Here is a 57,671-nt window from a genome sequence, read left to right as displayed (position 1 = left end):
TTTCGGCGCCGCAGCGGCCGGAACGTGGCGGACTATCTCCAGACGCTGGCCGATGACGGCCAGATCGCGCTGCTGTCCAGCACTGCGACGAATCTGGGAACCCGGCTGGGCGGGATGACGGTGGAGGGGTCACGCTTCTTCCTTGGCCACGCCCAGCCGACTCCAACGCAACGGGCGGCGCAGGCCCGGTTCGCAGTGGCGCTGTTTCTGGGCGGGCTGCGCGATCTGCCCGTGGGGGAGGACGCGGAACCACAGCCCCCCTACACGCCCGAACCACCGCAACTGGCAGGCACGGCCTCCATGCGGCTGAAGCCCGAACGGTTCGATCTGCTCTGCGAAGCGGCCACCGACGAATTTCTGGATCATGGATTTGAAACGGCCAGCCTGGACCGGATCCTCGCGGCGACGGGGATCGGCCGATCGACCGTCTATCGGCAGTTTGGCGACAAGCTGAGCCTGTTCCGCTATGTGCTCCACCGGGAAATCGATGCCCAGTGGCGCGAACTGGCCGTGCCGGACGGCGACGGGCCGGAAGATCGGCTCCGTCGCCTGTGCCGCGAGGTTCTGGACCTGCATCTGGAACCCCGCACCATCCGGATGCACCATCTGCTGGTTCAGGATTGTTCCATCGTTCCGGACCTGGCGCGCCGTTTCTACGCCATGCAGATCGAACGTCTGAAACAGCCGTTCAGCCGGATATTGGAAGAGGCCAGCCTTGCTCCGCCCGCGCCCGCCACCTTGCGCGCATGCCACACGCTGGCGACCTTTGCGGTCCGCTATATCGCCTCTCCACGCCTGATCGATGCGGAGGAGCGCGCAACAGAATCCGGCACCGCCGCAGGGATCCTGTTGCGCGGGGTCGGCGGAGGCTGAAGCCTTAGAGCGGTTTTCGATCTGATGGGATCAGATCAACCGCTCTGGTTTATTGTTTTACCGCGATTTCTTAACCAGCAATCGATTTCGATTGCTTGGAAATCGCTCTAACAGGACGATTTTATTTCCGGATGTCCTTCAGCTTGACGACTTTGGCGGAGGGCAGCGGATGTTCGGTCGCCCCGGCCCAGCGCAGCAGGGCCGTGCCCTCGCCATGGCCGGCGGTATCGAGCCAGTTGCCGAAACCCGGGTCCTCCGCCGCGACCACCATGATGAGGCGGCCGTCCGGCTCGAGCCGCGCGGTGCTCTGGTTCACCGTGACGGCGAGGAAGCGGTAGTCGAGCGATTCCATCCACCAATTATCGACCTGGAAATTCCAGTAGTAGCATTTCGGCGGCGTCACTTCGATCACCCAGGCCTCATCCGGCGCCAGTTTCCAATAGGCATGCGCATAATATATGTCCTTGGCCCCACCCCCCTTCTGGAACATCGACTGATCGATGTCGGGAAATATATTGGGCGTTCCCCGGAACCGTTTCGACCAGTCGATGAAGGTGTGGACAATCCCGCGCACGAAGGCGGTCGTCTCCTTCAGTCCGGCGGCCAGGGCCGATGCGTCGAGCGGGGCGGGCGTGGCCGGTCCGCCGATGCGCTCTATCCTGAACTCGCCGGGCTTTTCCTTGGTCCGGTCGAGATAGCTTTGCCGCACGATGATCATGCTGGCATCCGGTTCCAGCCGCAGCCAGTTCTTCGGTTGCGGCCTGGTGCTGGCGATGATCTCCACCACGCCGTCGGGACCCCATTCGATGTCCTCGTCGATCAGCGTGCCGGTCGCCTTGTTGGTGCCGTCCTCATGATAGCGGAAGGCGTTCGCGACAATCGACAGATAGGCCATCGTCCCGCGCTTCACGGTCAGGCGATAGTCGAATTCGCCGCTGATGCGCGCATTCCAGTAAACATTGTCAGGATTGTCCGCGCCGATCTTCCCCGTCGTATGGCTCAGTTGATAGAAGAAGGGAAAGCTGGGGTCCCGCGCCTCAACATGCTGTTCCAGTCCCAGACGCAGCAATCGTGTCAGATAGCGAAAGCCCTCCACGCGGTCGAGCGGGGTCGCGGGATTACCGGGCGCAAGGATGATATCCCCCAGATCGGCCAGTTCGCCGCAGAAAGCGCGCCAGGCTTCGCCGTTGATCACGGAATCGTCGCTCATTCTCTCTCTCCTGTTTGCATGCCGATCCTAGCAGCCCGATCGACGTTGCCGCCTCCCAAATGGGAGGACGTGAAAGCCAGACTGCCATCGGGAAATAGATGTTCCAGGAGAAGGAATCAAAATCGTCCGACAGGTTTTGATGATTTTCTTTCATATTTTCATAAATAGTGATGATACTGTTTCACAAAATCAGAGGATCGGCGCGAAATTGAAACCCTATTTCCGGCCGGGCGTGCGATAAGGCTGACCATGGCAAAGGCTCAACTGGCACTTCCCGAAGGCGCGGCTGCGGACTGGACAGTTCCGCAGGACTGGACCGCCTATACCGCGGAAGAACATGCGATGTGGGATCGGCTTTTCGAGCGGCAGGCAGCGATGCTGCCGGGGCGCGTCGTGCCGGAATTTCTCGAAGGACTGGACATATTGCGGATGACCCGACCCGGCATCCCTGACTTCGCCGAATTGTCGGAGCGGCTGATGCGACGCACCGGCTGGCAGGTGGTGGCGGTGCCCGGACTGGTCCCCGACCGGGTGTTTTTCGAACATCTCGCCAATCGGCGCTTCGTCGCCGGACGCTTCATCCGCAAGCCCGAACAGATCGATTACCTGCAGGAACCGGACGTCTTCCACGATGTCTTCGGCCATGTACCGCTGCTCACCCATCCGGCCTTTGCGGACTATATGCAGGCCTATGGCGAGGGTGGATTGCGCGCCGACCATATGGGGGCGATCGATCATCTGGCGCGGCTTTACTGGTACACGGTGGAGTTCGGACTGATGCGGCGCGAGGGCGCGTTGCAGCTTTACGGGGCGGGCATAGTCTCCTCCTATGGCGAGTCCGTTTTTGCGCTGGACGATGCCTCACCCAATCGGATCGGTTTCGATCTCAAGCGGTTGATGCGGACGGAATATCGCATCGATGACTATCAGCAGAGCTATTTCGTCATCGACAGTTTCGAGGATCTTTTGCGCAAGACTTCAGACGTGGATTTCGGCCCCATTTATCGGAAATTGGAAGGGACAAGCGATCTCGCGCCCGATGCGGTGTTGCCGGAGGATCGGGTCTTTCATCGCGGGACGCAGGATTATGCGCGAGCGAAACTGCCATGCTGACGCATGATCTGGTAGAGGAACGCTCCTTTTTCGGCGGGCTGACGGCGCAGCCGGCCGATGCCCTGCTGGCGCTGATCGGGCTGCATCGAGCGGATGCGCGGCCAGGGAAGATGGACCTGGGCATCGGCATGTTCCGCGACGATCTGGGGCAGACGCCGGTGATGCGCGCGGTCAAGGTAGCCGAGGCGATGCTTGTCGAGCAGCAGGAATCGAAATCCTATCTGGGCACGGAAGGCGATGGGTGCTTTGCCGCATTGCTGGCAGAGGTCGTGTTCGGAGCCGGAACAGACCGGCTGACCGGCGTGCAGACGCCCGGCGGGACCGGAGCGTTAAGGCTGGGCGCAGAGCTGATCGCGCGCAGCCGTCCGGGGGCCACCGTCTGGATCGGCACGCCGACATGGCCCAATCATGCGCCGATCTTCCGGGATGCGGGGCTGCCGGTCCAGACGCACCGCTTTTTCGACGTCGCGAGCGCAGCGATCGATTTCGATGCGATGATCGAGGATTTGGGCGACGCGCAGGCGGGCGACGTGCTGTTGCTGCATGGCTGCTGCCATAATCCGACCGGCGCGGACTTTTCCGGCGAGCAATGGCGAGAGATCGCACGACTGTGTGAGCGACGGGGTCTGCTGCCGTTCATCGACCTTGCCTATCAGGGGCTGGGCGATGGGCTGGACGCGGATGCGGCGGCGATGCGGGGCCTGTTGCGCGCGCTGCCGGAAGCGGTGATCGCCTATAGCTGCGACAAGAATTTCGGCCTGTACCGGGAGCGCGTCGGCGCGCTGTGGGTGCAGTCGATCTCCACCGATCCGGTGCGTGGCAATCTGCTGACGCTGGCGCGCTCGCTCTGGTCGATGCCGCCCGATCATGGCGCAGCGGTGGTGCGGCTGGTACTCGAGAATGCGGCCTTGCGCGCCGATTGGGCGGCAGAGCTGGACGCGATGCGGGCGCGGATCAACGAGCTGCGCATGGCGTTGGCGGCCAGCCATCCGCGCCTTGCCGCCATTGGCGACCAGCGGGGCATGTTCGCCCTGTTGCCGCTGGGTCCCGATGCGGTGGAAGCGCTGCGCCGGGACCATGGCATCTACATGGCGGGCAATGGCCGCATCAATATTGCGGGCCTGACGCCGGAAAATATTCCCATCTTTGTCGCGGGCGTCGCGCCCTATTTAGCCTAATCGAGAGGATCGCCTGCATGGCTGACAACATCAATCCGCTGGGCCTTAACGGTTTCGAGTTCGTCGAATTTACCTCCCCAGATCCCGAAGCCATGGGACGGCAGTTCGAACAATTGGGGTTCGTAGCGAGCCACCGGCATCCGACCAAGAATATCACCCGCTACAAGCAGGGGCGCATCAACCTGATGCTGAACCGCGACGATGCGGGGCGGGTTGCAGCTTTCCGGGGCGAGCATGGTCCGTCCGCGAGCGCCATGGCCTTTCGCGTGGCCGATCCGCAGGCAGCGATGGCATGGGCGCTGGAGCATGGCGCCAAGCCGACTGACGAAGATGACACGGTCATTCAGGGGATTGGCGGTTCCTATCTTTATTTCATCAAGGATGGGGAAGATCTCTACGCCGACTGGGCGGAGTTTCCCGGCTGGCGGGAGGCCGAGGCGAAGAACAATGTCGGCCTCGACCTGCTCGACCATTTGACGCACAATGTCCGGCGCGGGCAGATGCGGGTGTGGAGCCAGTTCTACCGTACGCTCTTCGGCTTCGAGGAACAGAAATATTTCGATATCAAGGGGCAGGCGACCGGCCTGTTCAGCCAGGCGATGATCGCCCCGGACAAGGCGATCCGCATTCCCCTGAACGAAAGTCAGGATGACAAGAGCCAGATCGAGGAATTCATCCGCCAATATCATGGCGAGGGTATTCAGCATCTCGCGCTGACCACCGACAATATCTATGACACGGTGGAAAGGCTGCGGGCGCGGGACGTGAAGCTGCAGGACACGATCGAGACCTATTATGAACTGGTCGACAAGCGCGTGCCCGGCCATGGCGAGGATCTGGAGAGGCTGAAGAAGAACCGCATCCTGATCGACGGCAATGTAGGTGACGAGGGCATTTTGCTCCAGATCTTTACCGAGAATATGTTCGGGCCGATCTTTTTCGAGATCATCCAGCGCAAGGGCAATGAAGGCTTTGGCAACGGCAATTTCCAGGCGCTGTTCGAAAGCATCGAACTGGACCAGATCCGGCGTGGCGTGATTACGGTGGATGCCTGAATGAACGAGGACGTGGGGGGCCTTGGCCCCTCATCATGGATTAACTGAAACCATTTCGGACCAATTACGCGCGCTCTGGATGGTGTTTTGCGTGGCCAGGACCGGGAAAAGCCGGACGTTGATACGCAAAACCGCCTTTCCGGCACAGCCATGCTTTGCGCCGTTACGGTTGCTTCTTTCATGCCCTGACAATGGCCCCAAGACCATGAATTTCCCCGAATAAGGCGCTTTGCGTTCGCGCAAGGTGCGCATGGGGGAAATACAATGCGCCTGGGTTTGAACATCGGCTGTGGACTGGCGGCAGCTTGCGTCTTTCTGGTCCTCGGCGTCCGCAAGCTCAGCAACGGGGCCGCCATGGCGCGCAATGTCGGTGCGACCGCCCCGCCCATGAAAGCGCCAATACCGACCGTGCTGCTCGCGCAGCGTCCGGTCCGCACCGGCGAAACCATCGCCGCCGCCATGATCCGCAATGCGCCGGGCGATCCAGCGCTTCATCCTCAGGCCGCGACCGCCGCTAAAGTGTTGGGCAAGGGCGCGACGCAGGATTTGGCCGCCGGGGCGCTCATCCCCCGCGATGCGGTGGGCATGGAAAGCAAGCTCGCCATTCGCGTGCCGATGGGGATAGGGCAGATAGCCCGGCAGGCGGGTGCTGTCCCCTTCGCGCAGCAGGCCGTTGACGGTGATGGAGAGCTGCGCCTGCACCCCCTCCACCACATTGCTGATGCCGCTCTTGTAGAGCAGCAGACCGATCTGCAGATCGACGGGCTGGGCCAGTTGCTGGACCTGCGCATCAACGGGCTGGCCGGGAACGTCCCGCAACAGCGACAGGGTGCGTTCCAGCGTGCGCTTCGCGCATCAGCCGCCACCTATGAGCGGCGATCAGGCGGGTGGGCATGCTGGGGGAGAGGCACGCCTGCCGATAGTCGCGCACCCGCCCCTCGACCAGCCGGATCGTCAGCACGCCGTCGGTCGGCATCTGCGCCGGGATGGAGACGGAAAATAGGCAATGTCGCTCTTCGCATAGGCCGCACTGACCGACTGGGCGATGCCTTACAGCACATCCGCCGCCAGCTGGGCGGCCGGTATAAGGGGCGGCGGCGGAGGGTGGCGGCGGGGCGAGCTGGACCGAGGGGGCGGGCTGGGTCGCCCGCGGCGCGACCGGCGCGATCTGCGGTTCCACCCGGTCGGGGTCGATGATCGGCGCGGACTGCGCCGTGCCCGGGGCCCGGCGCGCGATCCTGCGCCGCCGCTGCCGTCAGAAGCAGCAGGCCGGGCAGCAACGCCAGCGCCAAATCCTTCACCGTTCCGATAAAGCTGTCCATCGTCCCTTGCCACCCCGGATCCGCGCGCGAGGATAGGCGAAAAGGGCAGCGCCTTCACGGAGAACCACGCCCGGATCGGTTGTTTCGGCAAGCTTTCGGAAAGGCGAAAAAGAGGCGGGAAGCTGGCCATAACATGCCCGGCGACGCGACAATCGCCACCATTTCGGTGCAACTCGACCGGGCGAATGGAGCGACAAATCCCCCCATGCGAAGGCCCCGGCATCCGAATTTGGACCGAAAAAGCGAAAATAAGTCGATTTTATCGCTGTTTTTCGGGGATGAACGCCCTCAAAGGGACTGGTTGAGTGCGATGAGTCAGGTTAAGACCATCCGTCCACGAAAGGGAGACGATTATGAATAACGCTGAACTCGCCGAAGCACTGGCTGCCGACCACGGCCTGACCAAGGCCGATGCACGCAAATATGTCGACAGCGTCTTCACCGCGATTGCCGGTGCTGCGACGCAGGGCAACGAAATTTCGCTGAACGGATTTGGCAAGTTCAAGGTCAAGGACCAGCCCGCCCGCGAAGGCCGCAATCCTTCGACCGGCGCTGTGATCCAGATCGCCGCTTCCAAGAAGCTGACCTTCACCCCGGCCAAGGCCGTGAAGGACCAGCTGAACGGCTAAAGGCAAAGCGCGCCGATGGTCGGGGCTTCACGCTTCGATCCGGCGCGATGATGCTTTCCGTTGCACATGGCGCGCACCTGCCTTCGCGGGTGCGCGCCATTTTGTTATCCCCGCGCGGGCAGGATTGCAGCAGACGCAATCACGGCGTCGCCCTTCGCATTTGCCATATCGGGCGGGACGGACCATTTGGGGGGTGCCTTTCAGGCATCCTCTCCTAAACTCAGTAGGCCGGTCGAAAGATCGGCCTTTTTTTTCGCGATCATCGGCTCGCCAATCCGGCGGCCGGTCAAAGGACCGCTCTGGCCCGCCCGCTCCCCTTGCGTCGCCCAATTGTTGCAACTATTTGATTTCTCCGGGCACATCATGCGTCCAATCGGGGGAGTTCCATTATTATGTCGAAGCCGCTGCTGGCGATGGCCGCGTTGTTTGTGCCTGTCGTCGCGGCCCATGCCGGCGAGGTGCCGTTGCATCAGGCCGCGCCTGCCTGGGTGAACAAGGCGGCACTGGATTTGACGAAACAGGATGCCGATGCGCCCGCGCTTTTGATTTTCGACAATCAGCAGCGCATCGAGGCGCAACGGCTCTGGATCTACTCCGATACCGCGACGCGGATCGCATCGGCGGAGATGCTGGGCCAGTTCGCGACGATTACCCTGCCGTGGATGCCCGACAAGGGTGATCTCATCATCCACGATCTTGCCATTCTCCGCGCAGGGCAGGAGATCGATCTCCTGGCGGGCGGCAAGAGCTTCACCGTTTTGCGCCGCGAACAGGGGCTGGAGCAGCGTCAGTTGAGCGGCCTTCTGTCGGCCACCATGCCGGTCGAAGGACTGCAGGTGGGCGATATATTGCGGCTGCGCTATTCCGTGACCATGGCGGACCCTGCGCTGGCAGGCAATGTCCAGAGCACAAGCCCTCTGATACCAGCGCCGATGCGTGTCGGATTTGGCAGGCTCAAGGTTCAGTGGGATGCGAAAACCAATGCGCGCTGGAAGGTCTTGGCCAGCGACGTCACCATCAAACCCACGCGCAGCGATGGACAAACCGAACTTCTCGTCCCGCTCCCCATCGCCAAGCAGCCCGACATGCCGGACGATGCCCCAGGCCGTTTCCGTCATGCCCCCTTTCTGGAACTGTCGACCTTCGCGGATTGGCAGGCTGTCTCCAGAACCATGGCCCCGCTTTATGCCACCGATGGTCTGATCAGGGAGGGCAGCCCCCTCAGCCAGCAACTGGCGGAGGTGAAGGCCGCATCCTCCCTGCTGGAACGGGCGCAGCGCGCACTTCAGATCGTGCAGGACAATATCCGCTACCTCGCCGTCGGCATGAATGGCGGCAATTATGTGCCCCAGAAGCCGGAGGACAGCTGGACCCTGCGCTATGGCGACTGCAAGGCCAAGACGCTGCTGCTGCTGGCGTTGCTGCGCGGTGCCGGGATCGAGGCGGAAGCGGTGCTGGTGAACAGCCAGATGGGCGATCTGGTCCATGACCGCCTGCCCAGCGCGGCGGCGTTCGATCATGTCATCGTCCGCGCGGTGATCGACGGCGAAAGCCTTTGGCTGGACGGCACCGATATGGGGGCCCGGATAGAGGATATCCGCGATACCCCGCCCTTCCGCTATGCCCTGCCGTTGCGATCGGCTGGCGCCGATTTGATGCCGCTGGTCCAGCGCAAGGTCGCCCGACCGTCCCTCGACCTCTCCATGGATGTGGATGAGAGCGCGAGCGTCGACCTGCCCAGCGCCTTCAGTGCGAAGGCCGTCCTGCGCGGCCAGCCTGCCGCGGGTCTGAACCTGATCACGACCCAGCTCGACCGCAAGCAGCGTGACCAGTTCATCGCCCAGTTCTTCAGCCGGATGATCGGGGTCGGGCAATATTCCGACGTCACCATGGCAACCGATGCGACGGCGGGAACGACCACGCTCACGGCTAGGGGGGCGACGACCACCCTTTGGTCCTGGCAGGACAAGCAGATGAAGCGGTCGGTCATCCGGTCCCTTGCCGATGTCGATTTCAATCCGGACCGCGCCAAATCATCCTGGTCGACCATCGCCGTGGCAACGCCGGACCCGGAATCGATCCGTTACCGGTTGCAGCTTCGCCTGCCCGATGGCGGCAGGGGCTTCACCGTCGAGGGCGCGCAAAATGCCGTCGAGCAGATGGCGGGCCGCGAACTGACGCGCAGCATGAGCATCGACAAGGGCATTGTGACCGTTGACGAACGGCTCGACACGACGGGCGCGGAAATCGCGGTGGCTGACATACCCGCCGAACGTGATCGGCTTGCCAGTGCGAATGCGCGACTTCCGCGGATTGTCGCGCCTTCGGACACGCGGCGGCGCTGGGAGCTGAACGGACGCGATCCCGCCGGCGCGACCCAGATCACCGCTATCGAAACGACCTTTGGCCAGGCCATTGCACGAGCCGATGCCGATGACGTCAGCGGCTATCTGGCACGGGCCAGCCTGCGGAACGGTATCGGAAACAAGGCGGGGGCGCTCGATGACCTGACAAAGGCCATTGCCGTCGCCCCCGATGTGGACACCTACCTCAAGCGCGCCAATGTGTTGAGGGACCTGGGACGCTTGCAGGACGCATTGGCGGATGCAGAAAAGGCACGGTCGCTCGATCCTTCATCGGACCAGGCGAACAGCACCCTTTCTACCCTGCTTGCCGAATCCGGGAAACTGGATCGGGCCAAGGAGTTGCTCGACCAGCGCATAGCGCTCGGCGGCGATGCGCGGGACGGCTACCGCCAGATGAAGGCCGACCTGATCGGTGAATTTGGCGACCCGCAGGAGGCGCTCAAGCTTCTGGACGGACTTATTTCGGACAAGCCCGGCAGCCCGTCCCTGCTGAACGCCCGATGCTGGGTGAAGGCCACCCGTTCGGTCATGATCGATACGGCGCTCAAGGATTGCACGAGCGCCATTGAACTCAGCACTTCGGCCTATCAGGCGCTGGACAGTCGCGCGCTCGTCTGGTTCCGTCTCGCGCGCTATGAAGAGGCGCTGCAGGATCTGAACGCCGTGTTGAATGCCGCTCCCGGCACGGCGGAAAGCCGTTATCTGCGGGGCATCATTCTCAACCGGATGGGACGGGAAAAGGAAGGCGGCGTCGACCTGACCATTGCCCGGCAGCTCGAACCGCGCATCGATGTGCAATATGGGAAGTTCAATATAAGGCCATGAGGATGCCGGAAAGGTGCGTCGGACGGTACGGAGTAGCGAGCGGCTATTTTGCGCCCCTTTCTTTCTCCACCCGTTCGGTAAACAGGCGTGCGAACCTGTTCGCATAGGCCCTGCAGGCGCCGGGATCGATGAACGGGTTGGGTTCCCGCTTTTTCCGCAGCAGGGTGAGTTTCCGGTCGCCGTCCGACTGCTCCGGATGAGCGGAAAGTAAAATCCCACAGGGCAGGCGCCGCATCCTCGCAAAGGATCGCGGAAAGGCGTCGAGGGTCCAACGATGCGCCGGCTCGGTCAGCCTTTGCCCTTGGGCGGCGATCGGATTGAAACTGGAGGCGAAGACTACGGGCAGGCACCGCCTGCCCTCGCAACTGGTCCAGCGCCAACTCATTGAGCCCTGCGTATGTCCGGGCGTGGCGATGGCCGTCACCACCGTGTTACCCAGCCGCACGGTTTCTCCATCGCGCACGACACGCAGGGACGAGACGGGCGGAAAAGTCTCCAGCGCGGGGGCCTGCGGATCGTCAGGCCCGGAATGACCGGTGCGCAGCACTCCGGCGGCGGCTGCGCTTGCCAGCACGGTCGCCCGCGTGTCGCGCGCCAGAGCGGCCAACCCCCCGGCATGATCCCAATGGGGTTCAGTGCTGAGAATGAGTTTAACGTCTTCCAGCCTGAAGCCAAGCCGGCGAATATTGGCCTCCACCGCGGGAACCGCCTGCGGAACCGCGCCGTCAATCAGAATGAGGCCGGCACTCGTCCTGACAAGCCCGACGTTGAGGCCACCGAAACCGACCAGATAGACATTGCCGAAGATACGCATCGGCTGCTGCGGCGCCAGCCACTGTTTCGCATGATCCGGCGCGATCGGCCTGAGCAGCGGATCTCCGGTTGCCGCACGCCCCATGGCATTGCCGGCCGCAAACAGACTCATGGTCAGTATCAAGGCTCTTCCCAACATGATCGGCCATATCCCCTATGAACTCAAAACCATGCTCAGGATGCAGGCAAAATCCCGACGACGACAAAGCATCATTCCTCGACAAAGCCATGAATGAAATTCATGATGATACCATGGATCGTGCCCAACTGCCCTTGAATGCCCTGCGCGCCTTCGAGGCGGCGGCCCGCCATCTCAACTTCACGCACGCGGCCCTCGAACTTTGCGTCAGCCAGGGTGCGGTAAGCCATCAGGTGGCACTGCTGGAAAAAAGGCTGGGCATATCGCTGTTCCGCCGCCTTCCCCGTGGGCTGGCCCTGACCGATGAGGGGCAGGCATTGGTGCCGACCCTCGCGGAGAGCTTCGATCGCATGGGCGCCATGCTCGATCGCTTCAGTGGCGGCCAAATGCAGGAAGTCCTGACAATCGGCGTCGTCGGCACTTTTGCGGGCGGATGGCTGATGGACCGGCTGCCGCAATTTACGGCCGCGCATCCGCATGTGGACCTGCGCATATTGCTGAACAACAATCGGGTCGACCTGGCCGGTGAAGGGCTCGACGGCGCCATCCGTTTTGGCGACGGCTCCTGGCATGGAACGGAGGCGCAGCGGATCATGGCCGCGCCGCTTACCCCCCTGTGCGATCCACGCACGGCCAGGCGCATAAGCGGGGACTGGGCAAGACTGAGCGAAGAAACATTGCTTCGTTCCTATCGCGCCAGCGAATGGCCGCTCTGGTTTGAAACCGCAGGCGGCAAATGCCCGCCGCTGCGCGGGCCGATGTTCGACAATTCCGTTTTGATGGTCAGGGCGGCAATCGACGGCCATGGTGTCGCCCTGGCCCCTGCCAATATGTTCGAGCAGGAGTTGCGGCAGGAAAGGATCGTGCGCCCCTTCCCCATTGAGGTGACCGTGGGCGCCTATTGGCTGACGCGCCTGCATTCGCGAGCGGAAAGCCCCGCCTTCCGCCAGTTTCGCGAATGGCTGCTCGCCACGGTCCGGGACGTACCGCTTTAAATCAGATGCAGAACGCGCGCGCTATCGCGATGCCGTTCTGTCCCTCAAATGGTTGGCGTCGAGGATCGCACTGACCACATCTGCCGCCTGCTCTGGTGAGAGCGATCCCGGATCATCCTGCGGCATGGACAGCTTGATCTTGGAGAACAGCTCCCCCGGCCTGCCCCGCCATGTCTTGTCGAAGCGGGCACCCACGAGCATCGGCGCGTCGTCGATGCCCGTCATGTCCCCACCGTGGCAGGCGGCGCAACGGGACGCATAGATCATCCTGCCCCGCTCCACCTGCGCCTGCGCATCCGCCACGGCTTTCTGCGCATTTCCTTCCACGGCGGCGGCAAGCAGAAGCGGCGCGGCGCACAGGGCCATGGCGGATATGGCCCGCATCATCCCTATTTCACGCGCTTGCGGGTGCCGGGTTCCTGCGCCGGCATGCGTTGATCCGATCCGGGAATGGGCGGATTGGGCATGGTTTCCGCATTGCGCTTCGCCAGCTCCAGCAACTCGCCCGTCCCCGGCAGCACCGGCGGCCGCCGCATCGGTTGGTCGAAGCGGAATGCCGATGTCAGGTCGCCGAAGGTCTTGCGGCGCCAGTCGCTGATATTGGGCTCGCGTACGCCGGTCAGCTTTTCAAGGAACTGAAGGATGGAGGTGTGGTCGAAGGGCTGGCTGCACACCCACCCGCCCATGGTCCAGGGCGAGACGATGATGCACGGCACGCGGAAACCGCCGCCGATCGGCAGTTCCCCGACGAACTCTGCGGGCGTACCAGCGGGCGGCACCGGCGGCGGCACATGGTCGAACAGCCCGTCATTCTCGTCATAATTGAGGATGAAGACGGTCTTCGCCCACACGTCGGGATTGGCGGCCAGTTCGTTGAGCCTGCGGCCGATGAAGTCGGCGCCCGCCGCCGGGAAATGATCCGGATGCTCATTCGCCTCGGCGCTGGGGAACATCCATGAAACGGTCGGCAAACGATCGTTCAGCACGTCATGCGCGAACTTTTCCTCATCTGAATCCGGCATCCCCTTGACCGCCAGCGGCGATCCGGCAGGTGCATCGCGGAACTGCGCGAAGGTCCGGAACATATTGTGGGGGCGCTTCCCCTTCTCGCCATATTGATAGACGCCCCAGTTTATGCCCGCCGCTTCCAGCCGTTCGGCATAGGTCGTCCAGCGGAAGCCTTCAGGCGGCGCCTTGTTGCTGATCACCGGGCCACCCCCGGTCGCATCGGGATCGATCATCCCGGTCATCCAGTAAAGCCGGTTGGGCCAGGTCGGCCCCATGACCGAGCTGTGATAATGGTCGCAGATGGTGAAGGCTTCGGCCAGCGCATAGTGGAACGGAATGTCCTCACGCGTGAAATAGCCCATGGTGTAGGGGCCGTTGACGCCGTCGACCGCGCGATGGGCGGGCAGCCACTGGTCCATCCGGCCGCCATTCCATGCGCGGTGCTGCACCGACCAGGCATGGCTGGTCGAGGGCAGCTTCTGCGCATTGGTGGAAAAGCTGTCGAGATGGAACGGCAGCATATGCCCGTCCGGATTTTCGGCATCCGGCTGATGGAAGACAGTCTTGCCGGTGGACAGCTTCAGCGCCTTGGGATCGCCAAAGCCGCGCACACCTGACAGCGTACCGAAATAATGGTCGAACGACCGGTTCTCCTGCATCAGCATCACGACATGCCTGATGTCGCCGAGCGAACCCTTGCGGCTGGGCGTCTGCGCCATCAGCCGTTGCACATTGGGCGGCATCAGCGTCGAGGCCGCCGCCATCGAGGCAAGCTGTGCGGCGCCAGTAATCAGGCGGCGGCGCGTGAACGGAGGCGGGTTCGCCATATCCTGTAATCCTCTAATGCTAATGGGGTGGCGGGGTAAGGAGAAACCAGAGCATGATCCGATCAGATTGGATCGGATCATGCTCAGATTGTCTTTTGTTTTCCGCATTTTCCGAGTCGTCAGATGATCCCGTCTGACTAGAAAATGCTCTAGAAGCGGGCGCGAAGACCGATCGTGCCGGTGCGGCCGTTCTTCACGTAGATCGCGCTGTAATTGGGGAAGTTCGCTGCGGCGGTTGACGGGAAGGCATTGCCGGGCACCATCACATTATAGGGCTGATTCAGCACGTTGTTGATCGTGAAATAGGTTTCCAGATGCTTCATCAGCTTGATGCGGCCGGAAATGGTCATGTCCGTGCGTGCCTGGAACCAGGTGGGTGTATTGGACCGATATTTGTCGTCGTTCCAGAGAATGTTGACGTAGAGCTTGACCGGCCCCTTCTCATACATCACCGCTGCGGAACCGATATTGTTGCCGACGCGGGCGATCGGATGGTTCGGATCGTTATGCGTGAACGCGCCGCGCAGCGACAGGCCGTCAAAGGGTGCGGGCAGCCAGCTGAAGCTGTGCTGGAACGCGGCCTCGATGCCCTTGATCGTCGTCAGATCCTCCTGATTATAGGTGGAGAAGGCATAGCCCGCATAGGCCGGGTCAGCGACATAGGGTGCCAGAGCCGGGATGCCGGCGGCTTCATCGGCCGAATATTCCTGCTGGACGGCCAGCCCCTTGATCCGGTTGTAGTAGAAGCCGATGTTGAACAGGCCCACGCCCTTGAAATAATGGGAGAGGCGGGCCGAGAAATTGTCCGAGATCGCAGGCGACAGACCGGGGTTGGGAACCGTGACGATGGGACCGCTGGTCGAACTGCCGGTCAGGCTGAAGCTGGGCGAGCTGCCTGCCGCATCGACGCCCGGACGCAGAATGGTGCGGCTGTACCCCGCCTGAAAATCCGTGCTCTCACCGAAGGTGTATTTCAGCGAGGCACTGGGGAAGAGGGTGAAGTAGTTGCCCTTCACATGCTGTATGCCGTTGCTGAACTGGTAATCCACGCAGGGAACGGTGGTGGCGATGCCGGTGGCGGCTGTGATGGCGCATTTCGCTGTGGCGCCGGCCGGCGTATAGGCCTTCACCTGATCGAGCGGCAGCGATTTGTAGACGGACGCCCTATTGTTCGTCCATTCGCCGCGCAGACCGGCCCGCAATTGCAGTTTGGGCGTCACCTCGGCGGTCACCATTCCGTAAACGGCCTTGATATTCTCCTCGAACCGGGTGGCCCCGGTATAGTTGGCGGTGGCATAGTTCGCCGCCGTCGTAGCGCTTGTCCATTGTTCCGGATTCTGGCTGTACATTGTCCAGAGCTTGGCAAGGTCCACTTGCGGGATGTAACCGGACCCGGAAAGCGACGTGACGGAGAAGTCCGACTTGTTCCAGACACCCGTTATATTGGGATTGACGACTTGCGCCAGAAACTGCGCATTGGTCAGCGGGCCGTTATAGGTGTAGCTCGACGTGGCGCTGTTGCCGAAGTCGTACATGGTGTCGGTGATCTTGAAACCGGTTTTGAACGTGATCGGCACCGCGCCGATATGACCGTCATAGGCCGCGTTCAGCCCGCCCGACTTTGCCGTGATCTTGCCATAGGCGCCGCTGGTGAGCGTGATCGAGGGCTTGCCGGAAATGCTGTAGGAAGCGGGATTGCTCCAGTCCGGCCCGCTGATCTGGGTGATGTCCCAATCGGTGGTGGTCAGGCTGGGGCTGCCCTTCACGGCCTGGAAATTGCCGGTGGAGGTGATGGTGGGACCGGCGGAAACCTGCCCCTCATGCGGCGAATTATAATAGGAATGGGTGTCCGAATAGGCGAAATAGCCGTCCACGTGCCAGTCTCCCTTGTTCCATTCGAAACTGGGGGCGATGATGTTGCCGTTATTGACCTTATACTGGGTCGCGGCGGCGGAACTGATGGTCTGCGCCGTGGCAGCCTGCTGGGTCCGGAAACCGGACAGGGCGTCCTGCGCCGTGGCCGCCTGACCGTTCAGGTTCAGGAGGCCGACCGCCCCCTTGCTGGTGTCAGCATTCACCGTGACCGTCGACTGATGCTGATAGACGTCACCGCGATAGGCGAGGCCGATCAGCGAGAAGCTCAGATTGTCATTGGCCTTGTAATCCAGCACCAGCGAGCCGGTGCGCCGCGTGGTCTCACGCGCGCTCATCACGGCCTCCATCCCGTAAAATTCCATCGGATAGGGCGCTTTGGCGGACTGGGTATATTGCCGGTTCATCGTGATCTGCTCACGCTCGATATACTGGTCGTTATAGGCCAGCGAGAAGGTGACGCCGAGGCGATGATTGAAGAAGCTGTTGGAGTAGAATAGCGATCCATTGGGCAGGAAGCGCTTGTTGCCCCAGCCATTGGGCTGGTCAGGCCCCGTATTCTTGTGGCTGTCCAGCATGTTTTCATGCGTGAAGCCTTCGACGGAGACCACGAACAGGGGCTTCTTGCGGTCATAGGCGTGCTTGGTGCGCAGGTCGATGATGCCGGCAGGAGCGTCGGCATTCTGATCCGCGCTGACGGTCTTGTAGGTCGTGACGGAATCGATCGCCGACATGGAAATGGATTCGAAGCTGAAGATGCGCGCAGCGGCGGCGGAACTGGCATAGCCGGTCGGCGCATTGGCATTGGCCGAAACAATGTCCATGCCGTTGAGCTGCGTACGCGTGAATTCCGCAGGCAGACCGCGAAGGAAGGCATAGAGCGCCGTGCCATTGGAGCCATCGACATCGACGCCGGGCATATATTTCAGGAATTCCGCCGGATTGCCGCCCGCAATGTCGCCATAGGCCTCTGTCGACAGCACATCAGCGATCTGCAGCTCATTGCGCTGCGCCATGAGTTCGCGGGCGCCGCTTTCGCGCGCGCCGTTGACGATGATGTCGCTGTGCTTCGCCGCTTCGCCCTGACGGTCGGACTGCTGGAGGCTGAAATCGAGCCTGGCCGTGCCGCTGGCCGGGATGGAGACTGTGGCGGTCTGGCTGACATAGCCGTTGAAACTGACCGTGATGGTCGCAGTGCCCGCCGGGATGTCATGCGCATCATATTCGCCGCCTTCCCCCGAAGTTGTGACCGAATGCTTGCCTCCGGCCGCGACGATCGTCACACGGGCATTGCGCAGATATTCGCCGGTCGCGGGGTTCAGGATACGGCCGGTGACGGCGCCCTTGCCCGCCACACGGGCATTGGAGGCCCGTCCCGAACGAAGCGCGATGACATGCCCATCATCGCTGGCGATCCGAAGCGGCGTCCCGGCGATGAGAAGGCGCAACGCCTTGCGCGGGTCCATGATGCCCTGGATCGCGGGCGTGCGGACATCGGCCAGATCGCGCGCCGAGGCCACGATCTGGATACCGGCCTGGCGGGCAAATTCGGGTATCGCCTTGACGGCCGGCTGGGCCGGGATGTCGAAGACACGATCCTGTGCATAGGCGGGCACGGCCACCGCGACGGACAGAAGGATAGCGGTACTGGACAGGAAGCTATTGCGAACGAACATTTGATACGACCCCCAATTGCGCGCGGCGATGACCGCATTCGGCAGCAGAGAGCCATCCGGTTGTTCGCTTCCTCCATCGATCCGGACAATTTTTTTAAAGGGGCATGGAAGTTCTCAAAATTGTCCGGACTTGAACATAACTGTCACATATCTCGTTTAGCGGCTGCACGATTCAATTGTAGGCACCTTCTCCACTTGGCCGCTTTTCAAGCCAGTACGAGCCGCTGCCTGGCTGTGATGGATGGCGGATGAGCGCGAGTGATCGGGAACGGACGCACTGGTTCTTGCGCAACATGCTCCCCCATGAACCTGCGCTGCGGACCTGGTTGAACAGGCGAAGTCCGGATGGACTCGATCCCGACGACATCATTCAGGAAGCCTATGCCGTGATCGCCGATCTGGACACTGTGGAATCCATCCGTTCCCCGCGCGCCTATCTGTTCCAGGTCGCGCGATCCGTGATCGTCCGGCACGTCCGCCGCTCACGGGTGGTGTCACTTCATGCCGTGGACGATCTGGCGCAACTCAATCATGCCGACGATGCGCCGACCCCCGAACAGGTCGCGTTCGACCGCGACGAATTGCGGCGTCTTGCCCATGCCATAGCAGCCATGCCCATCAGGACGAGGGAAGCCTTCATCCTGAGACGGGTCCATTCCCTTTCGCAACGCGAAATCGCCGAGAAGATGGCGCTTTCAGAGAGTACAGTGGAAAAACATATATCCCGCGGCATCCGTTTTCTCATCGAGCGATTTGATTATGGTGGAAAACCATCCGCAAAACTCTCTAGTGAAATGGATTTGGTGAGTATCGCATTAGATGACCGCACGGGAAACCAGTCAGGACATTGACAACGCGGCCGCGGACTGGGTCGCGCGGATCGATCGCGGGTCTCTTTCGGGCGATGAAGAACGGGTTTTTCAGGCCTGGCTCAAGGAGGACGCACGTCATCGCGGCGCCTTTCTGCGCGCCGATGCCCTGTGGCTCAGGAGCGATTCCGCCCGCGCGCTTGGCCCGCATTTCAACGCACGCGATTTCGAGGAAGCGCCGGAACCGCATCCCGCGCCGCCCATGGTCACGCGGCGACGGGCGATGGTCTGGGCGGGGGGCGGCGCGGCAGCGGCTGCCTCATTGGTCGGCCTTGGCATCAGCCTGCCTGCGTGGGGCGCGATCACGACCCGGCGCGGCGAAATCCGGCGGGTGCCGTTGGGCGACGGCTCCAGCGTGGAACTCAACACCGAAACCAGCCTGAAGGTGCAATATGACGCGGAGGAACGCCGGATCCTGCTTCTCTACGGCGAAGCCTATTTCACGGTCATCCGGAACGATCCTCGCCCGTTCATCGTCCAGGTGGGCCAGCATCGCATCCATACATCCCTTGCGTCCTTCAGCGTCAGCAGCCTGAAGGACAAGCCGGTCGACATATTGGTCAACCAGGGCCGGGTGGAGTTCACACCGCCGCCTGCCCTTTCGGCGCCCGTCATGCTCCCGGCCAATACGCGCCTGACCTTGCCGGTTGAGACGGCTGGAGCGATGACGCTCGCGCCGCAGATCATTCCCCCCAGAACGATCGCCCAGCAGCTTGCATGGCGCGACGGCAAGCTGGCGTTCGAGGGGGAGAGGCTGGACGATGCCGCCGCCCAGTTCGCGCGCTACAGCGAAACCCGGATCGTCGTTGCCGATCCGGTCCTCGCGGCCGAACCTATTACCGGGCTGTTCGCGGCAAACGATCCGGTCGGTTTCAGCCGGGCGGTTGCCAGCATCGTTGACGCCCGCATCGACCGGGACGGCGACGCCTTGATTTTGCGACGCCTGGCACGCCCGTAAAATTGTGAAGGACAGGCGGGGGGAAAATGCCCCCGCATGTCTCTTAACCTTTGGCCGGTCATTGCCGGGCCAAAGGGGTGATAATAAATATGTTTTCTCGATGCGGAATGGGCGGCACGGCTGTCGTCCTTGCCTTTGCCGTGACGGCGACTGCAGGACAGGCTCAGATCAGGACATTCAACATCCCGCCACAAGCGGCTGTCAGCGCCATCCCTGAATTCGCTCGCCAAGGACAGGTGCAGATCATCGCGCCCGCCCGCGACCTGAAAAATGCCCGGACGCCGGAGATCAAGGGAGAGATGGACGTGCACGCCGCGCTGAGGAAGTTGCTTGCCGACATCCCGCTGCACATCGCGTCCGACGACGGGCAGATCATCACGCTGCGTTCAGGAGGGACTCCGAACGAATAGGGCGTCTCTCACCCCGATCTTTGCCGATGGGGGACAGGAGCGGGACAAACCCGCTCCCTTCATGCTTCAGGACTTGCTTTCGACTGTGCCGGTCGCCTTGGCATCTCCACCGAGGTGCGAACCGGCCGCTTCAAGCGCAGCCTTCAACGACTTGGGCTTGGATGCTGCCTTGGCCTTGGGCGCGGCGCTCGCCTTCCTCGGGGCAGGCTTGTCCTCCTTGGGACCGGCAATCGACAGACGCTTGCGCGGCTCGCTCTTCGCCGAAGCGGATGCGGCCTTGGCGCGAATGCCCCGATTGGAAATCACGGCGGGGGCGTCGGAGGCGGCACCCTTTGCCTTGGCGGCGGGCTTCTTCGCGGGAGCCGCAGCTTTCTGCGTCGTCGCGGCTTCCGCCTTGGAAGCGGCGGCCGGGACAGTTGCGGCGGCTGCGGGCTTTGCAGCGGCGGCGGCTGGCTTCTTGCCCAGTCCGATCTTCTCCGCGACTGCGCGGCGCGATTCCGAATAGCTCGGCGCCACCAGCGGATAGCTTTTGGGCAAGTTGTAGCGATCGCGATATTGTTCGGGGGTGAGGTTGTTCGCCGCCAGATGCCGCTTCAGCGTCTTGTAGGGCTTGCCATCGATCAGACTGATGATGTGATCGGGGGAGGACAGGCTCTTGCGCACGGACACTGCCGGCGTGAAGCTCTCAGCGACGGCTTCCTCTACAGCCGCGGCCGGATTTGCGATAAGCGCGGCCCGTGTCGTCTTGATGAGATCCGCCAGATCTTCGCTCGACACTGTGTTCTTCGAGACGAAGGCGCTCAGAAGCTGAACGGTGAGAGCGGTGATGTCGGACTGATTTTCTTCGGCCATGGTGCGAACCCGTATTGAGAAAGAATGCCGGGGCTCTGTGCACGCTTCAACATCAAATGTAAATATTGGTATTTGACTGGAATCCGCGGTCAGATGTCATGTCGCTTCGATCAAATAATCCGGGCACCGTGTCATTGAACGCAACTCTTGACCGGCCCCGGCCCAAGCTTCTTCAACTGAAGCGAATATTGCAGCATCCCTGCCGACGCATCTGTTCAAACCGGCCACGCCGGTCCGCCTGCCGCGTCAAGCATCGTCCGCTTATGTCATTCCGGTACAATAGTTCAGTCCCCATGATGGTTAAATATAGCCTGAAGCACCGCTTTTCCGTTGTTTCGGATTTACATTTGCATCAAAAGCGCGCAAAAGACCGTTTCTACTACTCATAAGATGGGAAGCGGGGCAAATGTCTGAAGATAATCAGCCTGACATCACGACGCTCACTGTTCAGTTGGTGAGCGCATTCGTCTCCAACAATACGGTCCCGAGCGAAGGTCTCGCCGATCTCATCCGCACGACGCGGTCCGCCTTGACTGAAGACCCGGCGGCCAAGGCTGCCGAACCGGCGGCACCGACTTACACTCCCGCCGTTTCGGTCCGTAAGAGCCTGTCTTCGCCAGAACATATTCTGAGCATGATCGACGGCAGGCCCTACAAGACGCTGAAGCGCCATCTCGCCAGTCATGGCCTGAGCCCAGCCGAATATCGGGAACGTTATGGCTTGCCCAAAAGCTATCCGCTGGTCGCGCCCAACTATTCGGAAGCACGCCGCGCAGTCGCCACCAAGCTAGGTCTGGGCCGCAAGCCCATCAGCAAGAAGCCGGCAGCCGCTGCGCCCGCCAAGGCCGCGCCCGTAGCGCCGAAGCCGGCGGTCGAGGCCAAGGCCCCCACCGCCCCGAAGCCCGCCGTAGAGGCGAAGACCCCCGCGGCGCCGAAGCCCGCCGTCGCCAAGACGACCGAAGCCAAGGCTCCAGCCAAAGCACCGGCAGCAAAGTCCGCAGCGTCGCGCAAGCGCCTGTCCATTGCCACCCCGGCCGCAGAGAAGAAGAGCGCCGCACCGGCACCGGCCAAGGCAGCCGACAAACCGGCCGCAACGGCCAAGGCTCCAGCCAAAACCGCCCCCAAGAAGAAGGCGGCGGCAAAGCCTGCAACCACAAAGCCCGCAGCGGCCAAGGCTCCTGCTGCCAAGGCGCCGACGCCCGGAACCACGGCCTGAAGCCTCGCTCCTTCCAGGCCGATCTATTGAAAACGCCCCGATCGGACGGTGCCGGTCGGGGCGTTTTCGTGTGTATATGCCGGCATATCCCGCTTTTCGAACAAACCAGCGCAGCTTGGCCGGGATAAAGCAAAACTTGGCTTGCCATAATCAATCTATCCTTTAAGTAGAGATTGCCTGAGCGGTACGGCTGGTCCCCGTGCCGGATGACAACATCGCACCGGACCCGCGGCTTTTGATCGGGATGCAGCTTGCTCCGCGTCACCAACGGCTAAAGCGCACGATTTCGGGCGACAACGCCAGATCGTGTTCCCCCTACCAATATTGGGGATGAAACGATGCGCGATACACTTTCCACTTAGGAACCAATAGCCTTTCGGCTTGGCTGAATAGCGCCGCCCGCATTGGGACTTTGTCTGGGACTCTTTCCCCAGGCCCATGCGGCTGTCTTCGATCCTGACATTCCGGCGGCATGGATCGCCGGGAAAGGGGACGATCATGCCCAGTCTCCCGCAAAACCCTCTTCCGTCCACCCGCGCCGATGGAACGCGCGGTTATTCCGTCTCGCTGCTTCAGGCGGCCGCCGCGCTCTACGGTCCGGATGCCGCCCGGCTGCTCGGCGAGCGCGGTGAACACCCAAAAACCAACAAGAAACTCAGGGAGTAGATCCTTTCATGTCCGTTGTTTCCTCGCCTCCACGCCTGCCCTTTGCTTTTGCCACACGGTCGCTATTGCTGGCTGGAGCCGCCCTTTCCCTGTTGAACGCAGCGCCGGTCACGGCACAAACCCCCGACACGCCCGAAGGCGCCAGTGCCGAGGAGGATTTCGCCGGCGGTATCGTCGTCACCGCCCGCCGCCGCGCCGAGGATGCACAGGATGTGCCGGTCGCCCTGTCCGTCGTCGGCGGCGACCAGTTCGAGCAGCGCGGCGATTATACGCTCGCTGCCGTGCAGCAGGTCGCCCCCAGTCTCCAGCTTTTCAGCTTCAACCCGCGCAACACCAACATCAATATTCGCGGGCTGGGATCGAACGTCGCGCTGACCAATGACGGCCTGGAAAATGGCGTCGGCGTCTATGTCGACGATGTCTATTATGGCCGCGTGGGGGCAAGCCAGTTCGAGCTGGTCGACCTTCAGCAGATCGAAGTACTGCGCGGGCCGCAGGGCACGCTGTTCGGCAAGAACACCACGGCGGGCGCGCTCAACATCACCACCCGCCAGCCGGAATTCGACTTTGGCGGTCAGGCCGAAGCGACGCTGGGCGACTATGGCTTCCATCAGGTCCGGGGGTCCGTCACCGGCCCGGTCACGGACTGGGCGGCGGTGCGGATCAGCCTGTCCGACACCCATCGCGACGGCTTCCTGCGCAATGTCCATGATGGCGCGCACATCCACGACTATGATAATTTCACCGCGCGCGGCCAATTGCTGCTGAAGCCCAGCGACAATTTCACGGTCCGGCTGATCGGCGATTATGGCAAGCAGACGCTGAACTGCTGCGTTCGCCTGCCCAGCGCCGTCTTCACCACCTATGATGACGGCACGACCATCGCCAACAACTTCAACCAGCGGGTCGCGCGTGCCGGTTACACGCCGCTGCCGACCGATCCCTTTGCCCGCCGCGTCGATGTCGATGCACATTTCCAGGCGAACATGAATCAATGGGGCGTGTCGGGCAAGGCGGACTGGGATCTGGGGCCGGTCACGCTGACCTCCGTCACTGCCTATCGCAAGTGGAACTGGTATCCGGCCAATGATGCCGACAATACGCCGTTGTCGGTCAATACATTGGCCCAGCAGGGCAATCGTCAGAAGCAGTTCAGCCAGGAACTGCGCCTGGGCGATAATGGCGAAGGCCGTTTCCACTACACCGTCGGCGCCTATTATTTCTGGCAGATCATCAATGGCGCCGGTGCGACGGGCTATGGGGCCGACGCCCCGCTCTGGCTGTTCCCCAATGCCGATCCAGTGGTGCGCAACGCGGCGGTCAACGGTTTCATCGCGCGTTCGACGTCGAATCCGGAAACGAAAAGCGCCGCATTGTTCGGGCAAGCCAGTTACGATCTGGTGCCCGACAAGCTCTCACTGACCCTTGGCCTGCGCTATACGCATGAAAAGAAGCAGGGCAGTTTCAACCAATGGTGGGCGGAGGGGAATGATCTTTCCGGCCTGACCGCCGCCCAGCGCACCGCCGCCATCGCATTGCGCAACAGCCTGGCGCCCATCACCAGTTACTCGGTCGGTTTCACCGATGACAGCCTGTCGGGCCTTGTCACCCTGTCCTACAAGGTGACGCCGGATGTGCTGGTCTATGCCAGCTATTCGCGGGGCAACAAGTCGGGCGGGCTCAACCTCACCAACAATCCCGCCGGAGTCAGCGCCGCCGTCGGCCCGGAAAAGGTCGACAATTATGAAGCCGGTATCAAAAGCCAGTTCTGGGGCGGCAAGCTGACCCTGAACGGCGCCGCCTTCTGGACGGATATTTTCGATTATCAGACCGCCATCGTCGAACAGGTCGCGGGCAGCAATGTCTCCCGCAACTATATCACCAACATTCCTCAGGCCCGCGCGCGGGGCTTTGAGCTGGACAGCGCGCTGGTCCTGTCGAAACATGTGAACCTCAACGCCTCGCTTGCCTATACCGACGCTTATTATATCGACTTCAAGAATGGGCCGACCCCGGTTGAAGCGCTGAACCCCACAACGGGCGGATCGCCGGTCAGTGATCTGAGCGGCAAGCCCCTGTCCGGCGTGCCGAGCTGGTCTTGGAGCGCGGGCGGCGACTTTGCCGTGCCGCTGGGCGAAACGGCGCTGGGATCGGCGGAGTTCTACGGCCGCGCCGATTATAGCTGGCGATCCAACTATTATACCGCCGTGTCCGACAGCCGCTATTCGCTGGTGCCCAGCTATGGTGTCGCCAATGCACGCATCGGTTTCCGTACGGAGGACGGCGCATTCGACCTGTCGATCTGGGCGAAGAACCTGTTCGACAAAAATTATGTCGACACGTTGCAGGTCGCCAACACCGGCCTTGTCACCGCCACGGTCGGCGATCCCCGCACCGCCGGGGTGACGCTGCGCACCAAATTCTGAAGCCTGAAAGGAGAAGCATCATGGCTACCCTCCCCTATGCGGAATACCCTATCGGAGAGGGCGCAGTCCGACCGGATCACAGCCTCCGCCACAATATAGCGGATAAATCCCTTTCGCCCCTGCGTCTTGCCGGTTTCGCGTCCATCGCGGTGCCCATCGCAGGGGCGGGCCTGCCGCTCGCCATCTTCGTGCCGCAGCTCTATGCGAGCGAGTTCGGCCTGTCGCTGGCGGCCATCGGCCTCATCTTCTTCATAGGCCGTTTCTGGGATGTCGCCGCCGATCCCATCGTTGGCGCGCTCAGCGACCGCACGCGCAGCCGTTTCGGGCGGCGGCGGCCATGGATCGCGGCAGGTGGCCTGCTCTTCGGCCTGTCTTCTGCCCTGCTCTTCTTCCCGCCCGCCACGCTGGTAACGCCTGCCTATCTCGCGGCGGTACTGTTCCTCTTCTATCTCGGCTGGTCGATGGTGGAGATCCCCTCCTCCGCCTGGGCGGGCGAGTTGACCGCCCATTATCACGGCCGCACCCGCGTCGTTGCCTGGCAGATGCTGCTGCGCTCCATCGGCCTGCTCGCGGTGCTGGTGCTGCCGACGATCCTCGATCAGGTCGATCCGGGCAATGGCACGCTAAAGCTGCAACTGGTGGGCGGCTTCATTCTGGTGACGCTGCTGCCTTCGCTGATCCTGACCCTCTCTTCCGTGCCCGAACCGGCGCAGCCCGCCTCGCCGCCCGTCCGCCAGAGCTTCGCCCGCGCCGCCGCGCTCGTCTTTTCCGACCGGCTGCTGCTGCGCGTCCTTGCCTCCGACACGGTGGTGACGGCGGGCCAGTCGATCCGCGCAGGGCTGATCGTCTTCTTCGCGGTCTGGTATATGGGCCTGCCCGCCTGGGCGAGCGGCCTCTATCTGCTGCAATTCATCTTCGGCGTCGCCGCCGCGCCGGTCTGGCAGCGGATCGGCACCCGCATCGGCAAGCGCGAAGCCGCCATCACCGGCGAACTGGCACAGGCCGGCATCAACATCGCGCTGCTGTTCGTCTTTCCCGGCGCACTGCCACTGCTGATCGCGCTCACTATTGCGCAGGGCGTGACGCAGGGATCGGGCAACCTCATGCTGCGCGCCATGGTCGCTGACGTGTCCGACGCCCACCGGCTGCACACCGGCCATGACCGCACCGGCCTGTTCTTCTCGGTCTTCGCCCTGTCGGCCAAGCTCGGTCCCGCCATCGGCGTCGGCATCGCCCTGCCGCTGGTCGCCTGGGCCGGGTTCAAGGCCGGGCCAGGTAATAGCCCCGAAGCCCTTGAGGCGCTGAAATATGTCTTCGCCCTTGGCCCGGCCCTCGCCCACATCCTGGCTACCCTCATCATCTGGCGCTTTCCGCTGAACGAAGCTGCCCATGCCGAAATCCGCCGTGCTCTTCACCAACGCGACGCGATCCCCGCCTGAACCATCCCCAAGCAAAGGAGACTATTCATGACTGTCCTGACCCACAAATTCCTGAATGCCGCCGACGCTGAAAGCCCGCTGGAAATCGTGCCTGTCGCCGGACGCATCGGCGCCGAAATCCGGGGCGTGGCGCTCAGCGGCGATCTGGACAAGACGACGCTCGCCGCGATCCGCGCCGCGCTGGTGCGACATAAGGTGATCTTCTTCCGCGAGCAGCATCAGTTGGACGATGCGGCGCAGGAGGCCTTTGCCGAACGCTTTGGCAAGCCGGTCGCCCATCCGACCGTCCCTGTCGTCCCCGGCTCCCAATATCTGCTCGAACTGGACAGCAAGGAAGGCCGCGCCGCGTCGAGCTGGCACACCGATGTCACCTTCGTCCCCGCCTATCCCGAAGCGTCGATCCTGCGCGCACTGGTGATCCCGCAGGCGGGCGGCGATACGCTCTGGGCCAATACAGCCAGCGCCTATGAGGAATTGCCTGAACCGCTGCGCCTGCTGGCCGACAATCTCTGGGCGGTGCACAGCAATCTCTACGACTATGCCGCAATCCATGCCAATGCCAGTGAAGAAGCGATCAAGCGGCACCGCGAAGTCTTCGCCGCAACCGTTTACGAGACGGAGCATCCGCTGGTTCATATCCACCCGGAATCGGGCGAACGCTCGCTGATCCTTGGTCATTTCTTCAAGAATTTCGTCGGCCTCAATCAAGCCGACAGCCAGCGCCTCTTCTCCATTTATCAGGATCATATCACCAAGCCGGAAAACACCGTGCGCTGGCGCTGGCAACCAGGCGACGTCGCCATCTGGGACAATCGCGCCACCCAGCATCGCGCCGTTGCCGACTTCGGATTGCAGCATCGCCAGTTGCGCCGCGCCACAGTCGCGGGCGTGGTGCCGGTGTCGATCGACGGCCGCCAGAGCCGCAACATCAAGAAGGAAACGCCGCGGATCGCCGAAGCAGCCTGACCCCACCCTGACCTTCGGCACATTGGGCCGCATCCTTTATGGAGGATGCGGCCCCTCTTTTGACGGACCATATCATGAAAATCCGCACCCTATTGGCCAGCCTCGCGCTGGCGACCGCCCTCACCGCCCCGGCTGCCGCGCAGGAGAAAAGACCCAATTTCCTCATCATCGTCGCGGACGATCTGGGCTATTCGGACCTCGGGGCCTTCGGCAGCGAGATCGCGACACCCAATCTCGACAAGCTGGCCACGGCCGGAATCCGCTTCACCGGATTCCACACCGCGCCGACCTGTTCCCCCACCCGATCCATGCTGCTGTCGGGCACGGACAATCACCGCACGGGGCTGGGCACCATGGCCGAGATGCAGGCGCCCAACCAGATCGGCAAGCCGGGGCATGAGGGATATTTGCGACCCGACATCGCCGCCTTGCCGGAAATCCTGTCGGCGGGTGGATATCGCACGCTCTTCTCGGGCAAATGGCATCTGGGCCTGACGCCGGAACAGGACCCCCACGCAAGAGGGTTTCAACACAGCTTCGCCCTGTTGCAGGGTGCGGGCAATCATTATGGCACGGACATCTCGGCCGAACAGAAGCCCGGCGCGACAACCTATCGCGAAGACGGCCAGACTCTGGCGAGCCTGCCCGCCGATTATTATTCGTCCGACACCTTCGCCTCCAAACTGATCGAGCAGCTCAAAACGACGCGCGACGGCAAGCCCTTCTTCGCCTATCTCGCCTTCACCGCGCCGCACTGGCCGTTGCAGGCGCCCGCAGAAACCGTCGCCCAATATCGCGGGCGCTATGATGCGGGCTATGACGCGCTGCGGGCCGAGCGGTTGAAGAGGCAGATCGCGCTGGGACTGGTTCCCGCTTATGCTGCGCAGCATGAACTGGAAAATGCCGGGCATTGGGAGAAGGCGAGCGCCGAGGATAAAAAGACCGCCGCCCGCACGATGGAGATCTATGCGGCGATGGTCGACCGGCTCGACCAGAATGTCGGGCGGGTGATCGATGCGCTGAAGGCCAGCGGGGAGTATGAGAATACGGTGATCCTGTTCCTGGCCGACAATGGCGCGGAAGGGATGGATTTGGTCCACGCCAAAAATCCCCGCTTCCAGACGCGGGCCGCCGAAGCGGACAACAGCCTCGACAATCTCGGCAAGGCAAGCAGCTATATCAGCTATGGTCCCGGCTGGGCGCAGGCGGCGACCACGCCGTCCTGGCTGTACAAGGCCTTTGCGACCGAGGGCGGTACACGGACGACAGCCTTCCTCTCGGGACCGGCAGTGCGGCGGGGCGGCACGGTGGCCCATGACTATCTGAACGTCATGGATGTGACCCCTACCCTGCTCGATCTGGCCGACGTGCCGCAGCCCAAGGGCCGGTTCGCCGGGCGCACGGTTCAGCCGATATTGGGGACGAGCTGGGCGCCATGGCTGGCGGGCAAGGCAAAGACCGTCCATCCCGCGAACGAGAGCATCGGCACCGAATTATTCGGATCGCGCGCCTTGCGGCAGGGGGACTGGAAGATCACCGATCCCGGCGACGGGCAATGGCGCCTCTTCGACATCGCACGCGACCCCGGTGAGACCCGCGACCTGTCCATCGAGCAGCCCGCCCGTCGGGCCGAACTGGAAAAGGCGTGGGATGATTATGCCAAGCGCGTGGGCGTGGTCCTGCCCGACCCAGCGATCAGGGTCGAATAGTCGCTGAAAATGGCGCCTATATGCCTAAAAATTAGGCAGCGCTGGAGGCTCGCTGAACGCCGAAACAGACCGTCGACATATCATCATATGTTGGAGCAGTCGTCGGCGTCTGGCGGGCCTTATAACGCCAAATTGCAATAATTCCCTTTTTGTTCTGTTTTTGAGGTCGCCGCTTGGCTTCCCCATGTCGTGTGTCGGGCCGGGCGCGTGGAAACGATCCTGCAATTGAGTGCTGGCAGTCATCGCTCCCCTATGGCATAAGCGTCGGCGCCGACGGTTCCTTTTGCTGAACAGGCAAATCTCCTTCCCCTCCCCCCGTAAAGCCCCTCATAGAGGATACAACCAACACCCCTATTTGGTTGTATGAGCCTATGCGCTATCCTTAGGAAATGCGCGATTTTTCACCTTCTCCCGATCATGCCCTGCTGCTTCTTGGCCGACTCGACGGAAGGCTGATCAACAGCCCCGCCACGGATATCTGGCTGGCCCGTGCAAGGCTGAAGGGCGCGGCGGCGCTGGCGAGCTTTGCGGGGGTTCCCGTGTCGTTCAGGGACCTTCAGGACTGGATTTGCGGCCGTACCCCGCCGCCCCGGCACAGCGAGGGGCTGAACGATCCCTTCTCCATCGCTGCCCTGTTCCATTTCGCGCTCTCGGCGACGGAGGGCCATCGCGATCCGATTGCGCGGGCGACGCTAAACGTCTCGCGCACCCTCCTCGACGATCGCCGGGAAGCCGATCTCTGGGCCCCGGAGGATCTGGTGCGCTTCGGCCCGGTCTGGCGCACGGCGCAGATGCTGCTGGAGGCTCCCTACCCTGCCGCCTCGCTTCCCGCGATCGCCCGGCGCCTGATCGATATTCGAGGCAGTCTGGAGGCGCCCACGACGGAGGGACAACTCATCACGACCGTCGACGGACGGCAGCTCCGCATAGAACCGCGGCGGTTCGACATGGGATGGTTGCTCGCCTGTCATCTGCCCGCGGCGCTGGCGGCGGCGGGACTGGCGATGCGCGCCCTGCCCTCTCTGGTCGATCTGCCCCGCTTCCTGCCGGACGATGGCAATGCGCTGGCGGATCATATTGCGGCGATGATCGCGCGGCAGGCGGGCCAGGGACTGGCGGAGTTGGATCGGCTGGAGGCGAAGCTGGCACGTTTGCCCAGCGAATTGCGGGTAACGCGCCGCAGCAGGGCCCCGTTGTTGATCCGACTGGAACTGGCCTATCCGGGGCTTAGCAAGACGGCTGTCGCCCGGTTGCTCGGCATCTCCCATCAGGGCGCGACCAAGTTGGTGGCGCAGGTCGAACATGTGACCGGAGAGCGGCTTTCGACTATGAGCGGCCGTTAGACGGGCCGTGCCTTTGCACTCCCATCCAGACTTTTCCAAAGACAATATCTCCCCTGAGGTTACAGGGTTTATAGGAAGGTTAGAGAGTTACCGGGCGCAGACTCCGCATCCGAATCGCCGGAATCGCACGAGTCGGGGTGACAGGCCCGTTCCCATAAGGTCGATAGTTCGTTCCCGGAGTGTCGAACCTGCCGTTCCTGATATGTCGGGGAAACGTTCCCGAAGGGCCGAAGACCGTTCCTGGAATGTCGATGGTCGGGGATGAACGGAGAAAATGGGCGGGAGATTGAATCAGTTTTCCGAGAGGCGTCCGGAAGGACGTTCAAATTAATCGGTGAGCTGAGGGAAGTGGAATCCCTCCGCGAGGATCGCGGCTTGAGGCGATGCCGCAACCCGACACTTCAGGAACGGCCCTTCTTCCCCTCTCCGTGGATGGGCTGGCGGGAGGAAAGGGCGGTGCCCTGCCCGCGGCTGGCGTCGGGCATTGGCGGGGAATATGCCCCTTTTCGGAGGCCTGACGGTCGCGATCATAGGCTGGGGGGGGGGGGGGGGGGGGGGCCGCATGTCGCGGGAGGTAGAGCGGCGGTGCGATCCGCCGCTGACTGCACTGAGAGCGCGTAGCGCCAAATCGGATGCAGGACGCGCGCTCTCAGTTTTTGTTGTCGCATCGTTTTAAGCGGAAACGCAGTTCAGCGAAGCTAAAACCGGTTCCCACTTTTCCGCACGATGCTCTAAGTTTGTTGTCGCATCCTTTTATGCAGAAACGCAGTTCGGCCAAGCTGAAACCCGAGGCCAGCGTCGCGTGCCTCTGGCTCGCTCATCGTTCTGCACGATGCTCTCTCTAGCGGCGACCGGTGAGATTGGTCGGAGCGCAGGGGCTGCGTGCCTTTCCGCTTTGGTCGGCTTGGTTGTGCTGGTTGGAGAAAAGCGGCCGGCGGGGGACAAGGCTGGTACGACAGATGGCCCTTGGGCATCGCTTCGACATGGAAGCGCTTTTCGCTCTTCCGCAGGATATTCTAACGCCAGGGGCTTGAGCGGAGCTTGGTGAGACCCCGCGTGCGACCGGCCTGTACAGCTCTGGATTGCCTCCCCTCCCCCTCATGATGTGACCAATGCCGGGAAGAAGAGGTCGCGTGGTCAGAGGCGGTGCCGGTTCTTCTCGTGGAAGCGGCGGACGAAGCCGATAAAGGCTTTCTGATAATTGACGGGCGTGCGCGCGGCGTCGCCGTCGAGCCAGTCGCGATATTCCTGATGCAGCGCCTGATAGTCCCAGCCGGGGCATTCGGCGCGCAGCGTGGCGAGTGTCGCGTCGGTGATTTCCCCGGCGCTGGCCTTGGCCGAAAGCCCCGCCACGGTGCGGCGGATCACGGCGCTGGCGTCGAACAGCTCCTGCTTTTCCGCGACGATGGCTGGCGGCTTGGAAGCGGCTGGCGCGGGAGCGGTGCTTGCCGACCTGCCGGGAGTTGGCGCCGCGTTCGCGCCGGAGATCGGCGTGGGAAGTGGATCGGCCGAGGAACGCCGGCGCATCCGCAGCGATGGCTCCCGCTTGCCGTCCGGTTGCTCCAGCACCAGCGTATAGCCCGGCAGCGGATCGCGTTCGGCGATCTTGGCGATCTCGAACTTGAAGCGGCGATAGGCGCCCTCGGCTCCGGACTTGTCGAAGAGGGTTGGCATGGAAATGGCGAAGCCCGCCTCCCCCGCCCCACCGGCATGTTTGCGCGCGACCTTGTAGAGCCAGCGTTCACGCCCGCCGGTCAGGTCGAAATAGGCGCGGTCGATGCTGAGTACGCCACCCTGCATCAGCACGCCTTCATAGAACCAGTTGGAGAGTTCAATGGTCATGCCGCGCGATCGCTCGGTGCGTTCGTCGACCAGCTGGGTCCAGCCGTCGAGCCAGCTGAAGGTCGCTTCGCGGCGATTTTCAGCCCGGATATTGGTCTTGATCGTGGTGGAGACGAGCCGGTCCAGCGACTGGCCGAGCAGTTCATAGGCGCGGCCCGTGGTCGGTCGGTGGATGGCGCGCAGCAGGTCATAGGGCATGAGATGCAGTTTGCGCGGAATGTCGTTCAGCCCGCGCCGCGCCATGTCGGCGAGCACCGAGGCGCAATAGATCAGGATGTCGGCATCCCAGATCGTCGCCATGCCATAATCGGGATTGGCGGAGACATGAACCCAGGCCTTGCCGTCGGGGGAGGTGTAATCGATCGGCTTGACGCGCTTGGTCTTGGCGAGGCTGAAGAAGGGCCGCTCCATCATCTCGCGTTGGTCGCGCAGAGGCAGGTCCGCAATATAGGGAAGGAAGAGTTCGAACTGGTCGTTGATCTCGGTCTTGCCGGCGCGGCTCATGGGCGGGTCCTGAAATTGATAGGTAGCCGGCGGCGGACAATGTCAGCGTGGCGAAACCAGGAAGAAGTCGGTGGAACCAAGGGGCAGGGGAAAGGGATGTTTCCCCGGGGAAACGGAGAATGCCTTTCCGATGAGATGGGGGCATGTTTCCCCAGGGAAACGGGATGGTCGGGAAACAGCGCGAGGCCGATCGACCGTCTGTTACCCCTTGCCGCTCTGTCCCCCCCGCTCTCCATCAGCGTTGCAGTCCCCTGCCCTGCCGTTCGAGATGGTCGAGCGTGTCGCGCAGCGCCGAGGCGAGCGTGTCCGGGTCAGCGCCCGATCCGGCATGCAGGCGGATGGTGATGCCCTGCCGGTTGACCGACTGCACCGTCAGCGCTGGACGCCCATAGGGCGTGGTCCAGGTGAAAGGCTCTGCCTTCGGTTCCGAACGGGCTGCGCGCGGGGCGTCGAGCAGGCGCTTCAACACTTCGGTAGCGGGAACGGGCGTCGCACCGGCCGCATGCAAAGCGCGCTGTTCGGAGGCGAGGCGTCCGGCCTCTGCATTGATCGCGGCAAGGGCTTGCTTGTCGTCCAGCGCCTGGGCGAGCGTATAGGCAGGCTTCAGCTGCACATCGGCGGGCGAGGCGAAGGCGTCGATGATGGCGTCGGGGATGCCTGCCACCTTGATCATCTTGCTAAGCCAGCCCTTGGAGAGTTTCAGCCGCTCCGCCATGCGTGTCAGGTGGCTGCCATAATGGGCCTTGAGCGCGTCGGCATAGTTGCGGGCGCGCTCCAGATCCGACACATCCTTGCGCGCGCGGTTTTCAAGGTCTGCGAGGCGGAAGGCCGCTTCGTCGTCGAGCTGGGCGACCTGTGCCACGAACATCATGTCGGAATAGCTGTTGGCGCGTAGCCAGCTGATCGACCAATGGCGGCGGGTGCCGGCGATCACTTCATAGTCGTGATCGGGATCGCCCTCGATGCGGCGGACCACGGCGGGTACCTTCTGGCCGCCCTCCGCGATGATCGAATCGATCAGTTCGCGGCAATTTTCCTCGTTGAGATGCGCGTAATGGCGGGCATTGCCGCTCCAGATGCGAACCTTGGCCGGGTCGAGCAGCAATTGCGTGACCTGCCGCACTTCGCCGGAGGCAAGCCGGGCAAGCGCGGATTCCCGGCCGAGCAGCGTCGTGCCGCGCGCGCGTTCCGGGCGGGTCGCGGCGGCCGGGGCAGGGGAGGGGGCCGTTTCCGTGGACTTGGCCTCTTCCTGCTGGGCGGGCGCGGGCGGGGCTTCCGGTTCGTCCGAAAGCAGGGCTGCCAGATAATCGGACTGCTTGCGCGCCATCACATTCCCCCCTTGACGAAACGGGAACATATGATGAACATATGCATGTAGGACAGGCTTTTATGCCGCATTGACAATATCCTCCTCCCGCGCGGGCGCGACGCGGCCCCATCCCTGACGGACCAGCGCCTCGATCTGCCCCAGCGCTTCATCCAGATTGGCGCGGCAACGCTTGTGGGTGCGCGGCGTGCCGATCGGCTTTTCCAGTTCGTAGACCGTCATCATGCGCATCGCGGCATGGCTGATTTCCGCACTGTCGAGTATCGGCACGGGCAGAAGGGCCGGGCCGAAGCTCTGCTCCATGATCGCGCGGACCATCGAATGGCTGGGATCGTTGCTGTCGAATTTCGAGCAGAGGAGGCGGACGAACTGATAATCGACCTCGATCCCCGCCTGCTGCAACTGGCTGATCACCTGATCCATCATCGAGAGGAACTGGACGGTCGAGCAGAAGTCGGGCGTGGTCGCGGCCAGCGGCACCAGCAGCGCGTTCGCCGCCTGCATCACCGCAAGGCTGATCGTGCCGAGCGCTGGCGGCGGGTCAAGCAGCACCACATCATAGTGACGGGCAAGGTCCATGAGACCCTGCTTCAGCTTGCGGAAGCGCGCCGCCAGCACCGAACCGCCGTCGCTGCCCGCCGCCGCCAGCTCATATTCGACGTCGAACAGTTCGAGGTTGGACGGGATCAGGTCGACATTGGGCCAGGCGGTATGCTTGACTGCATAGAGCAGGTCGACCTGCGTCGGGTCGATCGAGAGATAGGGGTAGAGCGTCTCTTCCCGCTGGATGTTGAAATGCGGGTTGAAACCGAACAGCGTGGTGGTGGTAGCCTGAGAGTCGCAGTCGACCACCAGCACGCGATAACCCTGGACCGCAAAATAATGGGCAAGATGAGTGGTGACGGTCGATTTGCCGACGCCGCCCTTGAAATTCTGCACCGCGATGATTGCGGGCACGTCCAGCCCGGCGCGTTCGGGCGAGGCGCCCAGCACCTGCCGCATGTTTAGCAGCTCTTCCACCGTATAGCCGGGGCGGCGCCCATTTTCGGTCGGCGGGGCGGGGGGCAAGCGGCCATCCTCCTCCGCCATGCGAATCCGATTCGTCGAGCAACCAAGGAGTTGCGCCGCCTCGGCAATGCCGAAGCGGACGTTGAGTTCCTTGCGGCTTTCCGGCAGAAAAGCCTTGCGCCGCAGGCGTTCGACCATCTTTTCGCCGGCCTCCGCCAGATCGCCAATCTGGGCTACCACTGCGTTCATTCCTGCCCTCACACGCGAAGTTGAAGCTTGTTTGGGAAAGATATGCCATAAATCCTTCAAATTTCCAAATGGCAGGAAATCGACATTCGCCGGTCGGGATTGCGGACAATTTGAATCATGAGCGCGTGAAAATGATGGGGTGTGGACCTCAGCTTCACCGTTGTGGTCCGACGCCTGACAGGCGGGGCGGCCCGACCCAAGGTCTAATTGTCTATTCCCCCCGGAAGTTCATCCTGTCCCCAACTTCAGACGAGTCCGGGAGAGGATGATGTTACAGCAGGCAATGGCGCGGTTCGCGGGCAAGACGCTGATCCGCGACACATATGACAATTTCATCGGCGGCCAGTGGGTGGCGCCGGTCAGAGGGGCGTATTTCGACAATATCTCGCCGGTGACAGGGCAGCCGGTGTGCAAGGTTGCGCGCTCGACCGCCGAGGATATCGAACTGGCGCTCGACGCCGCGCACAAGGTGAAGGAGAGCTGGGGCCAGCGTTCCGCGACCGAACGCGCCAATATCCTCAACCGCATCGCGCAGCGGATGGAGGATAATCTCGACCTGCTCGCCATGGCGGAGACGATCGATAACGGCAAGCCGATCCGCGAGACGACCGCTGCCGACATTCCGCTCGCCATCGACCATTTCCGCTATTTCGCGGCCTGCGTGCGGGCGCAGGAAGGCTCCATTGCCGAGATCGACCATGATACCGTGGCCTATCATTTCCATGAGCCGCTGGGCGTCGTCGGCCAGATCATTCCGTGGAACTTTCCGATCCTGATGGCGGCGTGGAAGCTCGCCCCCGCGTTGGCGGCGGGCAATTGCGTGGTGCTGAAGCCCGCCGAGCAGACGCCCATGTCGATCATGGTGCTGATGGACCTTGTCGGCGATCTGATTCCCGAGGGCGTGCTGAACGTCGTCAACGGCTTTGGTGTGGAGGCGGGCAAGCCGCTCGCCACCAACAGGCGCATCAGCAAGATCGCCTTTACCGGGGAAACGACCACCGGCCGCCTCATCATGCAATATGCGAGCGAGAATCTGATCCCGGTGACGCTGGAACTGGGCGGCAAGTCGCCCAACATCTTCTTTGCCGATGTGATGGACGCGGACGACGATTATTTCGACAAATGCCTGGAAGGCTTTGCGATGTTCGCGCTCAATCAGGGCGAGGTCTGCACCTGCCCGAGCCGCGCGCTGGTGCAGGAGAGCATCTATGAGAAGTTCATCGAGCGCGCCGTCGCCCGCGTGCAGAAGATCGTGCAGGGCAGTCCGCTGGACCCCGCGACGATGATCGGTGCGCAGGCGTCGAACGACCAGCTGGAAAAGATTCTCAGCTACATCGACATCGGCAAGGGCGAGGGCGCCAGGGTTCTGACCGGCGGCAGCCGCGCAAATCTCGGCGGCGAACTGGCGGATGGTTACTATGTCATGCCGACCGTGCTGGAAGGGCATAACAGGATGCGCATCTTCCAGGAGGAAATCTTCGGCCCGGTGCTGTCGGTCACGACCTTCAAGGATGAGGCGGACGCGCTCAGCATCGCCAATGACACGCTTTACGGTCTGGGCGCGGGCGTGTGGAGCCGCAACGGCAACACCGCCTATCGCATGGGCCGCGCCATTCAGGCCGGGCGCATCTGGACGAACTGCTACCATGCCTATCCGGCCCACGCAGCCTTTGGCGGCTACAAGCAGTCGGGCATCGGCCGCGAAACCCACAAGATGATGCTGGACCATTATCAGCAGACCAAGAATCTGCTCGTCAGCTATTCGACGAAAGCTCTGGGTTTCTTCTGAGGCGGCGGGTCGCAATGCCGGAGGCAGCCTCTCCTCTTTGACGCCTTCGGCTGATCGGCGGGCACTTCCCCCTAAGAGGTGCCCGCCTTTTTTTCTGTTTCCCCGGGGAAAGCTGACCCATGGCTGACATTCCACCCCGCATCCTCGCCACGCCGGAGGCGCAAGCGCTGATCGCCAGTCTCACCGCGCGCCACGGTCCACTGATGTTCCACCAGTCGGGCGGTTGTTGCGATGGCTCCGCGCCCATGTGTTTCCCTCGAGGGGTGTTCAGGACTGGCGGGCAGGATGTGCTGCTCGGTCACATAGCGGGCGATGTGCCGGTTTGGATCGGCGCAGCGCAATTCGAATATTGGCGGCATACACAGATCACCATCGATGTCGTGCCGGGGCGCGGTGCGGGCATGTCGCTGGAAAGTCCGGAGGGGATGCGCTTCATCGTGCGCTCCCGCGTCTTTACCGATGGGGAGAATGCCGCGCTGGAGGCGGCGGGCGAGCCTTTGCGTGGGGGATAGAAGACCGATAAGAAGAGGAAAATTGCGGGGAGAGGAACATGACGGTGCTGGCATCGCAGATCGCTTTTGCGTCGAGCCATGCGGGCGATCCGGCCAGGGCAATGGCGGACATAGCCGACCAGTTGGGTGACGAACCGCTTGCCGGGATGCTGCTCTTCTGCTCGCATCGCTTCGATCGGGAAGCGCTGGCGCGGGCCGTCAACCGCAGGACGGAAGGCGTCGTCGCGATCGGCTGCACCAGTTCGGGCGAACTCACCGAAAATGGCTATGATGAGGATAGTCTGAGCGTCATCGGCTTTCCCGCCTCCGCCTTCCACATGACCTCGCTCTGCTTCGACGATATCGAGAATTTCGACCCCGCCGCGGCCCGTCAGGCCGTCCGCAGTCTCGCCGCCCAGGCCGATCGCGACAGCCGCCATCTGGGGGAGAGGGTCAATCATGTCGCGCTGTTTCTGGTCGATGGCCTCTCGCACCGGGAGGAGTTGCTGACCATGACCATTCAGGATGGGCTGGGCGACATCGCGCTGATCGGCGGATCGTCGGGCGACGGCATGGCCTTTCGCGAAACAGCGATCTTCGATGGTGGCCGCTTCCATGCCCATGCTGCCGTGGTTGCGATCCTGTCGACGCCGCGCCCGCTCCATGTGTTCAAGGCGCAGCATTACCGGCCGAGCGCGGCGAAGATGGTCGTCACCGGCGCCATTCCGCAGGACCGCATCGTGACAGAGATCAATGCGGAACCCGCCGCGCAGGAATATCTGCGCCTGGCGGGCCATGCCGGCGAGGCGCTGGGCGTGGCCTTCTATGCCGCCCATCCGCTGATGGTGCGCGCGGGTGGGGATTATCATGTGCGCTCGATCCAGAGTGCGAATGCCGATGGCAGCCTGACCTTCTACTGCGCCATCGATGAGGGGATCGTGATGACCGTGGGCGAGCCGGTGGACCCGATTGCGCGCATGGAGGCGCTGTTTGCGGATATTGCGGAGGAGGTCGGGCTGGTGGACCGGATCATCGCCTTCGATTGCGTGCTGAACCGGATCGACGCCGAGCAGCGGCAGATCGGCCGGGCCGTGTCGGAGCTATATGGCCGCCATCGGGTGATCGGCTTCAACACCTATGGCGAGCAATATCATGCGCTGCATGTGAACCAGACCTTCAGCGGTCTTGCCATCGGAAGATGAGCGGCACCGAACTCTCTTCCGCCGAACTCGGGCGGCTGCGGGAGGAAAACCGCAAGCTCAGGAAGATCAACGCGGCCCTGATCGACCGGGTCGAACGGTCGAGCGATATGGCGGGCAACGCCTTTTCGATGTTCGAGACGGCGATCTCGCTGGAAGCCATGGTGCGCGAACGGACCATGCAGCTGGAAGATGCGCTGGCGAAGCTGGCGGATGCCAATGCGGAGATGGCGGCGGCCCATGCCCTGGCGGATGCGGCGCAGATGCGGTTGCGCGACGCGATCGATTCGATCAACGAAGGCTTCGTCCTGTTCGACGCGGAGGACCGGCTGGTCCTGTTCAATGAGGCCTATCTCGGCTTCTGGCCGGAAATCGCGGACCATATCCATGAGGGCATGAGCTTCGATGAGATCGCCAAGCTGGCGGCGGCACATCATCGCCCGGTCGGGCAGGACCGCTGGGTGTCGGATCGCCTTGCCCGTCACAGCGTGGCCGAAGGAGGACATGTTCAGGCGCTCGCCGATGGGCGCTGGGTACAGATCAACGAACTGCGCACCAGCGAGGGCGGCATTGTCGGCATCTACACCGACATCACGGAGGTAAAGGCGGAAGATGCCCGTGACCGGGCGCGGGAACTGGCCGAACGCAATATCGTGTTGCAGGCGACGCTGGACACTCTTTCCGAAGGGGTCTGCCTGTTCGACGCGGAGGGACGGGTGGCGGCGTGGAACGAAGCGCTGCAACGGCTGCTCGAACTGCCGGAGGACTGGGCGCAGGAATGGGGCACGCATCGGGCGCTGGTCGGCTGGTGCCGCGAGCGGCTGGGGATGGACGATGGCGGCTGCCTTGACTGGGGCGCGGATCACGGAAGGCTGGTGCAGGCGGGTGGGCGACGTTTCGAAATCCGCAGCAATGCCATGACGCGCGGCGGTCAGGTGATCGGCTTTACCGACGTTACCGACATGCTGCGCGCCCAGGCGGCGTTGCGCGAGACGGCGGAGACGCTGGAACGGCGCGTGGCCGAGCGCACCAGCGAACTGGAGGCGGAGGTCGCGGAACGGCGCGAGATCGAGGCGCAGTTGCTCGACGCGAAAACGGCGGCGGAAAAGGCGAACCTGTCCAAGACCAGCTTCCTCGCGGCGGCGAGCCACGACCTGCTGCAACCGCTGAACGCGGCGCGGCTGTTCGTCGCGGCGCTGGGCGACCGGCGGCTGGCGCTGCCGACCCGGGCGCTGGTCAACCAGACCTCGACCGCGCTGGATTCGGTCGAGGATCTGCTGGAGGCGTTGTTGGAGATCAGCCGGCTCGACGCGGGGGCGATCCAGCCGGAGATCGGGGATTTCCGGGTTGACCGGCTGCTGGATACGCTGCGCACGGAATTTGCCCCGATGGCGCGCTCCGCCGGGCTGGTCCTGACTGTGGACGCAGAGCCGGTCTGGGTCCGCTCCGATATTCGCCTGCTGCGCCGCATCCTGCAAAATTTCCTGTCCAACGCCTTGCGCTATACCCAGCGCGGATCGGTGCGCGTGACCTGCGCGCCGGGGCGTGAGGCTATTCGCCTCAGCGTCACCGACAGCGGCCCCGGCATAGCGCCCGACAAGCAGCAACTGATCTTCGAGGAGTTCCGCCGCCTCGACAGCCGCACGGCAGGCAAGGGGCTCGGCCTCGCCATCGTGCGGCGGGCGAGTGACATGCTGCGCCATGAGGTGACGCTGGAATCGGTGCCGGGGCAGGGCGCGACCTTTTCCATTACCGTGCCGCCGGGCGAGGCGGTGGTGGAGGAAGGGGAGGGGGCCGGGGCCCCCCGCAGCGACCGGTCGATGCGCGGCCTCACCGTGCTGGTGGTCGATAATGAGCGGGCGATCCAGACCGGCATGAGCACGCTGCTGGGCGGCTGGGGCTGCGCGGTGACGGCGGCGGGCGGCTTTGGCGAGGCGGTGGCGGCCTTCGCGGAAGGACAGGCGCCGGACGTCATCCTGGTCGATTATCATCTGAATGATGGGGAAACGGGCGATGAGGTGATCGACCGGCTGCACCGCCATTTCGGGCGGGCGGTGCCGTCCGTCATGATCTCCGCCGACCGGGGGGAGGCCTTGAAGGCCAAGCTGGACGTGCGGGGAATTCCGTTGCTGAACAAGCCGGTGAAGCCCGCGCAACTGCGCGCGTTGCTGCGCACCATGTTGAAGTAGGAAGGCGCTTCCTATCTGCTGGCCGACGTGGCCATGAAGACTGCCCGTTGCGCGTCGAAGGCACGCCGATAGGCGGGTCGTGCCTCGCCCCGGGCGACATAGGCGGACAGATTGGGATAGGCATCCAGCAAGGTCGAGCTGCCAAGCCGGCGCAGCACCGTCACCATCAGCAGGTCGCCCGCGCTGAACGCCCCGTCGAGCCAGTCGGCGTCGCCCAGCCGGACGGAAAGCTGGTTCAGCCGGACATGGATGCGATCCTCCAGCATCGGCAGGCGCTCCGCGTGCCATGCCCTGTCGCTCTCGACGACGATCGCCATCGTGCGTTCGAAGATCGGTGGTTCCATCGTGTTCAGCGCGGCGAACATCCATCCGATGGCGCGCGCCCGCGCATCGGCATCGTCCGGCAACAGGCCCGGATGCCGCTGCGCGATATGGAGCAGGATCGCGCCTGACTCGAACAGGATCAGGTCGCCCTCCTCATAGGTCGGAATCTGCCCGAAGGGATGCCGCGCAAGATGGGCGGGTTCCTTCATCGCCTCGAACGAGAGGAGGCGCACATCATAAGGCTGGCCGACTTCCTCCAGCGCCCAGCGCACACGCATGTCGCGCGCCAGTCCCTGACCGCGATCCGGGGATTGTTCAAAAGCGGTGATGGTGGGGGTCATGGCAAGAATCCCGGTTAGAGCGATTTCCAAGCAATCGAAATCGATTGCTGGTTAAGAAATCGCGGTAAAACAATAAAATAGAGCGGTTGATCTGATCCCATCAGATCGAAAACCGCTCTAAATCGTGGCGGCCCGCATCGGGCAGCGGTTCAACGCCGGGACAAGAGGTTGGTTGCTCAGGACCTGGGCTGCAAATGGCGCCGTTCCATCTCGTCCAGCACGGCCTGTTCGAAATCGGTCGGGTTGGCAGGGTCGCGCATTTTGCTGCTGATCGCGCGGAGCTGTTCGTCCGAAAGGGAAGCCGCCTCCGCCGCATCCTTCAGATGATCATGCATGGCGAATCTCCGCAAGACAATCGGGCAATATTCGCATGAACACAGCCGCAGCTCAACTGGCCGGAAGGTCGTAGGCCCAAAGATAAGGGCCGCCCCCCAAAGGAGCGGCCCCATTCATTGTCGCGCCGCTTCAGGCCGTCAGGTCGAAACGGTCGGCGTTCATCACCTTGGTCCAGGCCGCGACGAAGTCCTTCACGAACTTGTCGCCCGCGTCGGCGGCGGCATAGACTTCCGACAGGGCCCGCAGTTGCGAGTTGGACCCGAACACCAGGTCGACGCGCGTGCCGGTCCATTTGGGCTGGTCAGTCCCGCGGTCCGATCCGGTGAACTCGTCCTTGCCGGTTTCCTTCCACGCCGTGCCCATGTCGAGCAGGTTGACGAACCAGTCGTTGCTCAGCGCCCCCGGCCTGTCGGTGAAGACGCCATGTTTCGACCCGCCATGATTGGCGCCCAGCACGCGCAGGCCGCCCACCAGAACCGTCATTTCCGGCGCGCTCAGCCCCAGCAGCTGGGCGCGGTCGATCAGCAGTTCCTCGGTCGGGACATTATAGGGCACCGGCGCATAGTTGCGGAAACCATCGACCTTGGGCTCCATCACCTCGAAATTCTGGAGGTCGGTCTGCTCCTGCGAGGCGTCGGTGCGGCCGGGGGTGAAGGGCACCTCGATGCTGCGCCCGCCATCCTTCGCCGCCTTTTCGATCGCCGCCGATCCGGCCAGCACGATGAGGTCGGCCAGCGAGATCTTCTTCGCCCCGGCGCCATCAAACTCGGCCTTGATCTTCTCCAGCGCGCCCAGCACGCGGGAAAGCTGATCGGGCTGGTTCACGTCCCAGTCCTTTTGCGGGGCCAGGCGGATGCGCCCGCCATTGGCGCCGCCGCGATGGTCCGACCCGCGATAGGTCGAGGCCGAGGCCCAGGCCGTCTGCACCAGATCCGCAACGCTGAGGCCAGAAGCCAACAGCTTCTGCTTGAGCGAAGCGATGTCCGCCGCATCCACCAGAGGATGGTCGACCGCCGGGATCGGGTCCTGCCAGATCAGGTCCTCGGCCGGGACTTCGGGGCCGAGATAGCGGGCCTTGGGCCCCATGTCGCGATGGCACAGCTTGAACCAGGCGCGGGCGAAGGCATCCTCGAACGCGGCCGGATCATTGCGGAAGCGCTCGGAGATCTTCCGATATTCCGGGTCCATCTTGAACGCCATGTCGGCAGTGGTCATCATCGTCGGCACGCGCTTGTCGGGGCTGTGCGCGGCGGGTGCCATATCCTGCGGCTTCTGGTCCACGGGCTGCCATTGCTGGGCGCCCGCCGGGCTCTTCACCAGCTCATATTCATAATCGAGCAGCATGTGGAAGAAGCTGTGGTCCCAGGTCCGGGGCGTCGGCGTCCACGCGCCTTCGATGCCGCTGGTGATGGTGTCATCGCCCACGCCGCTCTGGAAGCTGCTTTGCCAGCCCAGACCCTGCAGCGCGATCTCCGCACCCTCCGGCTCCCGTCCGACCTTGGACGCGTCGCCCGCGCCATGCGCCTTGCCGAAGGTGTGGCCGCCGGCGGTCAGCGCGACGGTTTCCTCGTCATTCATGCCCATGCGCAGGAAGGTTTCGCGAATGTCGCGCGCCGATTGCAGCGGATCGGGATTGCCGCCGGGACCTTCCGGATTGACGTAGATCAGACCCATCTGGATCGCCGCCAGCGGGCGTTCCAGTTCCATGCCCTTGTCGGGCTGGATGCGGGTCTGGTTGCCGGGTTGATTGACCCAAAGCTCCTCCGTGCCCCAGTAAACATCCTTTTCCGGTTCGAACACGTCGGCGCGGCCACCGCCAAAGCCGAACACCGGCCCGCCCATGGATTCGATGGCGACATTGCCAGCCAGGATCATCAGGTCCGCCCAGCTGAGCTTCGCCCCATATTTCTGCTTGACCGGCCAGAGCAGCCGGCGCGCCTTGTCCAGATTGGCGTTGTCCGGCCAGCTGTTGAGTGGGGCGAAGCGCTGCGTGCCGAAGGACGCGCCGCCGCGTCCATCGCCGGTGCGATAGGTGCCCGCCGAATGCCAGGCCATGCGGATGAAGAAGGGGCCGTAATGCCCATAGTCCGCCGGCCACCAGGGCTGGCTGTCGGTCATCAGCGCGGTCAGGTCTTTCTTGAGCGCGTCATAGTCGATCGACTTGAACGCCGTCGCATAGTCGAAATCGTCGCCCAGCGGATTGCCGGACAGGCCGTTCTGCTGAAGAATATCAAGCGAAAGCTGATTGGGCCACCAGTCGCGGTTCGTCCGCCCCAGCAGGGAGCGGAGCGCCGCTGGTTCCTTCATCGGACAACCCTGCGGATCACTAGTCTTTGCGTCCATTGCTTATTTCCTTTCGGCTTCTCCAACGACGATTTTAAGCGATGCCCGGCGATGCGTGAACAGTCCGGTTCATGTTATTTTTCCGATGACTGTGTGGAATTTATTGCATGAAAGCGGGGAGGGACGAAGCTGAAAACCCTCCCCATCGGGAGTTGGGAGGATTTTCAGTCGCTAACCCTAGAGCATCGTGCGCAAAAGTGGGAACCGGTTTTGTGCAAAAACGATGCGACAACAAAGAAGTAGAGCGCGCGATCCGCGTCGGATTTAACGCAGCGCGCTCTAGATCGCGAAGGCGAAATGGCCCGCGCCCTTTTGCAGGCGGCGCCAATTGGCGGCGTTCATGTGGATCAGCGTGTTGTGGTCGCCGCCCTCGAACCAGACATCGTCGTCGCTCATCATGTCGTCGTCGATGATGGTCTTGAGGCCATAGGCCGCGCCGACCGGTGGAATCGCGCCCAGCTCGCAATCGGGGAAGAGCGCGGCGGTCGTGTGTTCCTCCGCCAGCGACACGTCGCGCGCCAGCCATTGTTGCAGGAAGTTGAAGCTGACATGCTTGGACGAAGGCAGCACGGCCAGCATATATTGGTCGCCCGCCTGGACCAGCACCGCCTTTGCCACCTGCCGCCCCGGAATATGGGCGGCCTGCGCCACCCGCGCCATTTCGGCGGCGGGTGCATGCATCACCTCGTCGAATCTTGTACCGCAGCGATCCATATAGCTGCGTAATTTCGGGGAAATCGCCATGACATCCTCCATCGCTCAGCCGCTTTGGGGCACGGGCGGCCGGACGACAGGCGGGGTGCCGGGGCACGCGGGCGAGCGGCGGTTCTGGCCAGTGCCAATGCACAAAAGATAGCAGATTCGAACCCGATAACCAATGCGGAAGGGGGAGGTCCGGTCCCTTCGGGCAGCTTCCTTCGGACGAAGGTCCCTCTGAATCGCAGATGCGAAGGAAGCGAGAATCGGCTATAATCACGCCGTTGCCGTTGCGCGGGGAGACGACAGCATCATGCCATGCGCATGGCATGATTTTTGGGTCCGGCTGCCCCGCCCATTGCTCGCCCTGGCGGTTACAGCCGGACCCAGCAGATCAAGGGATCAGCGCATGGACCGGGGTGCCACCTCTTCACCCCAGCCGCTTGGCATGCCAGCGCAGATGATCCTCCATGAAGGTGGAGATGAAATAATAGCTGTGGTCATAGCCCGGCTGAATCCGCAGCATCAGCTCCTGGCCCGCGGCCTTGCAGGCGGCGTCCAGCAATTCCGGTCGAAGCTGCTGTTCAAGGAACGGGTCGGCCCCGCCCTGATCCACCAGCAGGTCGGGGACGCGGGCGCCATCCTCAATCAGCGCCACAGCGTCATGCCTGCGCCATGCCGATCCGTCGTCGCCCAGATAGCCTGAAAGCGCCTTCTGGCCCCAGGGGACCTGAACCGGCGCGACGATCGGGGCGAAGGCGGACACCGCCCTGAACCGCTCCGCATGCCTGAGCCCGATGGTCAGTGCGCCATGGCCGCCCATGCTGTGGCCCATGATCGACTGGCGATCCATGTCGGCAGGAAAATGCGCCGCGACCAGCGCGGGCAGCTCCTCCGTCACATAGGACCACATGCGGTAATGGGGTGCAAAAGGCGCTTCCGTCGCATCGACATAGAAGCCCGCGCCCAGCCCGAAATCATAGGCGCCGTCAGCATCGTCGGCCACGGCACCGCCCTGAAGGTCCGGGCCGCGCGGCGATGTGTCGGGCGCGACGAAGATCAGCCCCAGCTCCGCGCAAAGGCGGCGATATTCGCCCTTTTCCGTGACATTGGCGTGGCTGCAGGTGAGGCCGGACAGATACCAGATCACAGGCAGCGTCGCGCCCTCCGCATGATCCGGCACGAAGACGGAGAAGGTCATCTCCGTCCCCGTCGCGGTCGACGCATGTTTGTAGACGCCCTGCGTGCCGCCGAACGCCCGGTTGGTCGAAACCGTCTGCATCATGCCATCCGGTGCAGGCCGCACAGCTTGTTGCCTGCCGGATCGCGCAGATAGGCGAGGTAGAGCTTGCCGAAGCTGGCCTCGCGGACGCCCGGCGCGTCTTCGCAGGTCTTGCCGCCCGCGGCGACGCCCGCCGCATGCCAGGCGTCGGCCTGTTCGGGGGACGCCATGGTGAAACCGATCGTGCCGCCGTTGGCGTGGCAGGCGGGTTCGCCGTCGATCGGCTTCGTCACCATGAAGAGCGCGCCGTCATGCATGTAGATCAGGCGGCCCATGTCGTCGGTGATCGCCGGCTTGCCGCCGACCGCCGCGAACAGCGCGTCGTAAAATGCCTTGGCGGCGGCGATATCGTTCGCGCCGACCATGATATGACTGAACATGAAAATTCCTTCTCCCGTCTGTGCGATCACAAAGAGTTAGAACAACACGACGCTGCGGATGCTTTCGCCCGCATGCATCAGGTCGAAGCCCTTGTTGATCTCCTCCAGTGTCAGCACATGGGTGATCATCGGGTCAATCTGGATCTTGCCGTTCATGTACCAGTCGATGATTTTGGGCACGTCAGTCCGGCCCTTCGCGCCGCCAAAGGCCGTGCCCTTCCACACGCGGCCGGTGACAAGCTGGAACGGGCGGGTGCTGATTTCCTTGCCCGCTTCCGCCACGCCGATGATGATGCTTTCGCCCCAGCCGCGATGGCAGCATTCCAGCGCCGTGCGCATCACTTCGGTATTGCCGGTCGCGTCGAAGCTGTAATCTGCGCCGCCATCGGTCACTTCCAGAATCTTCGCGACGGTTTCATCGCGCGACAGGCCCTTGCTGTTGATGAAATGGGTCATGCCGAACTTGCGGCCCCATTCCTCCCGATCCGGGTTGATGTCGATGCCGATAATCTTGTCGGCGCCGACCATCTTCGCGCCCTGGATGACGTTGAGGCCGATGCCGCCCAGGCCGAAGACGACGACATTCTCGCCCGCCTGCACCTTGGCCGTGTTGACGACCGCGCCGACGCCAGTGGTGACGCCGCAGCCGACATAGCAACTAGACTGGAATGGCGCGTCCTCGCGGATCTTCGCCACGGCGATTTCCGGCAGCACGGTGAAGTTGGAGAAGGTCGAGCAGCCCATATAGTGGAAGATCGGCTGGCCCTTGTAGCTGAAGCGCGTCGTGCCGTCGGGCATCAGCCCCTTGCCCTGCGTCGCGCGGATCGCGGTGCACAGGTTGGTCTTGCCCGAAAGGCAGCTTTTGCACTGGCGGCATTCGGGGGTGTAGAGCGGGATCACATGGTCGCCCGGCTTGACCGAGGTGACGCCCGCGCCGACTTCGCGCACGATGCCCGCGCCTTCATGGCCCAGGATCGAGGGGAAAATGCCCTCGCTGTCGAAGCCGTCCAGCGTATAGGCGTCGGTATGGCAGATGCCGGTCGCCATGATCTCGATCAGCACCTCGCCCGCCTTGGGGCCTTCCAGATCGACCTCAACGATTTCGAGGGGCTTTTTCGCTTCGAATGCGACGGCGGCGCGGGTCTTCATGGACGGCTCCTGCTTTGGAAGGGGTGTCAGCTCCCTCCCTAGCAATATGCCGATGGCGCGATAAGCGGGCAAATCAGCAATAGATTATCTCAGTGTAGGGATAATCAATCTGCGCGGAAATTGACCTGATTGGCCTTGATCACTGCCTGCGTGCGGCTCAGCACGCCCAGTTTCTGGAGGATCGCGGACACATGTGCCTTGATCGTGGTCATCGACACGCCAAGGTCATGGGCGATCTGTTTGTTGAGGCGGCCGCGCACCAGATGCGCCAGCACCGTCTTCTGCTGCGGCGTCAGGCTGTCGATGCGGCGGGCGATCTCATCCTCCTCGGCGGTCGGCGCGACCGATTCGCCCATGGTTTCGGGCAGGTAGATTTCACCCAGCACGACGCGATGCAGCGCGTCGACAATGGCGCTGCGCTTTAGCGACTTGGGGATGAAGCCCGCAGCGCCCGCAGCCAGCGCTTCCTGTACGATCGCGCGGTCGAAGGCGCCTGAAACCATCACCACGGGCAGGATCGGGAAACGGTCCCGCAGCAGTTTCAGGCCCTCAAGGCGGCGGACATCGGGGATATTGAGGTCCAGCAGGATCAGGTCGAAATTATCCTGCTTCTCCAGTGTGGCGACGGCTTCGTCCAGACTCGCCGCCTCGAAGATTTCGCAATTGTCGAAACTGATCGCGATCACGCTGCGCAGCCCGTCGCGCACCAGCGGGTGATCGTCGACGATCAGAACCCGCTCCATGATCGGCTCATCGCCCATATAGTGACCCACCCCTCGACCCGGATCATCGGACAAGTCACGGGACGAGGCAAGCCGCATCGCGCCGGGCGGAAAGGCCGGGGGCTGTGACACATGATTGCCGCGTCCCATGACGATCATCTTGCTTATCCTTTCGGCAGCTTGAACACCCAGAGCGAGCCGCCCTGATTGATATCCTTGAAGCTTTTCGCGACCTCGCCGCCCCAGAGCGGCACCGCGCCGCCCCAGCCGGACATGACGGCGACATATTGTTCGCCATCCTGTTCCCAGGTCACGGGGCTGCCGACCACGCCGGAGCCGGTCTGGAATTTCCACAGTTCCTGTCCGGTCTTGGCGTCGAAGGCCTTCAGATACCCCTCCGGCGTGCCGGTGAAGACCAGATTGCCGCCGGTCGTCAGCACCCCGCCCCAGAGTGGTGCCTTGTTCTTATATTCCCAGACGATCTTGCCGGTCTTGGGGTCCATGGCGCGCAGCGCGCCGATATGATCCTCGGCAATGGGTTTGATGGTGAAGCCCGCGCCCAGATAGGCCGCCCCCTTCTTGTAGGCGATGGGTTCGTTCCAGATGTCCATGCCCCAGTCGTTGCTGGGCACGTAGAAGAGGCCGGTGTCCTGACTATAGGCCATGGGCATCCAGTTCTTGCCGCCCAGGAAGCTGGGCGAGGCGAAGACCGGCTTGCCCTTTTCCGTGGTTGGCGCGCCCGGGCGGCCTGCCTCGATATAATTGGGGCGGCCAATTTTGTTGAAGCCGTTGGCCCATGTTGTCTGCATGACGAATTTGTTGGCGCTGATGAACTTGCCGTTGGTGCGGTCGAGGACGAAGAAATAGCCGTTGCGGTCGGCCTTGGCGCCCAGCTTCATCGCCTTGCCGTTGATCGTGGCGTCGAAGGGGATGAATTCATTGACGCCGTCAAAGTCCCAGCCGTCATGCGGTGTGGTCTGGAAATGCCATTTGATGACGCCGGTATCGGGATCGATCGCCAGCGTCGAACTGGTGTAGAGATTGTCACCGGGCCGCAAATGGCTGTTCCACGGTGCAGGGTTGCCGGTGCCGAAGAAGAGCAGGTTCGTTTCCGGGTCATAGGTGCCGCCCAGCCAGGTCGCGCCGCCGCCGGTCTTCCACAGGTCGCCGGTCCAGGTCGCGTTGGTCTTGCCGGTGATGCCGTTATCCTTGCCGTTGAGGGTGCCCATATTCCCCTCGATCGTCGGGCGGCGCCAGATCAGCTCGCCGGTGTTGACGTCGCGGGCCTCTACCGCGCCGGTGATGCCGAATTCGCCGCCGGAGTTGCCGTAGATCACCTTGCCCTTCACCACCATCGGCGCGGCGGTGGCGGAATAGCCTGCCTGATAATCGGCGATCTGCTTGTTCCAGACGACTTTCCCGGTGTGGCGGTTGAGCGCCACCATATGCGCGTCCAGCGTCGCGAAGATGATCTTGTCGCCATAGATCGCCGCGCCCCGGTTCACCACGTCGCAGCAGGGCATGATGGCGTCGGGCAGGCGGGCTTCATATTTCCATTTCTGTTCGCCGGTGCGCGCGTCGAAGGCGAAGACGCGCGAATAGCTGCCAGTGACGTAGATGGTGCCGTCATAGACAATGGGCTGCGATTCCTGTCCGCGCTGCTTTTCGCCGCCCAGCGAGGAGGCGAATGCGGGGACGAGTTTCGCCACATTGGCGGCGTTGATGGCCTTGAGTGGGCTGAAACGCTGGGCCTGCGGACCCATGCCATAGGTCAGAACATCGCCGGTCGAGGCGGCGTCGTTCATCAGGTCCGCGTCGGTCGGCCCCTCGGCCAGCAGTGGCGCGGCGGCGATCGCCAGCGTCAGGATCGCGGCGCCGGACAGCGCGCGCATCACAGGTCCTTTCATTCCATCCTCCCTCTGTTGACGGGCGATCGTGACGCCCGCGACATCATCAGATTATTGCAGCCATATTGCGCAGCAATTGGACCTTGGGTCGGTATCAGCCCGCCGCCAGCGCGGGCGTCCATTCGACGCCATAGGGCGCGAACAGGGCCTTCATCTCTCCGCTCGCGGCCATGGTGGAGACGATCTCCTCCACCGCATCGCCCAGCGTGCGGCTGTTTTCCCTGACCGCCATGCCGATATCCCATCCCGGAGAGGTAAAGGCGGGCAGGGGTCCCTTGCGCACGGTCAGCTTCGGCGCGCCCCGGTGCAGGACTTCCTCAATCTGCGCCCGGCTGGCGAGGACGGCATCGGCCTTGCCCGAAGCGACCGCTGCGACCGCATCGGACCCGCTGGGATAATGTGTCACGTCCTTCGCCAATATCCCGCCGAAAGAGCCGATCAGGTAGAAATCGGGGATGCTGTCCAGCTCGGCTGCCAGACGATGCCCGCGCCATCCGGTCGGGGGCGCCTCCAGATCGACGGCATTTTGCCTGCCCGCAAAACGGAAGCTCTCGCGGTAATAGGGTGCGATGATCGCCACCTGATCGTTGCGCGCGGCAAAGCTGCGGTCGAAGGGGATGTGCAGCATCAGATCGCCCGGCGCAAAGCCCAGCAACCCGCCCTTCCACACGCCATGGCGCAGATCATCGTCCACGCTCTCGTCCGCGACCAGTTCAGCCACATCGGCGCGGACGCCCAGCCTGTTCGCAATCGCATGGGCGAGATCGACGTCGAGGCCGGTGAGCCTGCCGCCTTCCTCCCAGGACCAGGGGCGGTTGTCCTTATAGACCACCACCCGCAGCACGCCGAGGTCCTTGACCTTGCCCAGAGGCGCAGCATGGCTCATCCCCGGCAGCAGGCCCAGCGCAAGCGCGGCGCCTCCACCCAGAAGGCTTCGTCGGCTGATCATCTTAGCCTTCATGCTTGGTTTCGAGCCAGGCGCGGATTGCCCAACCGGCCTTCTGGCCCAGCACGTCGCCAAAGGGCGGCATATAGACCTTCCCGTCATGGCTGGAGCCGTGGCGGAAGCGTTCGACGAACCACTGGTCGCCGGATTCGCCCAGTTCCAGATAGCGCAGGTCGGGCGCGATGCCGCCGCTTTCCGCGTCCAGACCGTGGCAGCGGGCGCAGTTCTGGCCGTAAGCCGACTGGCCGATTTCTATGGCCTTGGCATTGCCGCTATAGGGGTTTTTCTGAAGCCATTCCGTGCCGATATCCGGCAAGGCGGAGGTGTCGACGGCCTGCGGCGTGACATTGCCGTGCGCCATCAGGCCGGTTGCTGTGGTCGCGGCCAATATGGCGATCGCGCCCAGCAGCGAAATGCGTCCCAGATTCATGTGTCGATCCTCACCCGATATGATTGGTGTCGAGTGTAAGCGAGCGGGACCCGCGCCCCTATTGGCCGTTGGTACAATCCCGATGGCTGCGCCTGCCGGGTAGACCCTTCAAGGATGAGAGGAAGGCGGAGAGGATGACCGGGCGATGAAACACATGATCCTGGCGGGGCTGATGCTGGTTCCGATGAGCGCGCAGGCGGAGACGCTCTATGTCTCCAATGAGCGGGGCAACAGCATCTCGGTCATTGACGCGGCGAGCGCGAAGGTGGTGGCGACCTGGCCCGTGGGCGGACGGCCGCGCGGCATCACCGTGTCGAAGGACGGCAAATATATCTATCTCTGCGCCTCGACCGACCATGCGGTGCAGGTGATCGAGCGCGCGACGGGGAAGGTCGTGGCGGAACTGCCCTCCGGCGAGGACCCGGAGCAATTCTTCCTCTCGCGCGACGGGAAGACGTTGTTCGTCGCCAATGAGGATAATGCTGCGCTGACCGCCATTGATCTTGCGACGAAGAGTGTCGCCTTCCAGGTCGGCGTCGGCGGCGAGCCGGAGGGGGTGGCGCAAAGCCCGGACGGCCAATGGGTCGCCGTCACCTCCGAGGAGGGGAATGTCGTCAACTGGATCGACGTGGCGAAACAGCAGATGGTCGAGGCGACGCCGGTCGATCTGCGCCCCCGCCATGTCGAGTTCACGGCCGATGGCAAGCAGCTCTGGGTCGCGGCGGAGGTGGGCGGCACGGTGCAGATCATCGACGGCGCGACGCACAAGCTGGTGGAGACTTTGCACTTCGCGATTCCGCGCGTGGCGGAGCATCGCATATTGCCCTGCGGTATCCGCTTCACGCCCGATGGCAGGACGGCGGTGATCGCGTTGGGGCGGGCGGATCATGTCGCGCTGGTCGATGTGGCAACGCGCAAGGTGCGCGCCTTCGTGCCCGTCGGGAAACGGGTGTGGCATGTCGCGGTGAGTGCGGATGGGGCGAAAGCCTATGCCGCCAATGGACTTTCGGACGATGTGAGCGTGATCGATCTGGCCAAGGCGACGGTCACAGGGACGGTGCCGGTTGGCGCTGCGCCCTGGGGAATTGTCGTGGTTCCCTGACGATAGGATGGGCCGAAGGGAGGAAGCCCTAAGTTCAATTTCGGAAGCGTTTCGCCCATTCCACTCTCCCCTCCGCCGAGGGCTTTGACCGGCACATAAGAGGGAGGATGGATATGAAAAGGACGCTGCTCCTCGCGAGCGCGGCCATGGGGCTGCTTTGCGCGACTGCCACGCCAGCCATGGCCGGAACCACGGCCGAACTGTTGAAGCGGCTGCATGAAAAGGGAATTCTCTCCGACGAGGAATATCAACAGCTGCTGAAGGGTGACGCGACGGAAGCGGCGGCGGCTCCGGCTGCCCCCGCCGTCACTCCTGATGCGTCGGGCGGCGGCCGGACCGTTCGCATGACCGATGGCGGCGTCGGTTTTGAAATGGGCGACATCACGCTCAAATTCTCCGGTTCCGTCAACGGCTTCTACGTCCATGACAATGGCGAGGCGCCCAGTGCCACCAACAGCGTCGTTGGCGGCGTGGCGACAGTGGGTGGCGACAGTTCGGCCATCCGCAACGGCCTGCTGCCCGGTTTCCTGAAGGTCGAAGTGACCACCAGACAGGGCGGCTGGGATGTCGGTGCGCATTTTGGCATGTATCCGGGCATCAACTCGGTCAACTATGCGGCGGGCGGTGGCGCCAACAGCCCCGGCAACCCGCGTGGGCTCCAGACGGCGGGCATCGATTTCCGTCAGACCTATCTGACATTCGGCCGGCCCGGTTTTGGTGAAGTGAAGATCGGCCGCGATATCGGCCTGTTCGCCTCCGAGCAGATCCTGAACGATATCACCCTGCTGTCGCCGGGCACGCCGGCGGGCAATGTCGCCCCGTCCAACACGACGCTGGGGCGGATCGGGGTCGGCTATATCTACACCGACTTCCAGCCGCAGATCACCTATACCACGCCCAATCTGAGCGGCTTTACCGCCAGCATCGGCATTTTCGAGCCGCTGTCCTCGCTGACCGGGCCAGCAGAGTCCAACAAGGAGCCCGGCTTCCAGGCGAAGCTGGTCTATGACGGCGAACTGGGCGGCGTCGGCACGCGGCTGTGGTGGGCGGGCATCCGCCAGAAGCATAATGTGATTGTCGGGCCGGACTATACCGGCTGGGGCTGGGATGCGGGCGCGAAGGTGACGGTTGGGCCGCTCACTTTGGTCGGCACTTATTATGACGCATCGGGTCTGGGCACGACCGCGCTCAACCTGTTCGACACCGATGGTCTGGGTAACAAGCGCGACAGTCACGGTTTCTATCTTCAGGGGCTGGCGACCTTCGGCAAATTTTCGGTCGGGGGGAGTTATGGCGAGAGCAATCTCGACTATGCCAATGCCGCCGATGCCCTGGCCAATCCGACGCTGGTGGACAGGAATTCGAGCTGGGTCGGGCAGGTCCGCTATGGCCTGACGAGCTGGGTCACGCTGCTCAGCGAATATGGCCACACGAAATCGGAAGCGCATAACGGCAATCAGGCCAGTTCCGACGCCATTGCGGCGGGCGCGATCCTGTTCTTCTGATCTGAGGGCCATTGTCGCGAAGGGGCTGCATCCTCTCAGGGGTGCAGCCCGCCGACCCTTGGTCCAATGGCATGGGGTGGACTTCCGCCATAGCCCTGCCACAAAAGAAAAATGGGAGAGGGCGTAATGGTGCTGCGCAAGGCGGCTTGGATGGCGGGTACGGCGTTGGTTCTGGGGACGGGCTTCGCATGGGCGGAGGAACCGGGCGAGCGGCAGTCGATCATCGTCACGGCCCCCGGCGGCGCCGTCGATGTGGACGATGCAATCCGGCTGACCGGCGCCGACATTGGCCGGACGGGACGCCCCGACCTGCTCGGCGCGCTGACGCGGGATATTGCGGGCGTCAGCCTGCAGGATGCGCAGGGCAATCCGTGGCAGCCCAACCTCGTCTATCGCGGCTTCACCGCGTCGCCGCTTCAGGGGCAGGCGCAGGGGCTGGCGGTTTATCTCGACGGGGCGCGGTTCAACCAGCCCTTTGGCGATACCGTCGCCTTCGACCTGTTGCCCGACGCCGCGATCCGCAGCTTCACCCTGTTCGACAGCAGCGCGGTCTATGGCCTTAACGCGCTGGGCGGGGCGATGGTCGTCGATACCAAGACCGGGCTGAGCGATCCGGGGCTGGAGGCGAGCCTGACCGGCGGCCGCTTCGGCGCGTGGGAGGCGAGCGTGGCGGGTGGCGTCCTGCAGGGCGATTTCAGCGCATTCGGCGCCTTCCAGTATCGGCATGAACATGGCTGGCGCGCCCATTCGCCTTCGACGCTGTACAATGGCTATCTTGATCTGGGCTTCGACACCGTAACGGGCGGGCTGCATCTGAAGTGGATCGGCGCGGATACCGACCTCACCGGCAATGGCGTTGCGCCGGTGGAGTTGCTGGCGGCGGATCGGCGCGCGGTCTTCACATGGCCGGATAATGCAAAGGCGCGCTATGGTCGAGTGAGCCTGCATCCCTGGGTTGCGCTGAGCGAGCGGACGCGGATCGAGGGCACGCTCTATGCCCAGCAGTTGAAGCTGCATTCGGTGAATGGCGACGCCGCCGATATCGAGGGGTGCGAGGATGGACTGCTCTGTCTGGAAACCGTCAATGGCGAAGGGGAAACCCTGCTGACGGATTTAAACGGTCGCGCCATAGCCGACAGCCTGGGCGGGGAGGGCTATGGCGTGCTCAACCGGGGGCGGACGAACAGCCGCGCCATGGGCGCGCTGATGCAGATCATCGACCGGCGGGTCTTTTTGGGCGGGGAAAATCACCTCGCCATCGGGATGAGTTTTGACAGCAGCCGCACGCGGTTCGGTACATCGGTCGAACTGGGCGAAGTGACCGGGGATCGCCGCATAGAGGGGCTGGGACCGATGATCGTGCAGAGCGATGGCGGGATGGGGCCGGTCGGGCTGGTGGCGCATGCGGATTATTGGGGGCTGTTCGCGCAGGACCGGCTGCCGCTGACGAGCAGGCTCTCCGCCGAGATCGGGCTGCGTTACAACCGGGCCACGATAGACATGCGCGACCTGATCGGGACGGCGCTCAATGGGCGGCATCGCTTCGAGAGGCTGAATCCGGGGGTGGAACTGGATTATGCGCTGTCCGAAGGGCTGAACCTGCGTGCGGGTTATGCGGAGAGCAACCGGGCGCCGACGCCGGCAGAATTATCCTGCGCCGATCAGAATGCGCCGTGCAGCCTCGCCAATTTCTTCATCGCTGATCCGCCACTCCGGCAGGTGGTGGCGAAAAGCTGGGAGGCGGGTGCGGGTGGGCACGGGCGGATCGGCGGGTTCGCGGTCGACTGGCTGTTGTCGGCCTGGCGGACGCGCAACATCGACGACATTCAATTTGTGGCGTCGGCCATTCGCGGGCGGGCCTGGTTCCGCAATATCGGTGCGACCCGGCGGCAGGGCATGGAGTTCAGCCTGAAGGCGAAGCGGGGCGGTTTTGAGGGGGGCTTCAGCTATACCTTCACCGATGCGACCTACCGCCATGATCTGGCGCTTTCGAGTCCTGCCAATCCGGCGGCGGATGCGGATGGGGTGATCTTTGTTCGGTCGGGCAACCGACTTCCCGGCATTCCGCGCCACAGCGCGACGCTGTCGCTGGATTATGGGGGACGGGGCTGGTCGGCCGGCGGCGATGTGGTCGCGCGGACAGGGCAATATCTGACCGGGGATGAGGGCAATGATGAGCCGCGACTGAAGGGCTATGTATTGGTCAATCTGCGCGCCGGGATCGATGTTCTGCCGGGGGTGACTCTGTTCGGGGAGCTGCGCAATGCGTTCGACCGGAAATATGCGACCTTTGGGACTTTCGCCGATGTTGGGCAGGGGGCGATGACGGAGGCGCCCGGCGCAACCGATCCCCGCGCCTATGGACCGGGCGCGCCGCGCCGCTGGTATGCGGGGGTGCGGGCGCGGTTCTGATTTCGGGTTGCAGGATTTGGCGGACGTTAATGGGTCTTCAAGTCTGTGCACCGATGATACGGATGGGATTCAGACCCGTTGCTGTAATCCATTTTGACCGGCATAGAGAAGGTCGGCAGGGGATCGGGGGGCTTTGCTATGAATGACGGCCAACCATTTGTAGATTATTACAGTATTTTGCAGGTCAGCCCTAACTGCGACGCGCGCGCGCTGGAAGCAGCCTATCGCCTTCTTGCGAAGATGTACCACCCCGACCATGCCGAAACGGCCAACGTTACGAAATTCAATGAAGTGATCGTCGCGTATAAAGCGCTCAGGCGTCCGGACAAGCGCGCTGAATATGACCTTCTCTACACCGAGAAAACGGGGTTCAGATTTTCCGCGAATGACGAATTGGATGGCGAAAAAACCGCCTATGACGATGCGGATGCGCACTCGAAAAT

General features: G+C 63.1%; 46 protein-coding genes (2 of these 46 only partly in view). 26 read left to right on the top strand and 20 right to left on the bottom strand.

What is annotated here, in order from left to right; all coding sequences use genetic code 11:
- Positions 1–873: the 3' portion of a TetR/AcrR family transcriptional regulator gene (locus HUK73_RS21395; protein ID WP_176593846.1), read on the top strand. The gene continues 327 nt to the left of window position 1, outside the view; 873 of the gene's 1,200 nt are visible here — the last part of the coding sequence; the start codon falls outside the window, past its left edge; the stop codon is at positions 871–873.
- Between the two features lie 121 nt (positions 874–994).
- On the opposite strand, the gene HUK73_RS21390 is transcribed toward HUK73_RS21395, so the two are convergent.
- On the bottom strand, positions 995–2,083 hold the full coding sequence (locus HUK73_RS21390; RefSeq protein ID WP_176593845.1) for a DUF1214 domain-containing protein: 1,089 nt from the start codon (positions 2,081–2,083) through the stop codon (positions 995–997).
- Positions 2,084–2,332: 249 nt separating this feature from the next.
- Here HUK73_RS21390 and phhA point away from each other — a divergent pair, with 249 nt between their 5' ends.
- The 6 genes from phhA to HUK73_RS21360 all read left to right on the top strand — a co-directional run bounded on the left by phhA (position 2,333) and on the right by HUK73_RS21360 (position 10,571).
- Complete coding sequence (gene phhA / locus HUK73_RS21385) at positions 2,333–3,196, top strand: phenylalanine 4-monooxygenase (protein ID WP_176593844.1); 864 nt, start codon at positions 2,333–2,335, stop codon at positions 3,194–3,196.
- Entirely contained in the window at positions 3,190–4,374 is a 1,185-nt protein-coding gene (locus tag HUK73_RS21380; RefSeq protein WP_176593843.1) for an amino acid aminotransferase, read from the top strand. Before phhA ends, HUK73_RS21380 begins: the two co-directional genes overlap by 7 nt.
- 17 nt (positions 4,375–4,391) lie before the next feature.
- Positions 4,392–5,429 carry a 4-hydroxyphenylpyruvate dioxygenase gene (gene hppD, locus HUK73_RS21375; protein WP_176593842.1) on the top strand — a complete coding sequence of 346 codons (1,038 nt, stop codon included), beginning with the start codon at positions 4,392–4,394 and terminating at the stop codon, positions 5,427–5,429.
- 264 nt (positions 5,430–5,693) lie between these two features.
- Positions 5,694–6,626 carry an SAF domain-containing protein gene (locus tag HUK73_RS27305; RefSeq protein WP_176593841.1) on the top strand — a complete coding sequence of 311 codons (933 nt, stop codon included), beginning with the start codon at positions 5,694–5,696 and terminating at the stop codon, positions 6,624–6,626.
- A gap of 478 nt (positions 6,627–7,104) precedes the next feature.
- Positions 7,105–7,380, top strand: a complete 276-nt coding sequence (locus tag HUK73_RS21365; protein WP_176593840.1) for an HU family DNA-binding protein — start codon at positions 7,105–7,107, stop codon at positions 7,378–7,380.
- 392 nt (positions 7,381–7,772) lie between these two features.
- A complete protein-coding gene (locus HUK73_RS21360) occupies positions 7,773–10,571 on the top strand; it encodes a DUF3857 domain-containing protein (RefSeq protein ID WP_255326474.1) in 2,799 nt (932 codons plus the stop codon).
- 43 nt (positions 10,572–10,614) lie between these two features.
- Here HUK73_RS21360 and bla read toward each other — a convergent pair whose 3' ends face one another.
- Positions 10,615–11,496 (bottom strand): subclass B3 metallo-beta-lactamase, encoded by an 882-nt coding sequence (gene bla, locus HUK73_RS21355; RefSeq protein WP_255326473.1) that lies wholly within the window; start codon positions 11,494–11,496, stop codon positions 10,615–10,617.
- Positions 11,497–11,636: 140 nt separating this feature from the next.
- Between bla and HUK73_RS21350 the strand changes: the two genes are divergently transcribed.
- Positions 11,637–12,518 (top strand): LysR family transcriptional regulator, encoded by an 882-nt coding sequence (locus HUK73_RS21350; RefSeq protein ID WP_176593838.1) that lies wholly within the window; start codon positions 11,637–11,639, stop codon positions 12,516–12,518.
- Between the two features lie 21 nt (positions 12,519–12,539).
- Here the strand turns inward: HUK73_RS21350 and HUK73_RS21345 are convergent, their stop codons facing one another.
- From HUK73_RS21345 to HUK73_RS21335, 3 genes are all read right to left on the bottom strand, one after another.
- Positions 12,540–12,905 (bottom strand): c-type cytochrome, encoded by a 366-nt coding sequence (locus HUK73_RS21345; protein WP_176593837.1) that lies wholly within the window; start codon positions 12,903–12,905, stop codon positions 12,540–12,542.
- Between the two features lie 2 nt (positions 12,906–12,907).
- On the bottom strand, positions 12,908–14,353 hold the full coding sequence (locus HUK73_RS21340; protein ID WP_176593836.1) for an alkaline phosphatase family protein: 1,446 nt from the start codon (positions 14,351–14,353) through the stop codon (positions 12,908–12,910).
- A 149-nt stretch (positions 14,354–14,502) separates the two neighbouring features.
- Positions 14,503–17,901, bottom strand: a complete 3,399-nt coding sequence (locus HUK73_RS21335) for a TonB-dependent receptor domain-containing protein (RefSeq protein ID WP_176593835.1) — start codon at positions 17,899–17,901, stop codon at positions 14,503–14,505.
- Between the two features lie 293 nt (positions 17,902–18,194).
- Between HUK73_RS21335 and HUK73_RS21330 the strand changes: the two genes are divergently transcribed.
- From HUK73_RS21330 to HUK73_RS21320, 3 genes are all read left to right on the top strand, one after another.
- Positions 18,195–18,752, top strand: coding sequence for an RNA polymerase sigma factor (locus HUK73_RS21330; protein WP_255326601.1), 558 nt, complete (start codon positions 18,195–18,197; stop codon positions 18,750–18,752).
- The gene (locus HUK73_RS21325; RefSeq protein WP_176593833.1) at positions 18,721–19,728 is read left to right on the top strand and encodes a FecR domain-containing protein; all 1,008 of its coding nucleotides are present in this window, start codon (positions 18,721–18,723) and stop codon (positions 19,726–19,728) included. Before HUK73_RS21330 ends, HUK73_RS21325 begins: the two co-directional genes overlap by 32 nt.
- 89 nt (positions 19,729–19,817) lie before the next feature.
- Complete coding sequence (locus tag HUK73_RS21320; protein WP_176593832.1) at positions 19,818–20,138, top strand: STN domain-containing protein; 321 nt, start codon at positions 19,818–19,820, stop codon at positions 20,136–20,138.
- Between the two features lie 66 nt (positions 20,139–20,204).
- Here HUK73_RS21320 and HUK73_RS21315 read toward each other — a convergent pair whose 3' ends face one another.
- Entirely contained in the window at positions 20,205–20,990 is a 786-nt protein-coding gene (locus HUK73_RS21315; RefSeq protein ID WP_176593831.1) for a MucR family transcriptional regulator, read from the bottom strand.
- Between the two features lie 406 nt (positions 20,991–21,396).
- On the opposite strand from HUK73_RS21315, the gene HUK73_RS21310 reads away from it, so the two are divergent.
- The 7 genes from HUK73_RS21310 to HUK73_RS21280 all read left to right on the top strand — a co-directional run bounded on the left by HUK73_RS21310 (position 21,397) and on the right by HUK73_RS21280 (position 30,755).
- Positions 21,397–22,206, top strand: a complete 810-nt coding sequence (locus tag HUK73_RS21310; RefSeq protein ID WP_176593830.1) for a MucR family transcriptional regulator — start codon at positions 21,397–21,399, stop codon at positions 22,204–22,206.
- Positions 22,207–22,704: 498 nt separating this feature from the next.
- On the top strand, positions 22,705–22,872 hold the full coding sequence (locus HUK73_RS21305) for a hypothetical protein (protein ID WP_176593829.1): 168 nt from the start codon (positions 22,705–22,707) through the stop codon (positions 22,870–22,872).
- Positions 22,873–22,880: 8 nt separating this feature from the next.
- Positions 22,881–25,298: a TonB-dependent receptor gene (locus HUK73_RS21300; RefSeq protein ID WP_176593828.1), complete on the top strand. Its 2,418-nt coding sequence runs from the start codon at positions 22,881–22,883 to the stop codon at positions 25,296–25,298.
- Positions 25,299–25,318: 20 nt separating this feature from the next.
- Positions 25,319–26,737: an MFS transporter gene (locus HUK73_RS21295; protein ID WP_176593827.1), complete on the top strand. Its 1,419-nt coding sequence runs from the start codon at positions 25,319–25,321 to the stop codon at positions 26,735–26,737.
- 27 nt (positions 26,738–26,764) lie between these two features.
- A complete protein-coding gene (locus HUK73_RS21290; protein ID WP_176593826.1) occupies positions 26,765–27,703 on the top strand; it encodes a TauD/TfdA family dioxygenase in 939 nt (312 codons plus the stop codon).
- A 74-nt stretch (positions 27,704–27,777) separates the two neighbouring features.
- Positions 27,778–29,412 (top strand): arylsulfatase, encoded by a 1,635-nt coding sequence (locus tag HUK73_RS21285; protein ID WP_176593825.1) that lies wholly within the window; start codon positions 27,778–27,780, stop codon positions 29,410–29,412.
- 389 nt (positions 29,413–29,801) lie between these two features.
- Positions 29,802–30,755 (top strand): hypothetical protein, encoded by a 954-nt coding sequence (locus tag HUK73_RS21280; RefSeq protein ID WP_176593824.1) that lies wholly within the window; start codon positions 29,802–29,804, stop codon positions 30,753–30,755.
- Positions 30,756–31,892: 1,137 nt separating this feature from the next.
- On the opposite strand, the gene HUK73_RS21275 is transcribed toward HUK73_RS21280, so the two are convergent.
- The 3 genes from HUK73_RS21275 to HUK73_RS21265 form a co-directional block, all read right to left on the bottom strand.
- Positions 31,893–33,101, bottom strand: a complete 1,209-nt coding sequence (locus HUK73_RS21275) for a replication initiator protein A (protein WP_176593823.1) — start codon at positions 33,099–33,101, stop codon at positions 31,893–31,895.
- A 235-nt stretch (positions 33,102–33,336) separates the two neighbouring features.
- A complete protein-coding gene (locus tag HUK73_RS21270; RefSeq protein ID WP_176593822.1) occupies positions 33,337–34,428 on the bottom strand; it encodes a ParB/RepB/Spo0J family partition protein in 1,092 nt (363 codons plus the stop codon).
- A 60-nt stretch (positions 34,429–34,488) separates the two neighbouring features.
- On the bottom strand, positions 34,489–35,685 hold the full coding sequence (locus HUK73_RS21265) for an AAA family ATPase (RefSeq protein WP_176593821.1): 1,197 nt from the start codon (positions 35,683–35,685) through the stop codon (positions 34,489–34,491).
- Positions 35,686–35,953: 268 nt separating this feature from the next.
- On the opposite strand from HUK73_RS21265, the gene adh reads away from it, so the two are divergent.
- The 4 genes from adh (at position 35,954) to HUK73_RS21245 (ending at position 41,353) form a co-directional block, all read left to right on the top strand.
- On the top strand, positions 35,954–37,474 hold the full coding sequence (gene adh, locus HUK73_RS21260) for an aldehyde dehydrogenase (RefSeq protein ID WP_176594746.1): 1,521 nt from the start codon (positions 35,954–35,956) through the stop codon (positions 37,472–37,474).
- Positions 37,475–37,593: 119 nt separating this feature from the next.
- Entirely contained in the window at positions 37,594–37,986 is a 393-nt protein-coding gene (locus HUK73_RS21255) for a DUF779 domain-containing protein (RefSeq protein ID WP_176593820.1), read from the top strand.
- Positions 37,987–38,024: 38 nt separating this feature from the next.
- Positions 38,025–39,167 (top strand): FIST N-terminal domain-containing protein, encoded by a 1,143-nt coding sequence (locus HUK73_RS21250; RefSeq protein ID WP_176593819.1) that lies wholly within the window; start codon positions 38,025–38,027, stop codon positions 39,165–39,167.
- Complete coding sequence (locus HUK73_RS21245; protein ID WP_176593818.1) at positions 39,164–41,353, top strand: NahK/ErcS family hybrid sensor histidine kinase/response regulator; 2,190 nt, start codon at positions 39,164–39,166, stop codon at positions 41,351–41,353. The genes HUK73_RS21250 and HUK73_RS21245 overlap by 4 nt, the downstream gene beginning before the upstream one ends.
- A gap of 11 nt (positions 41,354–41,364) precedes the next feature.
- On the opposite strand, the gene HUK73_RS21240 is transcribed toward HUK73_RS21245, so the two are convergent.
- The 11 genes from HUK73_RS21240 to pedF all read right to left on the bottom strand — a co-directional run bounded on the left by HUK73_RS21240 (position 41,365) and on the right by pedF (position 52,209).
- Complete coding sequence (locus HUK73_RS21240) at positions 41,365–42,018, bottom strand: glutathione S-transferase family protein (RefSeq protein ID WP_176593817.1); 654 nt, start codon at positions 42,016–42,018, stop codon at positions 41,365–41,367.
- A 176-nt stretch (positions 42,019–42,194) separates the two neighbouring features.
- Positions 42,195–42,353 carry a hypothetical protein gene (locus HUK73_RS21235; protein WP_176593816.1) on the bottom strand — a complete coding sequence of 53 codons (159 nt, stop codon included), beginning with the start codon at positions 42,351–42,353 and terminating at the stop codon, positions 42,195–42,197.
- Positions 42,354–42,483: 130 nt separating this feature from the next.
- Entirely contained in the window at positions 42,484–44,697 is a 2,214-nt protein-coding gene (gene katG, locus HUK73_RS21230; protein WP_176593815.1) for a catalase/peroxidase HPI, read from the bottom strand.
- 279 nt (positions 44,698–44,976) lie between these two features.
- Positions 44,977–45,441: an aminoacyl-tRNA deacylase gene (locus HUK73_RS21225; protein ID WP_176593814.1), complete on the bottom strand. Its 465-nt coding sequence runs from the start codon at positions 45,439–45,441 to the stop codon at positions 44,977–44,979.
- Between the two features lie 382 nt (positions 45,442–45,823).
- Positions 45,824–46,675 (bottom strand): S-formylglutathione hydrolase, encoded by an 852-nt coding sequence (gene fghA / locus HUK73_RS21220; RefSeq protein ID WP_176594745.1) that lies wholly within the window; start codon positions 46,673–46,675, stop codon positions 45,824–45,826.
- A complete protein-coding gene (locus tag HUK73_RS21215) occupies positions 46,675–47,055 on the bottom strand; it encodes a VOC family protein (RefSeq protein ID WP_176593813.1) in 381 nt (126 codons plus the stop codon). Before HUK73_RS21215 ends, fghA begins: the two co-directional genes overlap by 1 nt.
- 36 nt (positions 47,056–47,091) lie before the next feature.
- On the bottom strand, positions 47,092–48,204 hold the full coding sequence (locus HUK73_RS21210) for an S-(hydroxymethyl)glutathione dehydrogenase/class III alcohol dehydrogenase (RefSeq protein WP_176593812.1): 1,113 nt from the start codon (positions 48,202–48,204) through the stop codon (positions 47,092–47,094).
- 104 nt (positions 48,205–48,308) lie between these two features.
- Positions 48,309–49,085, bottom strand: coding sequence for a response regulator transcription factor (locus tag HUK73_RS21205; RefSeq protein WP_176593811.1), 777 nt, complete (start codon positions 49,083–49,085; stop codon positions 48,309–48,311).
- Positions 49,086–49,090: 5 nt separating this feature from the next.
- Positions 49,091–50,833 carry a methanol/ethanol family PQQ-dependent dehydrogenase gene (locus HUK73_RS21200; RefSeq protein WP_176593810.1) on the bottom strand — a complete coding sequence of 581 codons (1,743 nt, stop codon included), beginning with the start codon at positions 50,831–50,833 and terminating at the stop codon, positions 49,091–49,093.
- A 94-nt stretch (positions 50,834–50,927) separates the two neighbouring features.
- Complete coding sequence (locus tag HUK73_RS21195) at positions 50,928–51,782, bottom strand: ABC transporter substrate-binding protein (protein ID WP_176593809.1); 855 nt, start codon at positions 51,780–51,782, stop codon at positions 50,928–50,930.
- 1 nt (position 51,783) lies between these two features.
- On the bottom strand, positions 51,784–52,209 hold the full coding sequence (pedF, locus tag HUK73_RS21190) for a cytochrome c-550 PedF (RefSeq protein WP_176593808.1): 426 nt from the start codon (positions 52,207–52,209) through the stop codon (positions 51,784–51,786).
- Between the two features lie 145 nt (positions 52,210–52,354).
- Between pedF and HUK73_RS21185 the strand changes: the two genes are divergently transcribed.
- The 4 genes from HUK73_RS21185 to HUK73_RS21170 all read left to right on the top strand — a co-directional run.
- Positions 52,355–53,311 (top strand): PQQ-dependent catabolism-associated beta-propeller protein, encoded by a 957-nt coding sequence (locus HUK73_RS21185; protein ID WP_176593807.1) that lies wholly within the window; start codon positions 52,355–52,357, stop codon positions 53,309–53,311.
- 113 nt (positions 53,312–53,424) lie between these two features.
- Positions 53,425–54,816, top strand: a complete 1,392-nt coding sequence (locus tag HUK73_RS21180) for a porin (RefSeq protein ID WP_176593806.1) — start codon at positions 53,425–53,427, stop codon at positions 54,814–54,816.
- 132 nt (positions 54,817–54,948) lie between these two features.
- Positions 54,949–57,228 carry a TonB-dependent receptor gene (locus HUK73_RS21175; protein WP_369805625.1) on the top strand — a complete coding sequence of 760 codons (2,280 nt, stop codon included), beginning with the start codon at positions 54,949–54,951 and terminating at the stop codon, positions 57,226–57,228.
- 138 nt (positions 57,229–57,366) lie between these two features.
- Positions 57,367–57,671, top strand: the 5' portion of a protein-coding gene (locus HUK73_RS21170; RefSeq protein WP_176593804.1) for a J domain-containing protein. The gene runs 256 nt beyond the window's last position; 305 of the gene's 561 nt are visible here — the first part of the coding sequence; the start codon lies at positions 57,367–57,369; its stop codon lies beyond the right edge, outside the window.

The sequence above is a fragment of the Sphingobium sp. EM0848 genome, assembly GCF_013375555.1.
GTDB lineage: Bacteria > Pseudomonadota > Alphaproteobacteria > Sphingomonadales > Sphingomonadaceae > Sphingobium.
This window is presented reverse-complemented; position numbering and strand designations above follow the sequence as displayed.

What these genes read in the sequence shown, in the direction of transcription:
- HUK73_RS21390 (WP_176593845.1), bottom strand. Translation starts at nt 2,083, where the DNA reads ATGAGCGACGATTCCGTGATCAACGGCGAAGCCTGGCGCGCTTTCTGC.
- phhA (WP_176593844.1), top strand. Translation starts at nt 2,333, where the DNA reads ATGGCAAAGGCTCAACTGGCACTTCCCGAAGGCGCGGCTGCGGACTGG.
- HUK73_RS21380 (WP_176593843.1), top strand. Translation starts at nt 3,190, where the DNA reads ATGCTGACGCATGATCTGGTAGAGGAACGCTCCTTTTTCGGCGGGCTG.
- hppD (WP_176593842.1), top strand. Translation starts at nt 4,392, where the DNA reads ATGGCTGACAACATCAATCCGCTGGGCCTTAACGGTTTCGAGTTCGTC.
- HUK73_RS27305 (WP_176593841.1), top strand. Translation starts at nt 5,694, where the DNA reads ATGCGCCTGGGTTTGAACATCGGCTGTGGACTGGCGGCAGCTTGCGTC.
- HUK73_RS21365 (WP_176593840.1), top strand. Translation starts at nt 7,105, where the DNA reads ATGAATAACGCTGAACTCGCCGAAGCACTGGCTGCCGACCACGGCCTG.
- HUK73_RS21360 (WP_255326474.1), top strand. Translation starts at nt 7,773, where the DNA reads ATGTCGAAGCCGCTGCTGGCGATGGCCGCGTTGTTTGTGCCTGTCGTC.
- bla (WP_255326473.1), bottom strand. Translation starts at nt 11,496, where the DNA reads ATGAGTCTGTTTGCGGCCGGCAATGCCATGGGGCGTGCGGCAACCGGA.
- HUK73_RS21350 (WP_176593838.1), top strand. Translation starts at nt 11,637, where the DNA reads ATGGATCGTGCCCAACTGCCCTTGAATGCCCTGCGCGCCTTCGAGGCG.
- HUK73_RS21345 (WP_176593837.1), bottom strand. Translation starts at nt 12,905, where the DNA reads ATGATGCGGGCCATATCCGCCATGGCCCTGTGCGCCGCGCCGCTTCTG.
- HUK73_RS21340 (WP_176593836.1), bottom strand. Translation starts at nt 14,353, where the DNA reads ATGGCGAACCCGCCTCCGTTCACGCGCCGCCGCCTGATTACTGGCGCC.
- HUK73_RS21335 (WP_176593835.1), bottom strand. Translation starts at nt 17,901, where the DNA reads ATGTTCGTTCGCAATAGCTTCCTGTCCAGTACCGCTATCCTTCTGTCC.
- HUK73_RS21330 (WP_255326601.1), top strand. Translation starts at nt 18,195, where the DNA reads ATGCTCCCCCATGAACCTGCGCTGCGGACCTGGTTGAACAGGCGAAGT.
- HUK73_RS21325 (WP_176593833.1), top strand. Translation starts at nt 18,721, where the DNA reads ATGACCGCACGGGAAACCAGTCAGGACATTGACAACGCGGCCGCGGAC.
- HUK73_RS21320 (WP_176593832.1), top strand. Translation starts at nt 19,818, where the DNA reads ATGTTTTCTCGATGCGGAATGGGCGGCACGGCTGTCGTCCTTGCCTTT.
- HUK73_RS21315 (WP_176593831.1), bottom strand. Translation starts at nt 20,990, where the DNA reads ATGGCCGAAGAAAATCAGTCCGACATCACCGCTCTCACCGTTCAGCTT.
- HUK73_RS21310 (WP_176593830.1), top strand. Translation starts at nt 21,397, where the DNA reads ATGTCTGAAGATAATCAGCCTGACATCACGACGCTCACTGTTCAGTTG.
- HUK73_RS21305 (WP_176593829.1), top strand. Translation starts at nt 22,705, where the DNA reads ATGCCCAGTCTCCCGCAAAACCCTCTTCCGTCCACCCGCGCCGATGGA.
- HUK73_RS21300 (WP_176593828.1), top strand. Translation starts at nt 22,881, where the DNA reads ATGTCCGTTGTTTCCTCGCCTCCACGCCTGCCCTTTGCTTTTGCCACA.
- HUK73_RS21295 (WP_176593827.1), top strand. Translation starts at nt 25,319, where the DNA reads ATGGCTACCCTCCCCTATGCGGAATACCCTATCGGAGAGGGCGCAGTC.
- HUK73_RS21290 (WP_176593826.1), top strand. Translation starts at nt 26,765, where the DNA reads ATGACTGTCCTGACCCACAAATTCCTGAATGCCGCCGACGCTGAAAGC.
- HUK73_RS21285 (WP_176593825.1), top strand. Translation starts at nt 27,778, where the DNA reads ATGAAAATCCGCACCCTATTGGCCAGCCTCGCGCTGGCGACCGCCCTC.
- HUK73_RS21280 (WP_176593824.1), top strand. Translation starts at nt 29,802, where the DNA reads ATGCGCGATTTTTCACCTTCTCCCGATCATGCCCTGCTGCTTCTTGGC.
- HUK73_RS21275 (WP_176593823.1), bottom strand. Translation starts at nt 33,101, where the DNA reads ATGAGCCGCGCCGGCAAGACCGAGATCAACGACCAGTTCGAACTCTTC.
- HUK73_RS21270 (WP_176593822.1), bottom strand. Translation starts at nt 34,428, where the DNA reads ATGGCGCGCAAGCAGTCCGATTATCTGGCAGCCCTGCTTTCGGACGAA.
- HUK73_RS21265 (WP_176593821.1), bottom strand. Translation starts at nt 35,685, where the DNA reads ATGAACGCAGTGGTAGCCCAGATTGGCGATCTGGCGGAGGCCGGCGAA.
- adh (WP_176594746.1), top strand. Translation starts at nt 35,954, where the DNA reads ATGTTACAGCAGGCAATGGCGCGGTTCGCGGGCAAGACGCTGATCCGC.
- HUK73_RS21255 (WP_176593820.1), top strand. Translation starts at nt 37,594, where the DNA reads ATGGCTGACATTCCACCCCGCATCCTCGCCACGCCGGAGGCGCAAGCG.
- HUK73_RS21250 (WP_176593819.1), top strand. Translation starts at nt 38,025, where the DNA reads ATGACGGTGCTGGCATCGCAGATCGCTTTTGCGTCGAGCCATGCGGGC.
- HUK73_RS21245 (WP_176593818.1), top strand. Translation starts at nt 39,164, where the DNA reads ATGAGCGGCACCGAACTCTCTTCCGCCGAACTCGGGCGGCTGCGGGAG.
- HUK73_RS21240 (WP_176593817.1), bottom strand. Translation starts at nt 42,018, where the DNA reads ATGACCCCCACCATCACCGCTTTTGAACAATCCCCGGATCGCGGTCAG.
- HUK73_RS21235 (WP_176593816.1), bottom strand. Translation starts at nt 42,353, where the DNA reads ATGCATGATCATCTGAAGGATGCGGCGGAGGCGGCTTCCCTTTCGGAC.
- katG (WP_176593815.1), bottom strand. Translation starts at nt 44,697, where the DNA reads ATGGACGCAAAGACTAGTGATCCGCAGGGTTGTCCGATGAAGGAACCA.
- HUK73_RS21225 (WP_176593814.1), bottom strand. Translation starts at nt 45,441, where the DNA reads ATGGCGATTTCCCCGAAATTACGCAGCTATATGGATCGCTGCGGTACA.
- fghA (WP_176594745.1), bottom strand. Translation starts at nt 46,675, where the DNA reads ATGCAGACGGTTTCGACCAACCGGGCGTTCGGCGGCACGCAGGGCGTC.
- HUK73_RS21215 (WP_176593813.1), bottom strand. Translation starts at nt 47,055, where the DNA reads ATGTTCAGTCATATCATGGTCGGCGCGAACGATATCGCCGCCGCCAAG.
- HUK73_RS21210 (WP_176593812.1), bottom strand. Translation starts at nt 48,204, where the DNA reads ATGAAGACCCGCGCCGCCGTCGCATTCGAAGCGAAAAAGCCCCTCGAA.
- HUK73_RS21205 (WP_176593811.1), bottom strand. Translation starts at nt 49,085, where the DNA reads ATGATCGTCATGGGACGCGGCAATCATGTGTCACAGCCCCCGGCCTTT.
- HUK73_RS21200 (WP_176593810.1), bottom strand. Translation starts at nt 50,833, where the DNA reads ATGAAAGGACCTGTGATGCGCGCGCTGTCCGGCGCCGCGATCCTGACG.
- HUK73_RS21195 (WP_176593809.1), bottom strand. Translation starts at nt 51,782, where the DNA reads ATGATCAGCCGACGAAGCCTTCTGGGTGGAGGCGCCGCGCTTGCGCTG.
- pedF (WP_176593808.1), bottom strand. Translation starts at nt 52,209, where the DNA reads ATGAATCTGGGACGCATTTCGCTGCTGGGCGCGATCGCCATATTGGCC.
- HUK73_RS21185 (WP_176593807.1), top strand. Translation starts at nt 52,355, where the DNA reads ATGAAACACATGATCCTGGCGGGGCTGATGCTGGTTCCGATGAGCGCG.
- HUK73_RS21180 (WP_176593806.1), top strand. Translation starts at nt 53,425, where the DNA reads ATGAAAAGGACGCTGCTCCTCGCGAGCGCGGCCATGGGGCTGCTTTGC.